At 69.3% G+C, this 55,421-nt stretch carries 56 protein-coding genes and 2 pseudogenes (1 of these 58 running past the window's edge); 15 read left to right on the top strand and 43 right to left on the bottom strand.

Features of this window, described 5'->3' with window-relative positions:
• From ACKOB8_RS12820 to ACKOB8_RS12795, 6 genes are all read right to left on the bottom strand, one after another.
• A protein-coding gene (locus ACKOB8_RS12820) for an LGFP repeat-containing protein (protein WP_526377793.1) crosses the window boundary here: on the bottom strand, nt 1-705 show its 5' end (the start). It extends 1,281 nt beyond the left edge of the window; 705 of the gene's 1,986 nt are visible here — the first part of the coding sequence; it begins with the start codon at nt 703-705; its stop codon lies beyond the left edge, outside the window.
• Nucleotides 706-886: 181 nt separating this feature from the next.
• Nucleotides 887-2,056, bottom strand: a complete 1,170-nt coding sequence (locus ACKOB8_RS12815; protein WP_526377791.1) for an acyl-CoA dehydrogenase family protein — start codon at nt 2,054-2,056, stop codon at nt 887-889.
• A gap of 73 nt (nt 2,057-2,129) precedes the next feature.
• A complete protein-coding gene (gene hflX, locus ACKOB8_RS12810; protein WP_526377789.1) occupies nt 2,130-3,560 on the bottom strand; it encodes a GTPase HflX in 1,431 nt (476 codons plus the stop codon).
• Nucleotides 3,561-3,627: 67 nt separating this feature from the next.
• Nucleotides 3,628-4,497 (bottom strand): diaminopimelate epimerase, encoded by an 870-nt coding sequence (dapF, locus tag ACKOB8_RS12805; protein ID WP_526377834.1) that lies wholly within the window; start codon nt 4,495-4,497, stop codon nt 3,628-3,630.
• A 33-nt stretch (nt 4,498-4,530) separates the two neighbouring features.
• Complete coding sequence (gene miaA / locus ACKOB8_RS12800) at nt 4,531-5,451, bottom strand: tRNA (adenosine(37)-N6)-dimethylallyltransferase MiaA (RefSeq protein ID WP_526377787.1); 921 nt, start codon at nt 5,449-5,451, stop codon at nt 4,531-4,533.
• The gene (locus ACKOB8_RS12795; protein WP_526377785.1) at nt 5,448-6,131 is read right to left on the bottom strand and encodes a class III extradiol ring-cleavage dioxygenase family protein; all 684 of its coding nucleotides are present in this window, start codon (nt 6,129-6,131) and stop codon (nt 5,448-5,450) included. The genes miaA and ACKOB8_RS12795 overlap by 4 nt, the downstream gene beginning before the upstream one ends.
• A gap of 107 nt (nt 6,132-6,238) precedes the next feature.
• Here ACKOB8_RS12795 and ACKOB8_RS12790 point away from each other — a divergent pair, with 107 nt between their 5' ends.
• On the top strand, nt 6,239-7,555 hold the full coding sequence (locus ACKOB8_RS12790; protein ID WP_526377783.1) for a DUF349 domain-containing protein: 1,317 nt from the start codon (nt 6,239-6,241) through the stop codon (nt 7,553-7,555).
• Here ACKOB8_RS12790 and ACKOB8_RS12785 read toward each other — a convergent pair.
• The gene (locus ACKOB8_RS12785) at nt 7,552-8,160 is read right to left on the bottom strand and encodes an Rv2732c family membrane protein (protein WP_526377781.1); all 609 of its coding nucleotides are present in this window, start codon (nt 8,158-8,160) and stop codon (nt 7,552-7,554) included. The genes ACKOB8_RS12790 and ACKOB8_RS12785 overlap by 4 nt on opposite strands.
• Complete coding sequence (gene miaB, locus ACKOB8_RS12780; RefSeq protein WP_526377779.1) at nt 8,157-9,629, bottom strand: tRNA (N6-isopentenyl adenosine(37)-C2)-methylthiotransferase MiaB; 1,473 nt, start codon at nt 9,627-9,629, stop codon at nt 8,157-8,159. Before miaB ends, ACKOB8_RS12785 begins: the two co-directional genes overlap by 4 nt.
• A gap of 114 nt (nt 9,630-9,743) precedes the next feature.
• Here miaB and ACKOB8_RS12775 point away from each other — a divergent pair, with 114 nt between their 5' ends.
• The 4 genes and pseudogenes from ACKOB8_RS12775 to ACKOB8_RS12760 all read left to right on the top strand — a co-directional run bounded on the left by ACKOB8_RS12775 (nt 9,744) and on the right by ACKOB8_RS12760 (nt 12,881).
• Entirely contained in the window at nt 9,744-10,472 is a 729-nt protein-coding gene (locus ACKOB8_RS12775; RefSeq protein ID WP_526377832.1) for an amino acid ABC transporter ATP-binding protein, read from the top strand.
• 16 nt (nt 10,473-10,488) lie between these two features.
• Nucleotides 10,489-11,286, top strand: a pseudogene (locus ACKOB8_RS12770) (glutamate ABC transporter substrate-binding protein); the annotation flags it as partial.
• Between the two features lie 33 nt (nt 11,287-11,319).
• Nucleotides 11,320-11,994 carry an amino acid ABC transporter permease gene (locus tag ACKOB8_RS12765; protein WP_526377830.1) on the top strand — a complete coding sequence of 225 codons (675 nt, stop codon included), beginning with the start codon at nt 11,320-11,322 and terminating at the stop codon, nt 11,992-11,994.
• Nucleotides 11,994-12,881 carry an amino acid ABC transporter permease gene (locus ACKOB8_RS12760; RefSeq protein WP_526377777.1) on the top strand — a complete coding sequence of 296 codons (888 nt, stop codon included), beginning with the start codon at nt 11,994-11,996 and terminating at the stop codon, nt 12,879-12,881. The genes ACKOB8_RS12765 and ACKOB8_RS12760 overlap by 1 nt, the downstream gene beginning before the upstream one ends.
• Here the strand turns inward: ACKOB8_RS12760 and ACKOB8_RS12755 are convergent.
• From ACKOB8_RS12755 to ACKOB8_RS12735, 5 genes are all read right to left on the bottom strand, one after another.
• Nucleotides 12,878-13,708, bottom strand: coding sequence for a TIGR03560 family F420-dependent LLM class oxidoreductase (locus ACKOB8_RS12755; RefSeq protein ID WP_526377775.1), 831 nt, complete (start codon nt 13,706-13,708; stop codon nt 12,878-12,880). The two genes, ACKOB8_RS12760 and ACKOB8_RS12755, sit on opposite strands and share 4 nt — an antisense overlap.
• Nucleotides 13,709-13,717: 9 nt before the next feature.
• Nucleotides 13,718-14,233, bottom strand: a complete 516-nt coding sequence (gene recX, locus ACKOB8_RS12750) for a recombination regulator RecX (protein ID WP_526377773.1) — start codon at nt 14,231-14,233, stop codon at nt 13,718-13,720.
• Nucleotides 14,202-16,349, bottom strand: coding sequence for an intein-containing recombinase RecA (gene recA, locus ACKOB8_RS12745; RefSeq protein ID WP_526377771.1), 2,148 nt, complete (start codon nt 16,347-16,349; stop codon nt 14,202-14,204). The genes recX and recA overlap by 32 nt, the downstream gene beginning before the upstream one ends.
• A gap of 168 nt (nt 16,350-16,517) precedes the next feature.
• Nucleotides 16,518-16,712 carry a DUF3046 domain-containing protein gene (locus ACKOB8_RS12740; RefSeq protein ID WP_526377769.1) on the bottom strand — a complete coding sequence of 65 codons (195 nt, stop codon included), beginning with the start codon at nt 16,710-16,712 and terminating at the stop codon, nt 16,518-16,520.
• A 10-nt stretch (nt 16,713-16,722) separates the two neighbouring features.
• The gene (locus tag ACKOB8_RS12735; RefSeq protein ID WP_526377767.1) at nt 16,723-17,892 is read right to left on the bottom strand and encodes a glycosyltransferase; all 1,170 of its coding nucleotides are present in this window, start codon (nt 17,890-17,892) and stop codon (nt 16,723-16,725) included.
• Between the two features lie 49 nt (nt 17,893-17,941).
• On the opposite strand from ACKOB8_RS12735, the gene ACKOB8_RS12730 reads away from it, so the two are divergent.
• The gene (locus tag ACKOB8_RS12730) at nt 17,942-18,382 is read left to right on the top strand and encodes a limonene-1,2-epoxide hydrolase family protein (RefSeq protein WP_526377765.1); all 441 of its coding nucleotides are present in this window, start codon (nt 17,942-17,944) and stop codon (nt 18,380-18,382) included.
• A gap of 3 nt (nt 18,383-18,385) precedes the next feature.
• On the opposite strand, the gene pspM is transcribed toward ACKOB8_RS12730, so the two are convergent.
• From pspM to pgsA, 4 genes are all read right to left on the bottom strand, one after another.
• Nucleotides 18,386-19,159 (bottom strand): phage shock envelope stress response protein PspM, encoded by a 774-nt coding sequence (pspM, locus tag ACKOB8_RS12725; RefSeq protein ID WP_526377828.1) that lies wholly within the window; start codon nt 19,157-19,159, stop codon nt 18,386-18,388.
• Between the two features lie 48 nt (nt 19,160-19,207).
• Nucleotides 19,208-20,017 carry a phage shock protein PspA gene (gene pspA / locus ACKOB8_RS12720; RefSeq protein WP_526377763.1) on the bottom strand — a complete coding sequence of 270 codons (810 nt, stop codon included), beginning with the start codon at nt 20,015-20,017 and terminating at the stop codon, nt 19,208-19,210.
• Nucleotides 20,018-20,118: 101 nt separating this feature from the next.
• Nucleotides 20,119-20,403, bottom strand: coding sequence for a helix-turn-helix domain-containing protein (locus ACKOB8_RS12715; RefSeq protein WP_526377761.1), 285 nt, complete (start codon nt 20,401-20,403; stop codon nt 20,119-20,121).
• A gap of 72 nt (nt 20,404-20,475) precedes the next feature.
• Nucleotides 20,476-21,072 (bottom strand): CDP-diacylglycerol--glycerol-3-phosphate 3-phosphatidyltransferase, encoded by a 597-nt coding sequence (gene pgsA, locus ACKOB8_RS12710; protein ID WP_526377759.1) that lies wholly within the window; start codon nt 21,070-21,072, stop codon nt 20,476-20,478.
• Nucleotides 21,073-21,127: 55 nt separating this feature from the next.
• Between pgsA and ACKOB8_RS12705 the strand changes: the two genes are divergently transcribed.
• Entirely contained in the window at nt 21,128-21,634 is a 507-nt protein-coding gene (locus ACKOB8_RS12705; RefSeq protein WP_526377757.1) for an amino-acid N-acetyltransferase, read from the top strand.
• A gap of 7 nt (nt 21,635-21,641) precedes the next feature.
• On the opposite strand, the gene ACKOB8_RS12700 is transcribed toward ACKOB8_RS12705, so the two are convergent.
• Both ACKOB8_RS12700 and ACKOB8_RS12695 read right to left on the bottom strand, forming a co-directional pair.
• Nucleotides 21,642-24,191, bottom strand: a complete 2,550-nt coding sequence (locus tag ACKOB8_RS12700) for a DNA translocase FtsK 4TM domain-containing protein (RefSeq protein WP_526377755.1) — start codon at nt 24,189-24,191, stop codon at nt 21,642-21,644.
• A gap of 79 nt (nt 24,192-24,270) precedes the next feature.
• Nucleotides 24,271-24,753, bottom strand: coding sequence for an acyl-CoA thioesterase (locus ACKOB8_RS12695; RefSeq protein WP_526377753.1), 483 nt, complete (start codon nt 24,751-24,753; stop codon nt 24,271-24,273).
• A gap of 61 nt (nt 24,754-24,814) precedes the next feature.
• Here ACKOB8_RS12695 and ACKOB8_RS12690 point away from each other — a divergent pair, with 61 nt between their 5' ends.
• The gene (locus ACKOB8_RS12690; protein WP_526377751.1) at nt 24,815-25,126 is read left to right on the top strand and encodes a putative quinol monooxygenase; all 312 of its coding nucleotides are present in this window, start codon (nt 24,815-24,817) and stop codon (nt 25,124-25,126) included.
• On the opposite strand, the gene ACKOB8_RS12685 is transcribed toward ACKOB8_RS12690, so the two are convergent.
• The 6 genes from ACKOB8_RS12685 to ACKOB8_RS12660 all read right to left on the bottom strand — a co-directional run bounded on the left by ACKOB8_RS12685 (nt 25,123) and on the right by ACKOB8_RS12660 (nt 31,090).
• Nucleotides 25,123-26,805, bottom strand: coding sequence for a ribonuclease J (locus tag ACKOB8_RS12685; RefSeq protein ID WP_526377749.1), 1,683 nt, complete (start codon nt 26,803-26,805; stop codon nt 25,123-25,125). The two genes, ACKOB8_RS12690 and ACKOB8_RS12685, sit on opposite strands and share 4 nt — an antisense overlap.
• A complete protein-coding gene (dapA, locus tag ACKOB8_RS12680) occupies nt 26,802-27,704 on the bottom strand; it encodes a 4-hydroxy-tetrahydrodipicolinate synthase (protein WP_526377747.1) in 903 nt (300 codons plus the stop codon). The genes ACKOB8_RS12685 and dapA overlap by 4 nt, the downstream gene beginning before the upstream one ends.
• A 25-nt stretch (nt 27,705-27,729) precedes the next feature.
• On the bottom strand, nt 27,730-28,488 hold the full coding sequence (gene thyX / locus ACKOB8_RS12675; RefSeq protein ID WP_526377745.1) for an FAD-dependent thymidylate synthase: 759 nt from the start codon (nt 28,486-28,488) through the stop codon (nt 27,730-27,732).
• An 84-nt stretch (nt 28,489-28,572) separates the two neighbouring features.
• On the bottom strand, nt 28,573-29,790 hold the full coding sequence (locus ACKOB8_RS12670; protein ID WP_526377743.1) for a winged helix-turn-helix domain-containing protein: 1,218 nt from the start codon (nt 29,788-29,790) through the stop codon (nt 28,573-28,575).
• The gene (locus tag ACKOB8_RS12665; RefSeq protein WP_526377741.1) at nt 29,787-30,269 is read right to left on the bottom strand and encodes a dihydrofolate reductase; all 483 of its coding nucleotides are present in this window, start codon (nt 30,267-30,269) and stop codon (nt 29,787-29,789) included. The genes ACKOB8_RS12670 and ACKOB8_RS12665 overlap by 4 nt, the downstream gene beginning before the upstream one ends.
• An 8-nt stretch (nt 30,270-30,277) precedes the next feature.
• The gene (locus tag ACKOB8_RS12660; RefSeq protein ID WP_526377739.1) at nt 30,278-31,090 is read right to left on the bottom strand and encodes a thymidylate synthase; all 813 of its coding nucleotides are present in this window, start codon (nt 31,088-31,090) and stop codon (nt 30,278-30,280) included.
• 42 nt (nt 31,091-31,132) lie between these two features.
• Here ACKOB8_RS12660 and ACKOB8_RS12655 point away from each other — a divergent pair, with 42 nt between their 5' ends.
• The gene (locus tag ACKOB8_RS12655) at nt 31,133-31,873 is read left to right on the top strand and encodes a dienelactone hydrolase family protein (RefSeq protein ID WP_526377737.1); all 741 of its coding nucleotides are present in this window, start codon (nt 31,133-31,135) and stop codon (nt 31,871-31,873) included.
• Here ACKOB8_RS12655 and ACKOB8_RS12650 read toward each other — a convergent pair.
• From ACKOB8_RS12650 to aldR, 5 genes are read right to left on the bottom strand one after another with little or no spacing between them, the layout of a single operon-like run.
• The gene (locus ACKOB8_RS12650; RefSeq protein WP_526377735.1) at nt 31,858-32,322 is read right to left on the bottom strand and encodes a hypothetical protein; all 465 of its coding nucleotides are present in this window, start codon (nt 32,320-32,322) and stop codon (nt 31,858-31,860) included. The genes ACKOB8_RS12655 and ACKOB8_RS12650 overlap by 16 nt on opposite strands.
• A 34-nt stretch (nt 32,323-32,356) precedes the next feature.
• On the bottom strand, nt 32,357-32,815 hold the full coding sequence (locus ACKOB8_RS12645) for a flavodoxin family protein (RefSeq protein ID WP_526377733.1): 459 nt from the start codon (nt 32,813-32,815) through the stop codon (nt 32,357-32,359).
• Complete coding sequence (locus tag ACKOB8_RS12640; RefSeq protein ID WP_526377731.1) at nt 32,812-33,270, bottom strand: hypothetical protein; 459 nt, start codon at nt 33,268-33,270, stop codon at nt 32,812-32,814. Before ACKOB8_RS12640 ends, ACKOB8_RS12645 begins: the two co-directional genes overlap by 4 nt.
• Nucleotides 33,267-34,001 carry a 4-hydroxy-tetrahydrodipicolinate reductase gene (gene dapB, locus ACKOB8_RS12635; RefSeq protein ID WP_526377826.1) on the bottom strand — a complete coding sequence of 245 codons (735 nt, stop codon included), beginning with the start codon at nt 33,999-34,001 and terminating at the stop codon, nt 33,267-33,269. The genes ACKOB8_RS12640 and dapB overlap by 4 nt, the downstream gene beginning before the upstream one ends.
• A gap of 36 nt (nt 34,002-34,037) precedes the next feature.
• On the bottom strand, nt 34,038-34,553 hold the full coding sequence (gene aldR, locus ACKOB8_RS12630; RefSeq protein ID WP_526377729.1) for an HTH-type transcriptional regulator AldR: 516 nt from the start codon (nt 34,551-34,553) through the stop codon (nt 34,038-34,040).
• Between the two features lie 93 nt (nt 34,554-34,646).
• Between aldR and ald the strand changes: the two genes are divergently transcribed.
• Together ald and ACKOB8_RS12620 are read left to right on the top strand one after the other, a co-directional pair.
• Nucleotides 34,647-35,762 carry an alanine dehydrogenase gene (gene ald / locus ACKOB8_RS12625; RefSeq protein ID WP_526377727.1) on the top strand — a complete coding sequence of 372 codons (1,116 nt, stop codon included), beginning with the start codon at nt 34,647-34,649 and terminating at the stop codon, nt 35,760-35,762.
• Nucleotides 35,763-35,799: 37 nt separating this feature from the next.
• Complete coding sequence (locus tag ACKOB8_RS12620) at nt 35,800-38,559, top strand: Ig-like domain-containing protein (RefSeq protein WP_526377725.1); 2,760 nt, start codon at nt 35,800-35,802, stop codon at nt 38,557-38,559.
• On the opposite strand, the gene ACKOB8_RS12615 is transcribed toward ACKOB8_RS12620, so the two are convergent.
• From ACKOB8_RS12615 to ACKOB8_RS12600, 4 genes are all read right to left on the bottom strand, one after another.
• On the bottom strand, nt 38,549-39,898 hold the full coding sequence (locus ACKOB8_RS12615) for a M16 family metallopeptidase (protein WP_526377723.1): 1,350 nt from the start codon (nt 39,896-39,898) through the stop codon (nt 38,549-38,551). The two genes, ACKOB8_RS12620 and ACKOB8_RS12615, sit on opposite strands and share 11 nt — an antisense overlap.
• Nucleotides 39,876-42,113: a polyribonucleotide nucleotidyltransferase gene (locus ACKOB8_RS12610; RefSeq protein WP_526377721.1), complete on the bottom strand. Its 2,238-nt coding sequence runs from the start codon at nt 42,111-42,113 to the stop codon at nt 39,876-39,878. Before ACKOB8_RS12610 ends, ACKOB8_RS12615 begins: the two co-directional genes overlap by 23 nt.
• A 256-nt stretch (nt 42,114-42,369) precedes the next feature.
• Nucleotides 42,370-42,639, bottom strand: a complete 270-nt coding sequence (gene rpsO, locus ACKOB8_RS12605) for a 30S ribosomal protein S15 (RefSeq protein WP_526377719.1) — start codon at nt 42,637-42,639, stop codon at nt 42,370-42,372.
• Between the two features lie 117 nt (nt 42,640-42,756).
• Nucleotides 42,757-43,743 carry a bifunctional riboflavin kinase/FAD synthetase gene (locus ACKOB8_RS12600; protein WP_526377717.1) on the bottom strand — a complete coding sequence of 329 codons (987 nt, stop codon included), beginning with the start codon at nt 43,741-43,743 and terminating at the stop codon, nt 42,757-42,759.
• An 88-nt stretch (nt 43,744-43,831) separates the two neighbouring features.
• Here ACKOB8_RS12600 and ACKOB8_RS12595 point away from each other — a divergent pair, with 88 nt between their 5' ends.
• The gene (locus ACKOB8_RS12595) at nt 43,832-44,200 is read left to right on the top strand and encodes a DUF732 domain-containing protein (protein ID WP_526377715.1); all 369 of its coding nucleotides are present in this window, start codon (nt 43,832-43,834) and stop codon (nt 44,198-44,200) included.
• 3 nt (nt 44,201-44,203) lie between these two features.
• Nucleotides 44,204-44,701 (top strand): CAP domain-containing protein, encoded by a 498-nt coding sequence (locus ACKOB8_RS12590; RefSeq protein ID WP_526377713.1) that lies wholly within the window; start codon nt 44,204-44,206, stop codon nt 44,699-44,701.
• Between the two features lie 4 nt (nt 44,702-44,705).
• On the opposite strand, the gene truB is transcribed toward ACKOB8_RS12590, so the two are convergent.
• From truB to ACKOB8_RS12570, 4 genes are read right to left on the bottom strand one after another with little or no spacing between them, the layout of a single operon-like run.
• Complete coding sequence (gene truB / locus ACKOB8_RS12585) at nt 44,706-45,590, bottom strand: tRNA pseudouridine(55) synthase TruB (RefSeq protein WP_526377711.1); 885 nt, start codon at nt 45,588-45,590, stop codon at nt 44,706-44,708.
• A complete protein-coding gene (gene pptT / locus ACKOB8_RS12580; RefSeq protein ID WP_526377709.1) occupies nt 45,587-46,279 on the bottom strand; it encodes a 4'-phosphopantetheinyl transferase PptT in 693 nt (230 codons plus the stop codon). The genes truB and pptT overlap by 4 nt, the downstream gene beginning before the upstream one ends.
• Complete coding sequence (pptH, locus tag ACKOB8_RS12575; RefSeq protein WP_526377707.1) at nt 46,276-47,211, bottom strand: ACP phosphodiesterase PptH; 936 nt, start codon at nt 47,209-47,211, stop codon at nt 46,276-46,278. The genes pptT and pptH overlap by 4 nt, the downstream gene beginning before the upstream one ends.
• A 31-nt stretch (nt 47,212-47,242) precedes the next feature.
• A complete protein-coding gene (locus ACKOB8_RS12570) occupies nt 47,243-48,922 on the bottom strand; it encodes a CocE/NonD family hydrolase (protein WP_526377824.1) in 1,680 nt (559 codons plus the stop codon).
• A gap of 116 nt (nt 48,923-49,038) precedes the next feature.
• Between ACKOB8_RS12570 and ACKOB8_RS12565 the strand changes: the two genes are divergently transcribed.
• Nucleotides 49,039-49,803: an enoyl-CoA hydratase gene (locus ACKOB8_RS12565; protein ID WP_526377705.1), complete on the top strand. Its 765-nt coding sequence runs from the start codon at nt 49,039-49,041 to the stop codon at nt 49,801-49,803.
• A 9-nt stretch (nt 49,804-49,812) separates the two neighbouring features.
• Here the strand turns inward: ACKOB8_RS12565 and rbfA are convergent, their stop codons facing one another.
• The 5 genes from rbfA to rimP all read right to left on the bottom strand — a co-directional run bounded on the left by rbfA (nt 49,813) and on the right by rimP (nt 54,947).
• Nucleotides 49,813-50,265 carry a 30S ribosome-binding factor RbfA gene (gene rbfA, locus ACKOB8_RS12560; protein ID WP_526377703.1) on the bottom strand — a complete coding sequence of 151 codons (453 nt, stop codon included), beginning with the start codon at nt 50,263-50,265 and terminating at the stop codon, nt 49,813-49,815.
• A gap of 18 nt (nt 50,266-50,283) precedes the next feature.
• Complete coding sequence (infB, locus tag ACKOB8_RS12555) at nt 50,284-52,929, bottom strand: translation initiation factor IF-2 (RefSeq protein WP_526377701.1); 2,646 nt, start codon at nt 52,927-52,929, stop codon at nt 50,284-50,286.
• Between the two features lie 70 nt (nt 52,930-52,999).
• Nucleotides 53,000-53,281, bottom strand: a complete 282-nt coding sequence (locus ACKOB8_RS12550) for a DUF448 domain-containing protein (RefSeq protein WP_526377699.1) — start codon at nt 53,279-53,281, stop codon at nt 53,000-53,002.
• A 110-nt stretch (nt 53,282-53,391) separates the two neighbouring features.
• The gene (gene nusA, locus ACKOB8_RS12545; RefSeq protein WP_526377697.1) at nt 53,392-54,417 is read right to left on the bottom strand and encodes a transcription termination factor NusA; all 1,026 of its coding nucleotides are present in this window, start codon (nt 54,415-54,417) and stop codon (nt 53,392-53,394) included.
• The gene (gene rimP, locus ACKOB8_RS12540) at nt 54,414-54,947 is read right to left on the bottom strand and encodes a ribosome maturation factor RimP (RefSeq protein ID WP_526377695.1); all 534 of its coding nucleotides are present in this window, start codon (nt 54,945-54,947) and stop codon (nt 54,414-54,416) included. Before rimP ends, nusA begins: the two co-directional genes overlap by 4 nt.
• A 111-nt stretch (nt 54,948-55,058) precedes the next feature.
• Between rimP and ACKOB8_RS12535 the strand changes: the two are divergent.
• Nucleotides 55,059-55,421, top strand: a pseudogene (locus ACKOB8_RS12535) (hypothetical protein); the annotation flags it as partial.

Genomic DNA, 55,421 nt, shown 5'->3' with positions numbered 1-55,421 from the left:
ACCCCCACTGGCCCGCCACGCCTGGTTGATCTGCGTGGTGACGTCCCAGGGAACCTCCAAGCCGGTCAGGCTGTCGGCGAGTTCGGGAGGGTCAGTGGTGAACGTCTGGGTGCTGATGTCCCAGGAGATCTCGCCCCCGGTGAACTTCTGGGCGATCACCGTGCCGTCGTAGCGCTCGTCCTCGGTGGGAACCCCCAGGGTGCCCGCTGAGCCGCCGAGGGCGTCCCAGGCCGCGTTGATGGGTCCCCGGACCACCCAGGCGCCGGTGTCGGGAGTCCAGAAGATCGCCGGTTTGTCGCTGGCGTTGAACGTGGAGACCCTGCTGTCCGGTCCGATCAGGCCGGCCACCTCGTCGATGGTGGGGAAACCCAGGTCACTGTCCGCCGGGCCGCCCAGCGACTCGTACCTGTCCAGGATCGCCCCCGACATCAGATGGGCACCGGTGTCCGGGGTGAAAAAAATCTTGCCGTTGGCGAACTTCTGGGCGTAGCCGTTGCCGACCTGATAGACGTCGCCGTCCTGGGCGCCCACCACCGAGGTGTCGGCCCCGGCCGCCTCCCACGCCTGGGTGATGGCGTCGGCGGCGTCGCTCTCCGGGCTTGCATGGGCGCCGGGGGCGACCGGAATCGTCAGGGCAAGAACCGTCGCCAAACCCAGCGCGATACCCGTGGCAACCCTGACCAACCGATCAGGTAGCAGGCTCATACCCCGTCTCCCATTCAAATCGAGACAATTGCACATTTCATAATGGCCGGTGAATCGGGTTTTTCCGGGATAGCCAACCACGACACGCGGTAGCAATTACAGGCCGGAAACCAAATCGAGATTCAACCCCAATGCGGCCGAGATGCGCCCGCGACGGTCGGGCGGGCGCCGAGATATCTGTTCAGACGCCGATACTGCGGCCGATGATTTCCTTCATGATCTCGGTGGTTCCCCCGTAGATCGTCTGCACGCGCGCATCCAGGAAAGCCCGCGCAACGTTGTATTCCCGCATATACCCGTATCCGCCGTGCAACTGCACACACCGATCGACCAGTCGGACCTGCGCTTCGGTGGTCCACCATTTGGCCATCGCCGCCTGCTCGGCGGTCAATTTGCCGTCCAGGTGCAGCTTGATGAATTCATCGACCATGATGCGGGCCGCGGTGGTTTCGGTGGCCAGTTCGGCAAGCAGGAATCGACTGTTCTGGAACGAGCCGATCGACTTTCCGAAAGCCTTCCGCTCCTTGACATATCCGATCGTCTCCGCCAGCACCGCCTCCATCGCCGCTACCGCCATGATGGCGATCGAGATGCGTTCCTGCGGGAGGTTCTGCATCAGGTAGATGAATCCCAGACCCTCCTCGCCGAGCAGATTCTCCACGGGCACCCGCACGTCGGTGAAGGAAAGCTCGGCGGTGTCCTGCGCGTCCAGGCCGACCTTGTCGAGGTGGCGGCCACGGTCAAAACCCTCCATCCCGCGTTCGACGGCGAGCAGCGAGAAGCCCTGCGCCCCCTTGTCCGGGTTGGTCTGGGCCACGACGATGACGAGGTCGGCGTTGATGCCGTTGGTGATGAAGGTCTTCGCACCGTTGAGCACGTAGTGGTCGCCGTCGCGAACCGCGCGGGTACGGATGCCTTGCAGATCGCTTCCGGTACCCGGTTCGGTCATCGCGATCGCCGTGATCATCTCCCCGGTGCAGAAGTGCGGCAGCCAGCGCTGCTTCTGCTCTTCGGTGGTCAGATCCAGCAGGTACGGGGCGATGACGTCGTTGTGCAGGGAAAAACCCAGGCCGCTGTAGCGTCCGGCGACGGTTTCCTCGACGACGACCGTGTTGTAGCGGAAGTCGGGGTTTCCGCCTCCGCCGTACTCCTCAGGCACCGCCATGCCGAGGAAGCCCTGCTTGCCGGCCTCCAGCCAGACGCCCCGATCGACGATCTTGTCCTTCTCCCACTGGTCGTGGTAGGGCGCGACGTGCTTGTCCAGGAACGCCCGGTAGGACTCCCGGAAGAGATCGTGCTCAGGTTCGAACAGATTGCGGGGGTAACTGACAGCTGTTCCCGTCTTGCCCATGGTGACCTCCGGAGACTGACGCCGACTCTCCTTCGAGGATAGACCAACCGGATGGTTGGCCGCCCGACGCCGATCAGGATGTCGCGTAGGGGCCCAGGCTCGCGGCCAGGGCGGCCGGGACGCGGCCCTTGATGCGGGTGCCCAGTTCGGTGTGCTCGGTCGCGTCGACGCGGCCCTCGCCGTGCAGTCGCGCGACCAGGTCACCCCGGTCGTAGGGGATCGTCACGTCGACGGAGACCTCGCGCGGTTCGACGGCCTGGGCGAGCCGGGCGCGCAACCGGTCGATCCCCTCCCCGGTGCGGGCCGAGACGAACGCCGCCCCCGGAAGAGCCTGGCGCAACTGCGCCAGCGTCACGTCGGTGGCGCAGTCGATTTTGTTGACGACCAGCAACTCCGGGGCGGGTGGCGAGTGGTGTTCGGCCTGTACCTCGCGGATGACGTGCCGGACGGCGTCGATCTGCCGCAGCGGGTTGACGTCGGATGCGTCGACGACGTGCAGCAGAAGGTCGGCATCGACGACCTCCTCGAGCGTCGAGCGGAACGCCTCGACGAGCTGGGTGGGCAGATGACGTACGAAACCGACGGTGTCGGTGAGAACGAAGGTCCGGCCCCGCTCCCCCGGCGGCCCGAAAGTGCCTCGGCGCGTGGTTGGTTCGAGGGTGGCGAAAAGGGCGTCTTGTACCAGCACGCCGGCACCGGTCAGCACATTGAGCAGGCTGGACTTGCCCGCGTTGGTGTATCCGACGATCGCGACGGACGGAACCTCGCTGTGCCGCCGACGGCTGCGCTGGGTGTCACGAACCCGCTTCATGTCGCCGATCTCGCGGCGCAGGCGCGACATCCGCTCACGGATGCGGCGGCGGTCCGTCTCGATCTTGGTCTCACCGGGGCCGCGCAGTCCCACTCCACCGCCGCTGCCCCCGGCCCGCCCGCCGGCCTGCCGGGACATCGACTCGCCCCAGCCGCGCAGCCTGGGCAGCATGTACTCCATCTGAGCCAGCGACACCTGCGCCTTGCCTTCGCGGCTGGTGGCGTGCTGGGCGAAGATGTCCAGAATCAGCGCCGTGCGGTCGATGACCTTGACTTTGACCACCCTCTCCAGCGCGGTCAGTTGGGCCGGACTGAGCTCTCCGTCGCAGATGACGGTGTCCGCACCGGTCGCGACGACGATCTGCCGCAGCTCGGCGGCCTTGCCGGAACCGATGTAGGTGGACGGATCAGGCTTGTCACGGCGCTGGATGACTCCTTCGAGAACCTCCGAGCCGGCCGTTTCGGCCAGCGCGGCCAACTCGGCCAGGCTCGCCTCGGCGTCGGACGGGGTCCCTTCGGTCCACACCCCGACGAGCACGACGCGCTCGAGCCGCAGCTGCCGGTACTCGACTTCGGAGACGTCGGTCAGCTCGGTGGACAGACCCGCCACACGGCGCAGTGCCGTCCGGTCCTCGAGGGCAAGTTCGCCGAGGCTGGGCTCGGCGGCAGGGGTGCTCAGATCAGATTCCGTCATAGGCGATGTCCGATGGTGTCACGCCCGTACAACGTCGCGCACCCCAATTAACGTCCCCGGTTCGGCGTCACGCCTGGGCGGCCCACCACGCATCGGCGATTTCCCCTCCAGCGACCAGGACCGACGGGCCGCGCAGAAAACTGGTCGTGTCGGTGATCTCCACCGCGAGCGTACCGCCGGCCACCACCACCCGCAGGTCCCCGGTCTGCGCTCCGAGTTGGCCCAGACCTGCCGCCGCGGCCGCCACCGTCCCCGTTCCGCACGATTGGGTCTCGCCGACCCCGCGCTCGTGCACCCGCATCGACACCGTCCGGTCCACCGGCGGGGTCAGCACCTCGAGGTTGACCCCGTCGGGAAACTGGTCGGCGTCGATACCGACCGGCGCGCCGATGTCCAATTCGGCCAGTCCCGCGGTCGTCAGGCCGGGAATCACACAGGCCAGGTGTGGGTTGCCGACGTCGATGCTCAACCCGTCCAAGTGCCGTCCTCCGACGGTCGCGCTCCCGGTGCCGAGCAGGGTCACCTTGCCCATGTCGACGGTGATGTCGGCGGTCACCTCGTCGACGCGGTGAACGACCACCGGCCGGGGCCCGGCCAGGGAGCCCACCACGAACTCGTCGCGATGCTCCAGACCGCTGGCCCGTAGAAAGTGGGTGAAAACCCGTACACCGTTGCCGCACATCTGGGCCACCGAGCCGTCGGCGTTGCGGTAGTCCATGAACCAGTCCGCCGCCGAAACTCCGTCGGGCAACCTCTTGAGCACCCCCGCCGCCAGCGCCGCGGCAGCTGAGGTGACCCGAATCACGCCGTCGGCACCGAGTCCACGGCGGCGGTCGCACAGTGCGGCGACCGCCGCGGGGTCCAGAACGTATTCTGCCGCCGGATCAGGCAGCAGCACGAAATCATTGTGAGTCCCGTGGCCCTTGGCGAATCTCATTCGCGCCACTCCGGGATTCCACGCGCCACCCGATCAGGATACGTCGTGCCAGCTCTCCAGCACGGCCTCGGCGAGTCCGGCCGACGAACCGTCGAGCCACCGGATCCGGTGATCCCGGCGAAACCACGACCGCTGCCGGCGGACGTAACGGCGGGTACCGGTGAAGGTGCGATCACGGGCCTCACGCAGGGCCTCGTGCCCACCGCCCGCGTCCAGGGCGTCGATGACCTGGGCGTAGCCCAGCGCACGGGACGCAGTGACACCGTCGCGCAGGCCCCCGCTCAGCAGCGAGGCTACTTCTTCGATCAGCCCGGCTTCGAACATTGCATCGGTGCGCGCCGCGATCCGAAGGTCAAGAGCCGTTGTGGCCCAGTCGATTCCGACGATTACGGCATCCCAGCGGGCTTGCCCGATGCTCGGGGATGACGCAGCGAACGGCTGGCCGGTCAGTTCGACGACCTCCAGGGCCCGAACGATCCGCCGGCCGTCGGTAGGCCGGATCGCGGCGGCGGCGGCCGGATCGCGGCGGGCCAGTTCCGCATGCAGGTCGGTGAGTCCGACCTCGGTGAGCCGCTGCTCCCAGCGTGCCCGCGTCGCCGGGTCGGTCGCCGGGAACTCCCAGTCGTCCAGCAGAGACTGGATGTACATCATCGAACCGCCGACGATGATCGGGACGCCACCCCGTGCGGAGATCGACTCCACGTCGGCGACCGCCGCCTGCTGGTATCGCGCGACGGTCGCGGTTTCGGTCACCTCGAGCACGTCGAGCTGATGGTGCGGGATACCGCGTCGCTGTTCCGGCTGAAGTTTCGCGGTGCCAACGTCCATGCCCCGGTACTGCTGCATGGCGTCGGCGTTGACCACCTCGCCGCCGATCCGGCCGGCGACCTCCACCGCGAGTTCGGACTTGCCGGTGCCGGTCGGGCCGATGATCGCGATCGGCCTGCTCGTCATGGCAGCCAGACGCCAGCGAAGTAGCCGACGCCGTAGGGCGCGCCGCGGAGAAGCTCGCGCGCGCAACGCGGCCCGGATCCGGCCAGGCCCGCCAGTACCTGATAGGCGACCCTGCCCACGACACCGTCGGGCAGGCCGGTCAGCGCGGCCGTGTCGCCGGCCGCCAAGGCGTCGTCCAGAGCGGCCTGCACCGGCGCAGCGTCGGGATCCTCGCCGCCCGGCGCCGAGGGACCCAATGTTCGTAGACCGTCTGCCACGACGAGGACCCCGATCGGTCCGGGGTCGGCGTCGATGAGGTCGCGCAGCAGCCGGCCACGGTCCACGGCCTGCTCGGCGTCGAGATCTGCGCGGTGCACCCGCACCGACACGGCACCGCCGGCATTGGCCTGCCCGCGCAGCCATCCGGCGAATAGCGCGCACAGCGGCAGCGCGGCGACGGGGCCTGCCGCCCCAGGCGACAGCGCGACCGCGACATCGGCTCCGTAGCCGGCGAATGTGCCGCGGGCATCGGCGAGCACATCGTCGTGCGACCCGACTCCGATCGCGATCCAGCGATCGGGCAGGGCCGACGCTGCCGCGATCGCGGCGTCGCGGATCTCGGCCACCTCGGCGGCAGCCGCACCGGCAAGTTCGGGCACCAGCACGGGGGCGGACGGGGTCAGGGCGATCGACGCCAGCACACGCTCAACGCTACCGGCGGACGGACGGGCCGCGGCAACCCTGGCACACACGCGTCGGCGAACTGGTTCAATACCCGGATGTGGAGGTCAGCGGTGAACGTCAGTCGATGACAGCCGACGTCTCGCATCCCTGCGGACCCGCCAAACCCGGCCCGCGGCCCGGACCGCAGCGGCCGACCCCCGGCGTGCCGCCCGCGATCGTGGCGCCGCCGGCCAGCGACCCACGCCGGTTCGGCCGGGTCGGCGACGACGGCACGGTGTTTCTGATCACGCCGGCCGGCGAACGGGTGGTGGGTTCCTGGCAGGCCGGCGACCCTGAGGCTGCCTTCGACCACTTCGGGCGCCGATTCGACGACCTGGCGACCGAGGTCGCTCTGATGGAGGCCCGGCTGGCGTCGGGTACCGGCGACGCCCGCAAGATCAAAGCGGCGGCCGACGCGCTGGCCGAATCTCTGCCCACCGCCAGCGTTCTCGGCGACGTCGAGGCGCTTGCCGCGCGGCTGGCCGCGATCGGCAATCAGGCCGCCGAGACAGCCCAGAGCGAGCGTCAGCAGCGCGACGAACAGCGCGCCGCACAGACCGCCCGCAAGGAGGCTCTGGCCGCCGAAGCCGAGGAACTGGCCGCCAACTCCACGCAGTGGAAGGTCGCCGGTGACCGGATGCGCGCCATCCTCGAGGAATGGCGAACGATCAGCGGGCTGGGTCGCAAGACCGACGATGCGCTGTGGAAGCGGTACGCGGCGGCCCGCGACGCTTTCAATCGGCGCCGCGGAGCACACTTCTCCGAGCTCGACCGGGAACGGGCGGGCGCCCGCGGCGCCAAGGAACAACTGTGCGCACGAGCCGAGGAACTGGCCACATCCACCGAGTGGGCTGCCACCGCGGCGGCATTCCAGGACCTGCTCACCGAATGGAAAACCATCGGCCGAGCATCCAAGGACACCGACGAGGCACTGTGGAAAAGGTTCAAAGCAGCCCAGGACACCTTCTTCGAGACCCGCAACGCCGCCAGTTCCGCACGTGATGCCGAGCACCGGGCCAACGCCCAGGCCAAGGAAAACCTGTTGACCCAGGCGGAGAAAATCGATCCCGCCAACCGCGAGAGCGCCCGCGCGGAGTTGCGCGCGATCGCCGAGAAGTGGGAGGCCATCGGCAGGGTGCCGCGGGAACGCGGCGCGCACCTGGAGCGGCGACTCCGGGCCGTGGAGAAGAAGATTCGGGACGCCGCCGAGCCCGCGCGACCCGACTCCGAGGCGCAGGCCCGCGCAGAACAGTTCCAGGCCCGCGTCGAGCAGTTCGAGCGTCAGGCGCAGAAAGCCGCTGCGGCCGGCCGCACCAAGGAGGCCGAGGAGGCCCGCGCCAACGCCGAGCAGTGGCGGGAATGGGCCGCGGCAGCGGCCCAGGCGGTCACCCGCAGGCGCTAATGCGGGCGGGGACCTCGCGGCGGATCGTCGTCGCCCGGCGGATCGAGGCTGTCCAGCAGCGACCGGCGCTGCTCATCGGCGGCTTCCTCGCGGCGTTGCGCCTCGGCGGCCAGTTGCACCGCGGTGCGCGTCCAGACCACCCGCGCCCAATGGAAGCTGAGCACGATCACCGTGATCCAGCCGAGGACCAGTCCGGCGCCGGGGCCGGGCTGGCCCGCTACCGCGGTCTGCCGCGACCAGATCGCCAACATCCCCGTGATGCTGGCCAGACCGCAGCCGGCCAGGGCAAGCAGCGCCAGCGTCCAGCGCCGGGTCAACAGCGCCAACATCGAGACACCCACCCCGAACAACAGACTCAGCCAGGTGAAGACCTTCGAGGGCAGCGCGATGCGGACGTCGGCTGCGCGTCCGTCGCCGGCGATGATGTCGATCCCGCGGACCGGACCGGTGTGCGGCAGGACGAATGTCACCAGCAGTGCGAAGACGAGGACGGCCACCACCACGGCTCGTGCGCCCGGCTGAATTTCCCCCGCGACGCGACGTTCCGCCGCCTCCAGTTCGGCACGATAGGCGTCGAAGTCCTCAGAACCGCCCGGGACGCTCATGTTCGCACCGACGGTAGGCCGAGGCCGACCGTTCGCGGACGCCGACCCGCGGCGTGCGCGTCGCCGGCGCGGGTCCGCCGGTGTGACAGCAGCGCGGCGTCGGCGATCAGGTGGTGCGGCGCGGCTCCGGTGATGCTCGCGGTGACGACATCACCGGCCCGGACGGCCTGCACGCCGGGGCGGAAGTGCACCAGCCTCCCGTCCCGCGCGCGTCCGGTCATCCGCGCAGTAGCGACATCCTTGCGGCCCTCTCCGGTGGCGAGAACCTCGACCGTACTGCCGATCATGGCCTGATTCTCCTCCAGGGAAATCTGCTCCTGCACGTCGACGAGCCGCTGATAGCGCTCCTGCACGACCTCCTTCGGCACCTGGCCGTCGAGTTCGGCCGCCGGTGTTCCCGGCCTCTTGGAATACTGGAAGGTGAACGCGGCAGCGAAGCGGGCCGATCGGACGACGTCCAGTGTCGCGGCGAAGTCCTCGTCGGTCTCGCCGGGAAATCCGACGATGATGTCGGTGGTGACGGCGGCGTGCGGCAGGGCTTGTCGCACCCGCTCCAGGATGCCGAGGTATCGCTGTGCCCGGTAGGAGCGCCGCATCGCCCGCAGGATGCGGTCGGAACCCGATTGCAGCGGCATATGCAGCGCGGGGCACACGTTCGGGGTTTTCGCCATCGCCTCGATGACGTCGTCGCTGAACTCGGCCGGGTGCGGGGAGGTGAAGCGCACCCGTTCGAGTCCTTCGATCCGCCCGCAGGCGCGCAGCAGCGACGCGAAGGCTCCCCGGTCTGCGGACTCATCGCCGGCAAAGCCGACCCCGTAGGCGTTGACGTTCTGCCCGAGCAGAGTCACCTCCAGCACGCCCTGGTCGACCAGCGAGCGGACCTCGGCGAGGATGTCGGCGGGCCGTCGGTCCTCCTCCCGGCCACGCAGCGACGGGACGATGCAGAACGTGCAGGTGTTGTTGCACCCCACCGAGATGGATACCCACGCCGCAAACGCCGATTCACGCGCGGCCGGCAGATTCGACGGGAACTCGGTCAGCGCCTCGGCGATCTCGATCTGGGCCGACCGGTTGTGGCGCGCACGGTCGAGCAGCACCGGCAGCGAGCCGATGTTGTGCGTGCCGAACACCACATCGACCCAGGGCGCTTTCTGCAGGAGCCGCTCGCGATCCTTCTGCGCCAGACACCCGCCGACGGCAATCTGCATATCCGGATCGGTCTGCCTGCGGGGAGCCAGATGGCTGAGGTTGCCGTAGAGCTTGTTGTCGGCGTTCTCCCGCACCGCACAGGTGTTGAAGACCACCACATCCGCATCGACGCCGTCGGGAGCGCGGAGATACCCCGCCGATTCCAGCAGCCCCGCCAGCCGCTCGGAGTCGTGGACGTTCATCTGACACCCGTAGGTGCGGACCTGATAGGTGCGCGGTCGGTCGGGCGCATCCCCGCGGTCCTGTCGCATCATCGGCATCACGGATCTCATCGTAGGAGAGACCACGCCCCCGGGGGAAACCCCCGATCGCCAAGCGAGCAGACGAGGATCGCAGTAGGGTCACCGGGCATGGCAGGCGACTCCCCGGTGCCGATGATCGCGGTCAAAGGTGTCAACAAGCACTTCGGCGAGCTGCACGTACTCAAGGACATCAACCTCGAGATCGACCGGGGTCAGGTCGTCGTGGTTCTCGGGCCGTCGGGATCGGGGAAGTCGACCCTGTGCCGCACGATCAACCGGCTGGAGACCATCGACTCGGGCTCCATCGCCATCGACGGCGAGACACTGCCCGCCGAGGGCCGCAAGTTAGCCGAGCTTCGCTCGGACGTCGGGATGGTGTTCCAGTCCTTCAACCTCTTCGCGCACAAGACCGTGCTGGAGAACGTCATGCTCGCCCCGGTCATGGTGCGCAAGAAGGACAAGGGCCAGGCCGAGGCACAGGCGATGAAACTGCTGGAACGGGTGGGGGTGGCCAATCAGGCCGCGAAGTACCCGTCGCAGCTCTCCGGCGGGCAGCAGCAGCGGGTGGCAATCGCTCGATCGCTGGCAATGGATCCCAAGGTGATGCTCTTCGACGAGCCGACCAGCGCGCTGGATCCGGAGATGGTCAACGAGGTCCTCGCCGTGATGACCTCACTGGCCGGCGAAGGCATGACGATGGTCGTGGTCACCCACGAGATGGGATTCGCCCGGCGGGCGGCTAATCGCGTCGTCTTCATGGCCGACGGCGCGATCGTGGAGGACGCGCCCCCCGACGACTTCTTCGTCAGACCCAAGTCGAGCCGCGCCAAAGACTTCCTCAGCAAGATCCTCAATCACTGAGGCGCGGACGATTACCATGCCGAGACCGTCCGCCCGACTGCTGGCCGCCGTCCTGCTCGCGGTCGCGATCGTGCTCGGCCTGGCCGGCTGCGGGGCCGACGGCTCCAAGATCAGCATCGGCACCAAATTCGACCAGCCCGGGATGGCGGTGAAGAAGCCCGATGGCACGCTGGCCGGTTTCGACGTCGACGTCGCAACCTACGTAGCGGACCGGCTGGGCTTCCAGCCGGGGGACATCGAGTGGAAAGAGGCCCCGTCCGGGCAGCGGGAGACGCTGATCGCCAACGGCCAGGTGGACTTCATCGTGGCCACCTACTCGATCACCGATGCCCGCAAGCAGAAGGTCGACTTCGCCGGGCCCTACCTGGTGACCGGCCAAAGCCTGCTGGTCCGGGCGGACAACACCGACATCACCGGCCCGGAGTCGCTGCAGAACAACAAGAGGCTGTGTTCGGTGTCGGGATCCACGCCCGCCCAACGCATCAAGGACAAGTACCCGGGTGTGCAGCTGCAGCAGTACGACACCTACTCGGCGTGCGTCGAGGCGCTCCGCAATGGCGCGATCGATGCCGTCAGCACCGACGAGGTGATCCTGGCCGGGTACGCCGCCCAGACGCCGGGTGCCTTCAAGATCATCGGCAAGCCGTTCTCCGAGGAGAAGTACGGCATCGGCTTACTCAAGGGCAATAACGAGCTGCGCAAGCAGATCAACGATGCGATCGTCGAGATGGAGAAGGACGGCAGCTGGCAGGCGGCCTTCGACCGCAACCTCGGACCGGCGGGGATCACCGCCCCGCCGCCCCCGGCGCTAGACACCTCGGCCGCTAGCGCACCTGAGCGGCTCGAGATCTTCGCCAAGTACCGGTCGGCGATCCTGCAGGCGTTCTGGGTCACCGTCAAGCTGACTGTCCTCTCGGCACTCGGCGCCCTGGTGTTGGGTACGTTGATCGCCGCGATGCGGTTGTCGCCGGTTCCGATGCTCAACTGGATCGCCACCGCGTATGTCAACATCGTGCGCAACACTCCCCTGACGCTGATCATTCTGTTCTGTTCATTCGGGCTCGCACAGACACTCGGCATCACCCTGGCGGATCAGGCCTCGCGCACGTCGATCGCCGACAGCAACTTCCGGCTGGCGGTTCTCGGGCTGACGGTCTACACCGCATCCTTCGTCGCCGAGACAGTGCGCTCGGGGGTCAACACCGTTCCGCTGGGCCAGGCCGAGGCGGCGCGCTCGCTGGGGCTGACGTTTTCCCAGAACTTGCGAGTCGTGCTGCTGCCCCAGGCTTTCCGGGCGGTGATCGTCCCGCTGGGTTCGGTCTTGATCGCCTTGACCAAGAACACCACGATTGCCTCGGCGATCGGTGTCGCCGAGGCGGCTCTGCTGATGAAGGAGATGATCGAGAACACCGCCGCCCTGATCGCGGTGGGCACCATTTTCGCCACCGGCTTTGTGATTCTCACCCTTCCGTTGGGACTTCTCGCCGGCTGGCTCGGCAAGCGCTGGGCGGTGGTGCGCTGATGGCCGCCTCGGTACTGTTCGACGCCCCCGGGCCGCGGGCGAGAATCCGCAACCGGCTGGTCACCGCGGTGACGGTGGCGGCACTGGCCGGGCTGGTCTGGTTGGTCATCGACAAACTTGCCAGCCGGGGACAGCTGACCGCGGCCAAGTGGAAGCCGTTCCTGACTGCCGACCTGTGGCGGACCTACGTCTTGCCGGGAATCCAGGGCACCCTGACCGCCGCTGCGCTGTCGATCGTTCTTGCCCTGATTCTTGGTCTGCTGCTCGGGGTGGGACGGCTCTCCCCGGTCGGCGGGATCCGCTGGCCGTGCGCGGTGATCGTCGAATTCCTTCGCGCGGTTCCGGTGCTGATCATGATGATCTTCGCCTACTTCCTGTTCGCGCTCTACGACGTCTTTCCGTCGAAGTACCTGGCGCTGGCCGGTGTGGTCACCGGGTTGACGCTGTACAACAGCGCGGTCATCGCCGAGATCGTCCGGGCCGGCGTCGGTGCGCTGCCGCGCGGCCAGACCGAGGCCGCCTCCGCGCTGGGCCTGCGGTGGGGCCAGACGATGCGGGCGATCCTGCTGCCGCAGGCGATCGCCTCGATGCTGCCGGTGCTGGTTTCACAGCTGGTCGTGGTGCTCAAGGACACCGCGATCGGGTATCAGATCACCTTTGTCGAGATGGTCCGCCAGGGCACGGTGATCGGCTCGACCTACGGCAATTACATCCCTGCGCTGATCGTGATCGCGCTGCTGATGATCAGCGTGAACTTCGTCCTGTCCGCCGCCGCGACCCGGTTGGAGCGCCGGTTGCGCCAGTCCCGCCGGGGCACCGCGCCCCTGGAGGCCGAGGCCCTCGAACAGACCGGGGCGCCCAGCGCGCGGATCGAACCCGGCGACTAATCCGGCCGCAGCTGCGCGCAGCGCTGCAGCAGTTCGGGCGAGGGCGGCTGATAGAACGAGAGCACGACGTGCTGACAGCCGAGTTCGCGGTAGTCCGGCAGCAGCGCGAGCTGTCCCTCCACCTGCTCGGGATCGCGGGGGTGCAGGAACAGCTGGACCGAACGCCGCACCCGGGCCGGGTCGCGGCCCACCTCCGCGCACGCCTCGTCGAGGCGGGCATTGGCCTGGGCCCACTCGCGCGGCCCGTCGTGGCTGGGCATGTTCCATTCGTCGGCGTGGCGGGCGATCACCCGCAGCATCTTGGGCTGCGAACCGCCGACGACGATCGGCGGGTGTGGCCGCTGGACCGGCTTGGGTTCGCACAGCGCGTCAACGAGGGTGAAAAACCGGCCCTCGAAAGTCACCGAGTCCTCCGTCCAGAGCCGGCGGATCACCGTGAGGGCCTCGTCGACCATCGCGACCCGCGCACCGGGACTCGGGAAGTCGATCCCGTATCCGAGGTGCTCGGCCTCGTGCCAGCCCGCGCCGAGGCCGAACTCCAGCCTCCCCCCGCTGATGTGATCGACGGTCACGGCCATCTTGGCCAGCACCGCCGGGTTGCGGTAGGTCACCCCGGAGACCATGCAGCCCACCCGGGCACGCCGGACGACGACGGCCATCGCGGCCAACGTCGTCCACCCCTCCAGGGTCGGGGTGGGGTCGTCCACCAGCCCGTAGAAGTGGTCGTAGTCCCACACCGCGGCGAAGCCGAGTTCATCGGCACTGCGCCAGAAACTCTCCAGCTCCCGGTAGCCGAACGTGGGTGCCAGCTTGGCCGAGATCTGCATGCGCGGATGTTAGACCCGCCGGCGCTCCCGCTCGGCACGCAGTCCCTCGCTGACCACGGCGAGCGCCAGACTCTGGCTGTAGCCGCGGCGGGCGAGCATGCCCACGAGTCTGCGCATCACCTTGGCGTCGTCGGCGTCCGCGAGCGGCTCGCGGCGCAGCTTCCGCTCGACGAGTTGTTCGGCGCGCCCGCGTTCAGCGCCCGGGCTCAGATCCTCGAGAGCTGAGGCGATCTCCTCGTCGCCGACACCCTTGGTGCGAAGCTCTGCGGCCAGCGCCCGCTTTCCCTTGGCGGCACGGGCCCGAGAGCGCACCCACTGGGCCGCGAACTCACCGTCGTCGACCAGCCCGACCCGGGCAAGCCGGCTCAGCACCCTTTGGGCGACGTCGTCGGGGTAGCCGCGCTTGGCCAGCGCCCCGGTGAGTTCGGCGCGGGTGCGCGCCCTCGCGGTGAGCAGGCGCAGGCATAACGCATGCGCCTGCTCCTCGCGAGCCTCAGAAGTCGACGGGAGCGGGCAGGACGTCATCGACGGCGACCTCATTGGTCAGTACCGCGCCGACCCCGAGCTTCTCCTTGATCCTCTTCTCGATCTCGTTGGCGGTGTCGGGATTCTCCATCAGGAAGGTGCGGGCGTTCTCCTTGCCCTGCCCCAGTTGCTCACCCTCGTAGGTGAACCACGACCCGGACTTGCGGATGAAGCCCTGGTCGACACCCATGTCGATGAGCGAGCCCTCACGGGAGATGCCCTTGCCGTAGAGGATGTCGAACTCGGCCTGCTTGAACGGCGGCGAGACCTTGTTCTTGACCACCTTGACGCGGGTGCGGTTGCCCACCGCGTCGGTACCGTCCTTGAGCGTCTCGATCCGGCGCACATCCAGGCGGACCGAGGCGTAGAACTTCAACGCCTTGCCGCCGGTTGTGGTTTCGGGTGAGTTGTGCACCATGACACCATCGACAAAGTAGTTGTGGTTGCCCTCAACCTCAATGTCGAACCGGTTCATCGACCGGGTGTGCGGCTTGACGCGAATATCGAGAATTCTTGCCGGCACCAGTCGCTGAGCGGGATCGGCGAACTGCGGCGTCACCGCACCCTTACCCTGGAATCTCGGCAGCAGCTTGTATTCCATCGACGGAGCCATGCACGGTGCCACGAGCTCCTGGAACTTCGCCGAGGCGGCAGTGGAGAACACCAACACGGCCTTGCCTGCGGCGCCCGACTGACGCAGACGGACATCCAGACCATGGGTGTCGCGCAGGTAGTCGCGGAGGCGTACCTGTGAGCCCCCGGTCATCGCCTCCACGCAGATCTCGATGCGCCCACTTCCCCCTGAGGTACGCCGTTGCGACCCCTTGGACCGCACTGCGAAGGAGCCGTCATCCATGTACCAGATCGCCAATGCCAGCGGGGTGAGCGCCTTGAGATAGTCCTCGGAGAGGAACTTCTTGCCGTCACCGAGGTACACCGCTCGCTGCAACTCAGCCAGCTCTGGCAGCGGAGTAAAGTCGACAAACCTTGCGCCCTTGTCGTTTTCGTGTACCGAATGCGCGATGTTGCCCAACAGGGCGGTCTTCCACTGCAGATAGTCGACCTGCTTGGCGCCGTGCCCCAGGCGGAAACGAACGCCATTGCGATCGCGGCGGTTCGGGGACAGATTCCCGTCACCCATCAACGAACCGAGGACAACCTGGAACTGCTGATCACTGAGCAAATGCGGCTCGGCCGCCATCACCCGGTCACCGGCAGTCAGGTCACCGGCCTCGCTCCACCCTCCCGGGGTGCGAATGAGGTGATTCGGTGTCGCGGCGAACTGCGACTTGCCGTTGCCGCCCGACTTCTCAACGGTGAATTGCAAGAACTGCTCAGCCGGTCCGTTGTTGAACCAGTTGACAACCTTGCGCGGCACGATCCGATCGGCGGTCGAGTCGTAGGAGAGCACCTCGACATCCATTCTCTGGTTGACGATTCTGCCAATTTTCTCGGTGGTGCCGTCGGCCAGCTGCACCCGGGTGCTGTAGTTGAAGCACCCGAACATCACACCGATCTTCTCGCGCAACTGGTTGATGAAGATCGCCGTGGTGCCCGAGTTGCTCAGTGCGCCGGTCATCTTGCGCAGCGCCTGGCTCATCAGGCGGGCCTGCAGGCCGACGTGGCTGTCACCCATCTCGCCCTCGATCTCGGCGCGCGGCACCAGCGCGGCCACCGAGTCGATGACCAGGATGTCGATCGCCCCGGAGCGCACCAGCATGTCGGCGATCTCCAGCGCCTGCTCGCCGGTGTCGGGCTGGCTGACCAGCAGCGAGTCGGTGTCCACACCCAGGCTCTTGGCGTACTCCGGGTCCAGGGCGTGCTCGGCGTCGATGAACGCCGCGATGCCGCCGGCGGCCTGGGCGTTGGCCACCGCGTGCAGGGCGACGGTGGTCTTGCCGGAGGACTCCGGACCGTAGATCTCGATGATGCGGCCGCGCGGCAGGCCGCCGATGCCCAGCGCCACGTCCAGGGCGATGGAGCCGGTCGGGATGACCGAGATGGGCGCTCGGACCTCGTCGCCCAGGCGCATCACCGCGCCCTTGCCGTGATTCTTCTCGATCTGCGTGAGCGCGAGTTCGAGGGCCTTCTCGCGGTCGGTGGCTTGCTGGGCCATGGGGCTTCTCCGTTCTCCGGTGTCCGGATTGTTGGGTGACCGGGTTGGTCAGTTGGCCGCGACGCTAGCGGGGGCTACCGACAAACCCGATTGACCGGACCAGGCCACAATAACGAACATGTGTTCGATGGCAAGGAGGCACGCCGCGCGCGTGTCGTCAGCCCCCGGCTACCACTGATCGCGGGGCACGTCGAAGTCGGCGCACAGCGCCCACCACACGTCGCGCGGCTCGACGCCGTCGGCGATGGCCTGTGCGGCGGTGCGCCCGCCGAACCGCGTCAGCACGTGGTCGACCAGCAGCGATGCGCCGCGAACGGGGCCGAACTGCGCGTCGACGAGCTCATGAAACTGCGTCAGCCGCACCCGGCCGAGCTTAGCGAGCGGCCTGCCGGCACACCTGGACCGGATCGGCGACCCCGACGGCACTCTCCCCCGCCAGCCGGGCGGCCCGCCGATAGGACGGGCCGGACAGCACCTCGCCGACCGCACCGATCAGCGCCTCGGCGGTCAGTGGCCGGATCAGCCGCGCGCAGCCCTGCCGGGCCGCCCGGTTGGCGAGCTCCCACTGATCTCCCCCGCCGGGAACCACCACCGCCGGCACCCCGGCCAGCAGCGCCTTGGTCAACATCCCGTGCCCACCGCCGCAGATCACCACGTCGGCCCCGGCCAGCAGGTGATCCTGGCGCCCCAGCCCGACGGCCGCCCACGGGGGCACCGGTGTTTCACGGCGCTGCCCGTCGAGCCGCGACACCGCAACGCGGGCACCGTCCGGCAGACTGCGCCCCGGGATCAGAGTGCCCAGGGCCAACTCGGCCACCCCGGCCGCGCCGGTACCGGCCGTCGACGGCGCGACCACGATCAGCGGGCCGGACCCCGGCGGCACCGGCAGCACCGCCGAGGTGGGCTCGAAGTGCAACGGACCGACGATGACGGCCTCGGCCGGCCAGTCCGGCCGGGCGACCTCGAGGGCGGGCAGGGTGGCGATGAGCCGGCGGCGCGGTCCCGGGTCGCGAGCGCTCAGCCCGATCCGGCGACGCGCCGCCGAGCGCTGGCGCCGCCCGACCCGCAGCGAACGGGCGGTCATCGCCCGCAGCGCCGAATCGCGCAGCCGCCCGGTTATCCCGACGCCCGGTGCCAGCCCGCTGCCCACCGGCGGCAGCCCCTTCGAAGGCAGGTAGAGCGGGTGCGGACTGAGTTCCACCCACGGCACACCCAGGTGCTCAGCCGCCATCCCACCGCACACCGTGATTTCGTCGGAGACCACCAAATCAGGCGAAAGCCGCTGCAGCACGGTCATATTCAGTTCAGCCATCCGCGCTGCCCGGTGGTGGATCTTGGCACCGGCGTCGGCATCGTCGTCGGACTCCTCGGGATCCAGTCCCAGCAATTCGACGGCCTGCACCCCGGCCGCCCGGGCGGTCTGTAGCCAGGCGGTCCCGGTCAGCAGCACCGGCTCGTCTCCGGCATCGAGGAACCGCAAACACAGCGCGATCGCCGGGAAGGCGTGTCCGGGTTCCGGCCCGGCGACCACAGCGATCCGCATCGGATTCACCCTGCCACAGCCGCTCGGAGCCGGGTCTAGGCTGACGGACATGACCGAGCAGACCACGAACGTAAGCTCAGAGATCGACAACGCCCATACCGTCGAAATCCTTCTGACAGCACTGCAGAACCAGGACGCCGACGGCGCCGGCGAGGTTCTCGACGAGAACCTGGTGTACGAGAACGTCGGCTTCCCGACCATTCACGGACGCGCGCGGGCGACCAAACTCTTCCGCGGGATGCAGGGTCGGGTCGGATTCGAGGCGAAGACCCACCGTATCGCGGTCAACGGGGCCTCGGTGCTCACCGAACGCACCGACGTACTGATCGTCGGCCCGGTTCGCCTGCAGTTCTGGGTGTGCGGGGTGTTCGAGGTGCGCGACGGCCGGATCACGCTGTGGCGCGACTACTTCGACGTGTGGGACATGACCAAGGCGCTGGCGCGCGGTCTGCTCGGCGCCGTCGTCCCGGCGCTGAGACCCACGCTGTAGCCGCTACCTGAGTTGGCCCAGCTCGTCGAAGGCCTGGGCCCACCCGAGCAACCGGTCGGTGGCATCACTGAGTTCGGCTCGACTGCGCTGCTGTGAGATCGGATTGGCCGGGTGAGGTTCAGCGTTGGCCGTCGACACCAACTGCGCTGCGGCACTGACCATGTCGCTGTACTGCCGGACACCGCTGTTCAACTGGGCCGTGAAGGCGTTGATGGTCGCCGTCAGGTATTCCCGCGAATCCGGAGCCGACACGACCGCCTGCTCCATCGAGACGACCTGGGCTGCGGTGGCCGCCATGGCCGCCGCGGACCGGCCCGCCGCCGCGGTCAACTCGCCGATCTCCTCGTCGGGCAGCATCCGGCCCCGCTGCAGCACGCCCAGCAGTGAGTGCAGGCCGCGTTCGGATGCGGCCAGTGCCGACATCGGCGGCCGGGCGACCGATCCCGGCGGCGGGAGCCGGTGGCCGCTCACCTCCCGCTGCGGTGGCAGGGGTTCGCCGCGAAGCCACCGGTAGCGCAACAGCAACAGTGTCGCGGGTACCGCCGCACCGGCCGCGATCAGGCCGGTGATCAGCAAGGCCCACACCGGCGTGCTCCACACCGCCAGCAACCCGGTGACGAACACCCAGAACGCCGTGGCGAACGTGAAGAACACGCCGAGTCGCAGTGACCAGCGGCGCTTGCGCAACAGTCGGGCCCGCGGATCGGAGACGGCGCTGAGCTTCTGCGCCGCGACGTCGGCGTACTCGGAGAGCGCATCGATCCCGCGCTGCAGCATCGAACGGGACCGGCCCGGTCGAGCGCTCACCTTCGTCCCCCTGCCGGACTACTGGCCGAGCGGCTGCTCGGGCTCGGGCCTACTGGCCGGGGTGGCCGGTGTCGTCGGAGCGGCCGCGCCGCCCGCCGGCAGCGCCTCGCCCCGCATGGACGCCCGGATCTGCTCGAGCCGGGAGTGGCCGGCCATCTGCACGCTGGCCTGTTGCACTTCCATCATCCGGCCCTGGACCGAGTTCTGCGCCAGTTCGGTGGCGCCCATCGCGTTGGCGTAGCGCCGCTCGATCTTCTCGCGGACCTCATCGAGGTTGGGCGTGGTGCCCGGCGCGGCGATCTCGCTCATCGACCGCAGCGAGGCGCTGACCTGCTCCTGCATCTTGGCCTGCTCGAGTTGGCTGAGCAGCTTGGTGCGTTCGGCGATCTTCTGCTGGAGCACCATCGCGTTCTGCTCGACCGCCTTCTTGGCCTGCTGGGCGGCGCCGAGGGCCTGATCGTGCAGGGCCTTGAGGTCCTCGACGCTCTGCTCTGCGGTGACCAGTTGGGCGGCGAAGGCCTCGGCGGCGTTGGTGTACTCGGTCGCCTTGGTGGCATCGCCGGCCGCGGTGGCCTGGTCGGCCAGGGTCAGCGCCTGTCGGACGTTGGCCTGCAGCTTCTCGATGTCGGCCAGCTGGCGGTTGAGCCGCATCTCCAGCTGGCGCTGGTTGCCGATGACCTGGGCGGCCTGCTGGGTCAGGGCCTGGTGCTGGCGCTGGGCGTCCTCGATGGCCTGCTGGATCTGCACTTTGGGGTCGGCGTACTCATCGACCTTCGAGCTGAACAGCGCCATCAGGTACTTCCACGCCTTGACGAACGGATTGGCCATCTGCTTGCCCCGCCTTCGAGTCGAGTGCCGTCTTGAAGTCCGCTTTGGATTCGTGCCCCAATTTATCGGTTCCGGGGCCCCACCACAGCCGGTCGACCGGCTCAGGCGACGGCTACGGCAGCCGGATGGACGATCACCCGGCCGTCACGCTCGCGAAGCGCCATCTGGGTGCTTGCCTCGGACAGCACCCGTGACATGGGGACATCCAGCGCGAAACAGATGGAGCTGAGCAGCTCACTGGACGCCTCCTTGCGGCCGCGCTCCACCTCGGAGAGGTAGCCCAGGCTGACCCGTGCGGAGTCGGAGACCTCCCGCAGGGTGCGCCCCTGGGACGTGCGCGCACGACGCAGCGTGTCGCCGATCACTTCCCGCAGCAAAATCGTCATGAGATCGGTTCCTCCTTTGAGAGGCCAACGCCGCGACCCGGGATTTGGTTCCCGCCGGTGCTCTCCCGGTGCCTACCAGGTCCCCCGCGCCCCCCTGACGGCGGAGATCAGGTAGTCGAGGCCGGTGAGGACGGTCAGCGCGATGGCCACGCCCATGGCCGTCCAGGCCACCACCGGCCAGGGGCCGGGCCAGTCGTACAGCGGCAGGATGAACAGCCCGATGGCGATCGACTGCGCGAGGGTCTTGAGCTTGCCGCCCCGGCTGGCCGGGATCACCCCCCGGCTGAGCACGGCGAATCGCAGCAGGGTCACCCCCAGTTCGCGGACCAGGATGACCACCGTCACCCACCACGGCAGATCGCCCAGCATCGACAGGCCGATCAGCGCCGCGCCGATGAGCATCTTGTCGGCGATCGGATCGGCCAGTTTGCCGAACTCGGTGACCAGCCCGTAGCTGCGGGCAAGCTTGCCGTCCAGCCGGTCGGTGATCACCGCGACGGCGAACACGACGAACGCGGTCACCCGGCTGCCGGTCTGGTGACCGTCGCCGGCGAACAGGAACAGCAGGAAGACCGGGACCAGGACCAGCCGCAGCCCGGTGAGCGCGTTGGCGATATTGGCCACCCCCACGCGAGGCACCTGGGGCGAGGGAGGGGGTTGGCCCGGCACGGCGATCAGGATATCGGCAGGCCCGCGGCCGCGGCGGCGGCGATAGGGTTGCGCCGTGAACGGTGTGCCCGGCCTGGTCATCCGGCGCGCCCGCACGTCGGACGTGCCGGAGATCAAGCGGCTGGTGGACACCTATGCCGGCCGGATCCTGCTGGAGAAGAACCTCGTGACGCTCTACGAGGCGATCCAGGAGTTCTGGGTGGCCGAGCTCGACGACGGCGTCGTCGGCTGCGGCGCCCTGCACGTGCTGTGGTCCGACCTCGGCGAGGTGCGCACCGTCGCGGTCGACCCGCGGGTCAAGGGCCGCGGCATCGGGCACGCGCTGGTCGACCGGTTGCTGGAGGTCGCCCGCGAACTGAACCTGCAGCGGCTGTTCGTGCTGACCTTCGAGACCGAGTTCTTCGGCCGGCACGGATTCGCCGAGATCGACGGCACCCCGGTCACCGCCGAGGTCTACGAGGAGATGTGCCGCTCCTACGACATCGGCGTGGCGGAGTTCCTCGATCTGAGCTACGTCAAGCCGAACATCCTCGGCAACACCCGCATGCTGCTGGTGCTCTGAGCCGGCGTCAGCCGGCGCCGCGGATCGCCGCCAGCGTCGCGGCCAGTTCGTCCGGCTTGACCAGGACATCGCGGGCCTTGGAGCCCTCCGAGGGCCCCACGATGCCGCGGGTCTCCATCAGGTCCATCAGCCGGCCCGCCTTGGCGAACCCGACGCGCAGCTTGCGCTGAAGCATCGAGGTGGAGCCGAACTGGCTGGACACCACGAGTTCGACGGCTTGCAGGAACAGGTCCATGTCGTCGCCGATGTCCGGGTCGAGCTCGGCGCGCTCGCCGCTGGTCTTCGCGGTGGTGACGCCCTCGGTGTACTCCGGGGAGGCCTGGTCCTTGCAGGCCGCGACCACGGCGTGGATCTCGTCGTCGGTGATGAAGGCACCCTGCAGCCGGATCGTCTTGTTGGAACCCATCGGCAGGAACAGCGCATCGCCCATCCCGATCAGCTTCTCCGCGCCCGGCTGGTCGAGGATGACCCGGCTGTCGGTCAGCGACGACGTCGCGAACGCCAGCCGGGACGGCACGTTGGTCTTGATCAGGCCGGTGACCACGTCCACCGAGGGGCGCTGGGTGGCCAGCACCAGGTGGATGCCCGCCGCGCGGGCCTTCTGGGTGATCCGCACGATGGCGTCCTCGACATCGCGCGGTGCGGTCATCATCAGGTCGGCCAGCTCGTCGACGATCGCGACGATGTAGGGATAGGGCCGGTACTCGCGCTCGCTGCCCAGCGGCGTGGTGATGGCACCGGAGCGCAGCTTGGCGTTGAAGTCGTCGATGTGGCGCACCCGGGAGGCCTGCATGTCCTGGTAGCGCTGCTCCATCTCCTCCACCAGCCACGTCAGCGCCGCCGCGGCCTTCTTCGGCTGGGTGATGATCGGGGTGATCAGGTGCGGAATGCCCTCGTACGGGGTCAGTTCCACCATCTTGGGGTCGATGAGGATCATCCGCACCTCGTCGGGGGTCGCCCGGGCCAGCAGCGAGATCAGCATCGAGTTCACGAAGCTGGACTTGCCCGACCCGGTGGAGCCGGCCACGAGCAGATGCGGCATCTTGGCCAGATTCGCCGAGATGAAGTCGCCCTCGATGTCCTTGCCCAGTCCGATCACCAGGGGATGGTGGTCGCGGCGGGTGGACGGCGCGGTCAGCACGTCGGCCAGGCGCACCATCTCCCGGTCGGTGTTGGGCACCTCGATTCCGACGGCGGACTTGCCCGGGATCGGCGCGAGCATGCGCACGCTCTCGGTCGCGACGGCGTAGGCGATGTTGCGCTGCAGGGCGGTGATCTTCTCCACCTTCACCCCGGGGCCCAGTTCCACCTCGTACCGGGTGACGGTCGGCCCGCGGGTGCACCCGGTCACCGCGGCGTCGACCTTGAACTGCCCGAGCACCGTTGAGATCGCCTCCACCATCTGGTCGTTGGCAGAGCTTCGCCGCTTCGGCGGGTCACCCACGATGAGCAGATCCAGCGGGGGCAGCGAGTAGGAGCCGTCGACACTGCGCTCGACCGGCTTCGCCGTGCGACCGGGTGCCGCGCGGCGTTTGCGCCGCGGCGCGCCCGGAATCGGACCCGGAATCGGATCGGTGGCGACGACGGCAGGGTCGAGTGGGTAGTTGTCGAACGGCGTGCCACCGGGTCGCGGCGCGCCCGGCCAGGCCGCCGGTTCGTCGGCGCTGTAACGCGGATCGTCGTAGTACCCGTCGGCGAAGTCGTCGGCGGGTGCGGCCGGGTCCGGGTCGGCACCCTGCGCATACCCGGTACCGCCGGCCCCGTCGGCCCCGTCGGCACCGTCGGCACCGTCGGCACCGTCGGCGTAATCGGCGTATCTCCGGTAGCGCGTGCCGAAGACGCGGTAGAGCGTCGCGGGCAGATCACGGATCGTGGTGCCGGTGACCAGCAGGACCCCGAAGGCGACCGCGAGGATCAGCAGCGGTGTGGCGATCCAGGCCGTCAGCCCGTCCGACAGCGGTCCGCCGATGACGAAACCGGCGAATCCGCCGGCCCGTGCGCGACCGGCGGGGTCGGCGGGCGACCCCGACCACAGGTGCCAGAGCCCCAGTACCGGCAGGCCGACCATCGCGGTGCCCAGCACGAGGCGGGGGCGGGACTGCGCGTTGGGTTCGGTGCGCATCAGTATCACCGCGACCGCGGCGATCACCAGGGGCAGCACCAGGACGCCGCCGCCGATCAGCCCCCGCAGTGACGAGTCGATCCAGGCGCCGACCGGTCTCGCGGCGTCGAGCCAGCAGGCTCCGGCGATGACGACGGCCAGCGCCAGCAGCCCCAGGGCGACGCCGTCCCGGCGGTGGCCCGGCTCCAGATCGCGGGCCCGGCCCACCGATCGGGCCGTGGATCCGGCGCTGCGGGCCAACAGCAGCCAGGTCGACCGGGCGGTTTTGGCGCCGGCGGCCGCCGCGGCGGCGAAGGTGGAGTTGGCCGGGGTCTTGGCCGGACTGCGCCGCTTCGCGGTCCGGCTGCTCTTTGCGGGGCCCTTCGCGGGGCTCTTTGCTGGGCTTTTTGCCCTGGTCGTACGCGCGCTTGAGCGAGCGGCCACCTTGTTCGCCATGGCGGCAAGGTTAATCGCATCCGCCCCATTGGCACCATAGGCAACACCGGTCGCCCGGCGCGCCGTTGCCAGAACGCAATCAATCCGAGAACGCGGCCCGCAGGGCGGCACGGCGCGCCGCGGCCGCCTCGTAGCGCTCGCGCTCGGCGGGCGTGGTCGGGGTCAACGGCGGTACCGGCACCGGAGCTCCGGTGTCGTCGACGGCCACCATCGTGAAGTAGGAACTGTTGGTGTGCCGGTGTGTGCCGTCCCGGATGTTCTCGGTGTCGACCCGGATGCCCACCTCCAGTGACGTCCGTCCGGTGTAGTTGACCGACGCCGAAAACGACACCAGTTCCCCCACTTTGATGGCGTCCCGGAAGAGCACCCGGTCCACCGACAGGGTGACGACGTAGGTGCCGGCGTAGCGGCTGGCGCACGAGTAGGCCACCTGGTCGAGCATTTTCAGCAGCGTGCCTCCGTGTACGTTGCCGGAGAAGTTGGCCATGTCCGGCGTCATCAGCACGGTCATGAACAATGACGTGCGGGCCGGATCCCGGTTGTTGTCATCCTCGGACTGCATGGTGCCCATCATGGCCTACCGTTGAGCCGGTACACAGGACCACTGGCGCAAGGAGCTGCCGATGCCCGTCGTGGTGATCGCTTCGTTCACCGTCAAGCCGGAGTCGCTGGAGACGGTCGAAGCCGCCTGCGTCAAGGCGGTTGCCGCGGTCCACGACGAACCCGGCTGCCAGCTGTACTCCCTGCACCGCACCGACAACGCGCTGGTGTTCATCGAGCAGTGGGCTGACGCCGACGCGCTGACCGCGCACAGCCGGGCCCCGGCCGTGGCGGAGCTGTTCGCCGCCATCGGCGGGCACCTCGACGGCACTCCGGAGATCCGGATGCTCGAACCCATCCCGGCCGGTGACCCGGCCAAGGGCCGGCTGCTCTAGACCTCGAGCACGGTCGGCACGATCATCGGCTGCCGCCGGTAGGTCTCTCCGACCCACTTGCCGACCGCGCGCCGCACCGCCTGGGCGATCCGCACCGGATCGGTGATCTGCTCGGCGGCCAGGGACTCCAATTCCTGCTCGACCTTGCGCAGCGCGGGTTCGAGGGCCTTGGGATCGTCGGAGAAGCCGCGCGAGTGCAGATGCGGCGGCGCGGCCACCCGCCCGGTGCCCCGGCGGACCACGACGGTGACGGCGACGAAACCCGAACTGAGGACCAGCCGTTCGCCGAGTGTGGAGTCTCCGACGTCGCCGACGATGAGTCCGTCGACGAACATCTTGCCCACCGGTACCGCACCCGAGATGACCGCCTTTCCGGCCATCAGGTCCACACTCACGCCGTTCTCGGCGAGCAGCACGCTCTCCTGCGGCACGCCGGAGCGCATCGCCAGCTTCGAGTTGGCCCGCAGATGCCGCCAGGTGCCGTGCACGGGCATCACGTTCTTCGGCCGGACCCCGTTGTAGAGGAAAAGCAGCTCCCCGGCATAGGCGTGACCGGAAACATGCACGCGCACCTGCTGGTTGGTCACCACCCGGGCCCCGACCTTCGAGAGCGCGTCGATGACCCCGTAGACGGCCTCCTCGTTTCCGGGAATCAGTGAGGACGACAGGATGATCAGGTCGTCCGGGGTGATGCTGATGCTGCGATGTTCACCTCGGGCCATCCGTGACAACGCCGACAGCGGCTCGCCCTGGGTTCCGGTGGTGATCAGCACCAGCCGATCGGGGGCCATCTTCTCGGCGGCCGCGATGTCGATGACGTCTCTCGGGTCGACCCGCAGGAATCCGAGCTCTCGGGCGATCGCGATGTTGCGCACCATCGAGCGGCCCACGAAGGACACCCGGCGGCCCAAAGCGACTGCCGCATCGACGATCTGCTGGACGCGGTCGATGTTGGAGGAGAAGCACGCGACGATGACCCGCTGGCCGTCAGCGCCGCGGATGAGCCTGTGCAGATTGGGTCCGATCTCGCTCTCCGACGGACCCACTCCGGGGATTTCCGCGTTCGTCGAGTCGCACAGGAACAGGTCCACCCCGGCGTCACCCAGCCGCGACATGCCGGGCAGGTCGGTCGGGCGGCCGTCGAGCGGAAGCTGGTCGAGCTTGATGTCTCCGGTGTGCAGAACCGTGCCGGCGCCGGTGTGAATGGCGACGGCCAGCGCGTCGGGGATGGAGTGGTTGACGGCGAAGTACTGGCACTCGAACGCCCCGTGCGTGCTGCGCTGACCCTCGGCGACTTCGACGAACCGGGGATTGATCCGGTGTTCGCGGCACTTGGCCGCCACCAGGGCCAGGGTGAATCGCGATCCGACCACCGGGATGTCCGCGCGCAGTTTGAGCAGGAACGGAATCGCCCCGATGTGGTCCTCGTGGGCGTGGGTCAGCACCAGCGCCTCGACGTCGTCGAGTCGGTCGGAGATGTGTCGCAGGTCCGGCAGGATCAGATCGACACCCGGCTCGTCGTGGCCGGGGAAGAGAACTCCGCAGTCGACGATGAGCAGCCGGCCGAGGTGCTCGAAAACGGTCATGTTCCGGCCGATTTCGCCGACTCCGCCCAAAGCGGTCACCCGCAACGCGCCGAGCGCGAGCGGAGCAGGCGCGTCGAGCTGGTGGTGCGTCATCGCAGCACGGCCGACGCCCGCAGGTCGGCCGCGAGTTCGTCGAGTTGCTCACCGGTGACCGGCATCTGCGGCAGCCGGGGATCACCGACCTCGAACCCCTGCAGCCGCAGCCCGGCCTTGGCGAAGGTGACCCCGCCCAGTCGCTCCTGGGCGGCGTTGAGCGGGCTGAGCCCCAGACTGATCTTGCGGGCGGTCGCAAGGTCGCCCGAGGTGAAGGCGACCAGCATGTCGCGCAGCTGACCGGCGGCCAGATGGCCCCAGACGCTGATGAATCCGGTTGCCCCCACCGCCAGCCACGGGAGGTTGAGCGCATCGTCGCCGGAGTAGTACGCCAGTCCGGTCTCGGCCATCACCTGTGCGGCGCCGTGCAGATCGCCCTTGGCATCCTTGACCGCCACGATGTTGGGGTGGCGCGCCAGGGTGCGGAGGCTGTCCCAGGCGATCGGCACCACCGAGCGCGGCGGGATGTCGTAGAGCACCACCGGCAGCGCGGTTGCGTCGGCGACCGCGTTGAAGTGCGCCACCAGTCCGCTCTGCGGCGGGCGGGAGTAATAGGGAGTCACCACCAGTAAGCCGTGGGCGCCCTCGGCCGCGCAGGCGGAGGCCATCCGCACGCTGTGCGCGGTGTCGTAGGTGCCCGCGCCGGCGATGACACGGGCCCGGTCGCCGACGGCCTGCAGAACCGCCCCGAGCAGCGCGAGCTTCTCGGTGTCGGTCGTGGTCGGCGACTCCCCGGTGGTCCCCGACAGCACCAGCCCGTCACAGCCGGCGTCGACCAAATGCCCGGCCAACCGGGCAGCCGCGGCGAGGTCGAGCGTGCCGTCCGCCGTGAAGGGGGTGACCATCGCGGTCAGCACCGATCCCAGTCGGGCGCCCGCGTCGAAGCCGCTGCCGCTCACGGGCTCTTAGGTTACCCGCCCAGCGCTAGGTCTCCGTAGCGAGCGGGCTGGTCGCCACCTCGCTGCCGTCCTGCAGGACGGTGATCTGGAAGTCGGCGAACACCGCCGGGGCGACCGCGCTGAGTTCCCGCAGACAGGCGACGGCCAGCCGGCGGATCTCGGTGTCGGCGTGCTCGCTGGCGCGCACGGCGATGAAGTGCCGCCAGGCCCGGTAGTTTCCCGTCACCACGATGCGGGTCTCGGTGTCGTTGGGCAGCACGGCACGGGCTGCCTGGCGGGCCTGCTTGCGTCGCAGCACGGCCGGGCCGGCGGACTGGCCGGTGAACTTGGCTTCGAGCTTGGCCAGCAGTTCCAGGTAGGTCGTCCGGCTGGCGTCGGCGGCCGCGAGCAGGATGTCCCGCAACTCGGGATCGTCGTCGATCCCCGGCGGCACCACGATCCGCGCGTCGTTCTCGGGCACGTAGCGCTGGGACAGCTGGGAATAGGAGAAGTGCCGGTGGCGGATCAGTTCGTGCGTACACGACCGCGACACCCCGGTGATGTAGAGCGAGACGGTCGCGTGCTCGAGTACCGAGAGGTGTCCGACCTCGATGATGTGAGACAGGTAGGCGGCGTTGGTCGCGGTGCGCGGATTGGGTTTGGACCAACTCTGGTAGCACGCCCGGCCGGCGAACTCGAGGAGTGCCTGGCCGCCGTCGGCGTCGGTCTCCCAGGGCACGTCCGGCGGTGCGAGGAACTCGGTCCGGGCGATGAGGTGAACCTGCAGCGGGGCGCTCTGAGCCACCCGGCTACCTTAATGCCGGCCCCGGTTCGGCCACCGGTCGCTCAGCGGCGATGGCCCAGGCGCTCCGGGACCGGGATCTGTTGATCACCGCGCCGCAACGCTGGCGCGAAGCTCCCGGTAAAGATCGCCGCGTTCCTCGACCACCACGTCGTCCAGCCCCAGCCAGCCGGCCATGGCGGCCAGCTCGCTTCCCAGCGCGGCAGCCACCTCGGCCCTGTCCCGGCCGGGCTCGGCGAACGCGCCGGGAACGCGCAAGACACCGGATGTCCGGTCGGCCTTGAGGTCGACGCGCGCGACGAGCTCGCCGTCGTGCAGGAACGGCCACACGTAGTAGCCGAACCTGCGCTTGGCCGCCGGGGTGTAGATCTCGATGCGGTAGTCGAACCCGAACAGCCGACGAACCCGGGGCCGACAGAAGATCAGCGGGTCGAACGGGCAGAGCAACGCGGTGCCCCGGTCGGCGCGGGGCACCGGCTGTCCCGCCCGCAGGTAGGCCGGTGCCGACCAGCCGGCCACCTGCACCGGGTTCAGCTCGCCCGCACCGACCAGGGCCGCCAGCGCGGCGGAGGTCTGCGCCGGGCGCAGCCGGTAGTAGTCGCGGATGTCGGCTTCGGTGGCGACTCCCAGCGCGGTGGCGGCCCGCAGGGCCAGTTCACGCACGGCTTCAGCCTCATCGACACGGCGGGCCAGAACCTCGGCGGGCAGGACGCGCTCGGCGAGGTCGTAGTGACGCGCGAACCCGGCCCGGTGCGCGGTGGCCAGCACCCCGGCGGCGAACAGCGCCTCGGCAACCCACTTGGTCTCGCTGCGGTTCCACCACACGCCCCGCCCGCGGCGCGACCCTGCATCCAGATGCGCCTCGATCTGCCCGGCCGTTGACGGCCCGAGTTCGGCAACCGCCGCCAGCACGGCATCGACGAGCCGCGGGTTGCCCCGCACGGTCTCCACTGCCCAGCGGCCGTGGACGTACTCGCGCATCCGCCAACGCAGCAGCGGCCAGTCCGCGACGGCCATCAGCGCGGCCTCGTGCGCCCAGTACTCGATCAGCAACCGGGGCGCACGGGCGCTGTGCGCCCAGGCCGCGGCGTCGAGGATGCCTCGGTCGTAGGGTCCCAGACGGCTGAACACCGGCGCGTAGTGGGCGCGGACCGCCACCGACACCGAGTCCAACTGCAGCACCCCGATCCGGCCGATCAACCGGCGCAGATCCGCCCTGCTCACCGGCCGGGAGGGTCGCGCCGCGGCGAAACCCTGGGCGGCGACGGCGATCCGGCGGGCCTGGACGGCGGTCAGCCGGGTCATGCCCGACGGTAGCTGTGAAAGCGGTAGCGCAGCCCGGACCGGCCCTCGCACCAGGGACCCGAGGTCCCGATCCACGACTCGTCCAGGACAGGGGCCAGCACGTCCTCGTCCTGCAGGTGCAGGTCGATCTGCACCTCGGTCACTTCGCAGCGCGTCGCGGTAGGCATCGCCAGGTGGTAGACCTCGGCCCCGCCGGCGACCCAGACCGGCCGGTCGGCAAGCGCGACGTCCAGGGAATCGACCACCTCCGCGCCGTCGGCGCGATAGCCGGGGGCGCGGGAGAGCACGACATTGCGCCGGCCCGGCAGCGGGCGGACCCGCGGCGGCAGCGACTCCCAGGTCCGCCGGCCCATCACGACCGTATGCCCCAGGGTGATGGCCTTGAACCGGGCCAGGTCCTCGGGCAGCTGCCACGGGATACCACCGTCGCGCCCGATCACCCCGGAGGTGGACTGGGCCCAGATCAGGCCGACCGTCATGGAACTCCCTAGACGGCGACAGGCGCCTTGATCGCCGGATGCGGATTGTAGTTTCGTACCTCGACATCTTCGAAGACATAGTCGAAGATCGAGTCACGCTGTGCCAGAACAAGTTCCGGGTACGGTCGGGGTTCGCGGCGGAGCTGCTCGGTGACCTGCTCACGGTGATTGTCGTAGATGTGGCAGTCGCCGCCGGTCCAGACGAATTCCCCGACAGCGAGGCCGGCTTGGGCGGCCATCATGTGGGTGAGCAGCGCGTAGCTGGCGATGTTGAAGGGCACCCCGAGGAACATGTCCGCGCTGCGCTGGTAGAGCTGGCAGCTCAGCCGCCCGTCGGCGACGTAGAACTGGAAGAACGCGTGGCAGGGCGCCAGCGCCATCCGGTCCAGTTCGCCGACGTTCCACGCCGAGACGATGATGCGCCGCGAGTCCGGGTCGGTGCGCAGCAACTCCAGAGCGGCGCTGATCTGATCGACGTGCTCGCCGGAGGGGGTGGGCCAGGATCGCCACTGCACCCCGTAGATGGGGCCGAGATCGCCGGTGGGAGAGGCCCATTCGTCCCAGATGCTCACGCCGTGGCGTTGCAGCCACTCGACGTTGGAGTCGCCGCGCAAAAACCACAGCAGTTCGTAGACCACCGACTTCAGGTGCACCTTCTTAGTGGTGATCAGCGGGAACCCGGCTGAGAGGTCGTAGCGCATCTGGTGCCCGAACAGGCTGCGCGTCCCGGTTCCGGTGCGGTCGGATTTCGGGGTGCCCCGCTCCAGCACGAGTCGCAGCAGGTCCTCGTAGGGCGTGGGGACGGAGCCGGCAGGGGGCACGCCGATCAGCTTACGACCGCGGGTTCGGGTAGAAACGACGCCATGCCCACCCTCGCCGACGCGATCACCTCCCCCGAGGGCCGCTGTCCGGTCCTCCTGGCACTGCCGGAGGGTCCCGGACCCTGGCCGGGCGTGGTCATGTATCCCGACGCCGGGGGTGCCCGACCGGCGATCACGCGCATGGCCAACAGGCTGGCCGCGCTGGGATACGCGGTTCTGGTGCCCGACGTCTACTACCGGGAGGGCGACTGGGCCCCGTTCGACATGGCGGGAGTGTTCGCCGACGATGCCGAGCGCGCCCGGCTGTTCCGGATGATGAAGGCGATCACGCCGGCGGTGATGGACACCGACGCCCGGGTCTTCTTCGACTACCTGACGGGCCGTCCCGAGGTCGCCGGCGAGCGGTTCGGGCTCACCGGGTACTGCATGGGCGGCCGGACCTCGCTGGTGGTCGCCGGCCGGGTCCCGCACCGGGTCGCGGCGGCGATGTCCTTCCACGGCGGCGGCCTGGTCACCGACGACGCGGACAGCCCGCACCTGCTGGCCGGCCAGATGCAGGCGGCGATCTACGTCGGAGCGGCCGAGAACGACCCCTCCTACACTCCTGATCAGTCCGGGATTCTCGACGCCGCTCTCACCGCCGCGGGTGTCGAGCATGTCATCGAGTGGTATCCGGCGGCGCACGGTTTCGCAGTGCCCGACAACGCGCCCTACGACCCGCAAGCGGCCGAACGGCATTGGCGCGCGACCGAGGATTTCCTGGCCGCTCACCTCTCGGGCTGAGGCCCCGTTCGGCTTCTGCGCGCCCGCAGTGCGCGGATCACCCCGCGCGAGGCGTACAGCCCGACGACGGCGGTCAACGCGATCAGGAAAACGAACATCACCAGCCAGTTGGAGCGACTGTGCGGGATGTTCCACCAGATGACGGTGAACAGCACCGCGCAGATGAACAGCACCGCGTCACGCCAGTTGCCCTGATACGAGGCGGCGATCTCACGCAGTTGGCGGCTCTTTTCGGTGCCGTCGATGAGGTCCCGGATCCGCCGGTCGATGCTGGCCTTGAGCGCAGCACGCAGCTCCACGTCCTCGGCGGGAAGCATGTCGAGCATCTCCAGGTCCGAGGTGATCATGCCGCGGAAGTCGGGCGGCTTGAGGTTGCCGGCCACCACGCCCAGCAGCGCTCCGCCCGCGATCGGCGCGGCTCCCAGCGCGAGATCGGCCAACCCTGTCATGACACCGCAGCCTTCACTGTCGACTCCCTCTTTCTCACGACTCCGCCATCAGGTGCGCGGCCAGGGTCGCGCCGAGGTTACGGCACGACTCGATGTCGGCAGCGTCCGGCTTTCCAGACACCACGACCGTCTCGGCGACCCGCTGCCAGCCGAGTCCGGTGGTGATCGCGGCGAGCCCGCGCTCGGCCCCCTCGGTGCCTTCGTTGCCGTGGATGTAGACCCCGAAGGGCCGCCCGCGGCTGCTGTCCAGCAGGGGGTAGTAGGCGCAGTCGAACGCGTGCTTCAACGCGCCGCTGAGGTAGCCGAGGTTCGCCGGGGTTCCCAGCAGATAACCGTCGGCCCCCAGCATCTCAGCCGGTGAGACGTTCAGAGCGGCCCGGCGCAGGACGTCGACACCCACGATCTCCGGATCGGTCGCTCCGGCGACCACCGCCTCGAACATTTCCTGGCAGTACGGCGACGGGGTGTGGTGCACGATCAGCAGCGTGGTCATCGGGGGCCCTCCGCGGCCTGCAGGCCTACGGCGGTGCGCATGGCTTCGCGCGCGCGCCGGCGATCGCCGGCGTGGTCATAGGCGCGGGCCAGCCGGTACCAGCGCCGCCAGTTGCCCGGATCGGCGTCCAGTTCGGCGCGGACCGATTCGAACAGCGCGTCGGCGGCGGCGCGATCGATGCGACCCGAGGGCATCCGCGGCAGGCCGGTGACGTCGAGTTCGGCACCCTCCTCGGCGGCCAGCCGGGCCAGCCGCTGATACCCCAGCCCCGCACGCAGGGTCGCGATCACAGCCCAGCACCCCACGACCGGCAGGATCAGCACGCCCACCCCGAGCCCCACCGCAGCGGGGCTGCCGGTCGACATCAGCGCGACTGCGGTACGCGCCAGCATCGCGAAGTAGAACAGCAGCGCCAGGCACAGAAAGGCGATCAGCAGCGGGACGCGGGAAATCACAGGTCCAGCAGCGGTTCGAGACCCAGCGTCAAGCCGGGCCGCCGCGCGATTTCGCGGACCGCGAGCAGCACCCCGGGCGCAAAGCAGGTCCGGTCCAGGCTGTCGTGCCGGATGGTCAGGGTCTCCCCCTGGGTTCCGAACAGCACCTCCTGGTGTGCCACCAGGCCGGTCAGCCGGACCGAGTGCACGGGTATGCCGTCCACGTCGGCCCCGCGCGCTCCCGGCAACCCGGTGCTGGTGGCATCCGGGTTGGGCGGCAGATGCTCTCGGGCCCGCGCGATCAGCTCGGCTGTCCGGGTCGCGGTGCCCGAGGGCGCGTCGGCCTTCTGCGGGTGATGCAGTTCGATCACTTCGGCCGAGGCGAAGTAGGGCGCGGCCTTCTGGGCGAAGTACATTGACAGCACCGCGCCGATCGCGAAGTTCGGCGCGATCAGCACCCCGGTCGCGGGTGCGGCGGCCAGCCAGGTGCGGATCTGATCCAGGCGTCCTTCGGTGAAGCCGGTGGTGCCGACGACCGCGTGAATGCCGTTGTCGATGAGGAACTTCAGGTTGTCCATGACGACGTCGGGGTGGGTGAAGTCGATGACGACGCCGGTCGCGGTATCGGTGAACAACGAGAGCGGGTCGCCGGCATCGACCTGGGCACTCAGGCTCATGTCGTCGGTTTCACGCACCGCGGTGCTCATCGCGGCGCCGACCTTTCCCTTGGCGCCCAGGACACCGACGCGGATGGGTGCGAGCATGGCCATGAGGGTAGTCGCGAGTCCTTACAGTGGCGATGCGCCGCGCAGGTGCTCGAAGATCAGCGAGGTCTGGGTTCCGGCAACGTCGGCGTCGGCGTTGAGATTGTCGACGACGAACGACCGCAGGTCATCGGTGTCGCGCGCGGCCACGTGCAGGATGAAGTCGTCCGCACCGGCGAGGAAGTACACGTCGATCACCTGCGGCTTGCGCCGGATGTGCTGCAGGAAGGTACGGATCTTGCCGCGGGCACCGGACTGCAGGCTGACCGACACCATCGCCTGCAGGGGCAGTCCGATCGAGGCCGGGTCGATGTCGGCGTGGAACCCGCGGATGACGCCCATCTCCTGCAACCGGCGCACCCGGCCGTGGCACGTGGACGCGGCGATGCCGACGGCGTCGGCCAGGGCACTGTTGGAGATCCGGGCATCGCCATGCAGGACCGCCAGCAGCCGCCGGTCGACATCGTCGAGGTCAGCGGGCCGAACATCCTTCGGCGAGACCGGCAGGCGACCGGGCCTTGCCGTATTTCTTTCGGCCATGGTTCAACCATATCGAATTTTCATCACTCCGATTGCCCTCTGGCTGACAGTTCTTCACACTTAGGTATCCACTGAAGTAAACGAGGAGCGATCGTGCGCGTCGGCGTCCCCACCGAAATCAAGAACAACGAGTACCGCGTCGCCATCACCCCCGCCGGGGTGGCCGAGCTGGTGCACCACGGCCATGAGGTGATGGTCCAGTCCGGGGCGGGCGAGGGCTCGGCCATTCACGACGGCGACTTCTCCTCTGCCGGGGCGAAGATCGTCGGGACCGCCGACGAGGTGTGGGAACAGGCCGATCTGCTGCTCAAGGTCAAGGAGCCCATCGAACCGGAGTACGGCCGGCTGCGCCGGGGCCAGGTGCTGTTCACCTACCTGCACCTGGCGGCCTCCCGTCCCTGCACCGATGCGCTGCTGGCTTCGGGAATCACCTCGATCGCGTACGAGACGGTCCAGACGGCCGATGGCGCGCTTCCGCTGCTGGCGCCGATGAGCGAGGTCGCCGGGCGCCTCTCGGCACACGTCGGCGCCTACCACCTGATGCGCACGCAGGGCGGGCGCGGCGTGCTGATGGGCGGCGTTCCCGGCGTGGCCCCGGCCGTGGTCGTCGTGATCGGCGGCGGGATGGCCGGCGACAACGCGGCCGCCGTCGCGTGGGGTATGGGCGCGCACGTCACGGTGTTCGACCTGAACATCAACACCTTGCGCAAGGTCGACGCGGAGTACGGCGGGGCCATCGAGACCCGCTACTCCTCGCGGTTGGACCTGGAGAACGCCGTGAAGCAGGCCGATCTGGTGATCGGCGCGGTGCTGGTGCCCGGTGCCAAGGCGCCCAAACTGGTCACCAATGCCACTGTCGCGCAGATGAAACCGGGTGCCGTGCTGGTCGACATCGCCATCGACCAGGGTGGTTGCTTCGAGGATTCCCGGCCGACCACTCACGACGACCCGATCTTCACGGTCCACGACACGGTGTTCTACTGCGTGGCCAACATGCCGGGCGCGGTTCCCCGGACGTCGACCTACGCGCTGACCAACGCGACGATGCCCTATGTGATCACGCTGGCCGACAAGGGCTGGCAGGGCGCCTGCTCCGAGGACCCGGCCCTGGCAAAGGGTCTGTCCACGCATGACGGCCAGCTGCTCAACGAGCACGTCGCCGAGGACCTCGGGCTCGCGTTCACCAACCCCGCCGGACTGCTCAACTAAGGCACATCACCGAGTTCATCCAGTAAGTTCTCCCTCGGTGGGACTTACCTGGGGTGCCAAGATCGGCGCGAGCGCTGCCGCTCTCGGGCTGTCGCTGTTCGTGATCGGGGCGGCGGACGTCGCGAGCGCCGACGTTGACGCGGGCGACGGCGGCTCTGCGCCGGTTTCCGCAGGTCCCGCGCGGCCGGGTGCGCCACGTGCGGCCGACCGGCCGGGCCGGGCGCAGCGGGCGGCCACCTCCCCGGCATCTCGTACCGTGCCAGTTTCGCGGCCCCGGCCCGACGCGGTTTTTGACCGGCTGTCCCGACGGCCTGCCGGCCCGTCGGCCGACGTGCTCGCCGGGGCCCTGAACCTGGCGCGGCGCGGCCTTCGCGCGGACGTCACCCGTCCGGCCCCGGTGCTCAGAGCCACGGTTGCGGTGGCGCCGCCATCGGTCACCCGCGCGGTGGCCAACCCCGTGGCCAACCCCGTCGCCAGCCTGGCCGAGGACCTTCGCGTCTGGGTCGATACCTTCGCCAACCTCTACCAGTGGTGGAGTGGCAGCCCGCTGCCGGCGCCGCTTCGCCGGGTCTTCTTCCCCAGCACGCCGGTAGCCGCCCCGATGCAGATCGAACTCGACCTCGCCGTCGGCTCGACCAGCGGACCGATCCCCTTCAGCGCCGTCGACGCCGACGGCAAAAGGCTGACCTACTCGGTACCCGGCAGCGGCATGCCCGGCGGTCCCGGCCGCGGAACCGTCGTGGTCGACAACACGACCGGCACGTTCACCTACAGCCCGACCGAGGATTACACCGGCACGGACACGTTCTCCTTCATCGCCAGCGACGACACCACACCGCACGTGCACCTGTGGGACGGGTTCCTCGACGCCGCATTCGGTGTGCTCAACACCAGCCTCGACGGCGGGCACCGGGTCACCGCGACGGCGACCGTGTTCAACAACGTCGACATCAGGCCCGATCCCGGTACCGCCGCCTACACCGACATCACCGGTGAGTTCAGTGTTCTGACCTACAACGTCTCCGGGCAGCCCGGACCGCTGTACCGGATACCGAACACCGTCGAAATCGGTTCGCGAATCAACGCTTTCGATATCGTCAACGTCCAGCAGGACGTCGCCTATCACCCATTTCTGGTCGCCGAGACGGCCTTCCCCGATCGAACGCCTCCGGCGGTGCCCACCTGGCTGTGGCCGGCCGGGCTGCCCTTCTCCGACGGATTGAACTCCTTCTCCGGGTACTACATCGAAGGCCTCAATCGTCAGGCCTGGAACACCCGGCCCGACCTGTTCTATCCCGGTGGGTTCAGCTACTCCCGCCAGCACATCCCCGGCGGTTCGTCGATCGACGTGTACAACCTGGACGCCAGCGGCGGTGATCTCACCAACGCCGAGATCGCCCAGCTTTCCGACTTCATCGCGCGCAACTCGGTCGGCCGCGCGGTCATCGTGGCCGGCGACTTCGCGCAGCTGTACTCCGACCCGGGACAGACACTCACACAGTTCGCGGCGGCCAACGGGCTCACCGACGCCTGGGTGGAACTCGAGTACGGGGGCTTCGTACCGGCCGACGCGCCGCAGTGCGCCTATGCCGACGACTGCGAACAGCCCGACAAGATCTTCTACCGCGACGCCGCGCCCCTGGACCCTGCGGACCCGGCCACGAGCCCGGTGCTGCTCGATGCGCTCGGCTACACCAACGAGGGCCGCCGGTTCCTCAACGCCTCCGGCGAGGACCTGTCGGGCCAGCGGCCGCAATCGGTCTCCTTCGGCTACTCCGTCGACGCCCTCGGCCCGATGACCGTCGACCCCGCCACCTGGATGGCGGACCTGCCGGCGCTGTCACATCTGCCGCTGACCCAGTTGCCGATCCCGGGTACCCACGACTCCGGCAGCTACGCCGTCACGGCCCGCTCGGAGTGGGCGCTGACCGGCAAGAGCCAATTCGGGATACTCACCGAGCTGCCCGGGTTCCTGCAGGATCTGATCGTCAAGCCGATCGCCGCGGCGTGGGGCAAGACCCAGAACAACGACCTCTACGGCCAGTTGAGCTCCGGGATCCGCTACCTCGACCTTCGGCTGACCAACGAACCCGACGGCCAGGTCTACTTCGAACACGGCCTGCGCTCGGCACTGGCCAGCGTCGGGATCGGGGACATCGGAGCCTTCGCCAACGAACACCCGAAGGAACTGCTCGTCGTCTACGTCCAGGGCATCAACAACTTCACCGCCCAGACCCACGCGGAGGTCGTCGCCGAGATGAAGGCCGCCTTCGGCTCGCGGATGGTCCCGAGCTCGATCGGAACCTCCGCGACGCTCGCCGATCTGTGGGCGATCGACAAGAACGTCATCGTCGTCTACAACAACGCCGCCGTCGTCGCCGCCGACCCCCTGCTGTGGCCGGACGCCACGATTTACCGTCCGTACGTCGGCGTCCAGTCGGCCCCCGCCCTGCTGGACCGCGACGAGGGGAATCTGGCGACCCGTCCGCCCGGGACGATCTGGGGGATGTTCGGCGAGAACACATTCAACGCGGTCAGCCTCGCCACCGGCCTTCTCACGCTCGGCCCGGGCTCCAACGAGCAGATGGCCGCCAGTGTCATCCTGCTGGCCGGGTATCCGTTCGCCATCTACTCGCCGCTTCAGCAGTGGATCCGCACCAATTTCAAGCCATCGGTGAACCTTGTCACCGCGGATTGGTATCAGAGCTACTGGCCTGCCGGCACCACCTTTGTCCGCGACACCATCGGCGCGGTCTACGAGACCCTGGGATCGCGGCTGCAGCCGATCAGCGTGTGAGGGCGGCAAGCCGGGACGGCAGCGCGCGCGTGGATCGGTACGGACCGAGCACCGCCGCGCCGAAGGATCCGCGCAAAACCTTGCGGGCCACCGCGTTGACCTCGTCCACGGTGACGGAGTCGATGCGCCGCAGGGTGTCGGCGATGCTGCGGTATCGGCCGTTGTTCAGTTCACTGCGGCCCAGCCGGTTCATCCGGGAGGCCGAATCCTCCAGACCGAGCACCATTCCCCCGCGCAGCGCACCCTTGGCGATGCGGCACTCGGCGTCGCTGATGCCGTCGCGGGCCACGGACTCCAGAATCTCGGCGGTGAGCCGGACGACCTCATCGAAACGCTCCGGCTGGCATCCGGCGTACACCGAGAACGCCCCGCTGTCGGAGAAGGTGTCGACCGCGGAGTAGACCGAGTAGGCCAGGCCCCGGGATTCCCGGATCTCCTGGAACAGTCGCGAGCTCAGGCCGCCGCCGATCGCGGTGTGCAGCACGCTCAGCGCCCAGCGGTGCGACCACGTCCGGCCGGGCGCACGCACCCCCAGCGTCAGATGGGTCTGTTCGCAGTCCCGCTTGACCAGCGCCAGGCCGGGGCGCCCGGGCACCCGGCCCGTGCCCTTGCGCGGCGGCTGCGGCTTTCTGCCCCGGGTCAGCCGGGCACCGAAGGACTCGCGGGCCAACGCGACCACCCGGTCGTGATCGACATTGCCCGCGACTGCCAGCACCATCCGTTCGGGCACATAGCGGCGGGTGTGGAAGGAGTGCAGTTGTTTTCGCGTCATCGCCGACACCGACTCCACGCTGCCGATCACCGACCGTCCGAGCGGGTGGTCACCGAACATCGTGGCGAGGAACACGTCACCGATGGTGTCTTCGGGGTCGTCGTCGCGCATCGCGATCTCCTCCAGCACGACGTCGCGTTCGAGTTCGACGTCTGCGGATTCGCACACTCCGTTGAGGACGACATCGGCGACCAGGTCGACCGCCAGCTCCAGATCCTCATCGAGGACATGGGCGTAGTAGCAGGTGTGCTCCCGGGCGGTGAAGGCGTTCAGCTCACCGCCGACAGCATCGACCGCGCGCGCGATGTCGACCGAACTACGCGTCGGAGTGCCCTTGAACAGCAGATGTTCCAGGAAGTGTGCGGCCCCCGCCACACCACGGCTCTCGTCACGCGAGCCGACGTTGACCCACACCCCGACGGAGGCCGACCGCGAGGACGGCACGTATTCGGTGACGACCCGCAGCCCGCCCGGCAGCACGGTGCGGGACACCGCACTCTGTCCGGCCGATGGGCGGCGGCGCCGGCCCCCGTGGAGTCCCGGTCTAGCTGCTGGCCGTCGCGACATCGGCGGACGGCGCGGGTGCTTCGGCGGGTGCCTCTTCGTCGACGAGTATCAGCGAGATCTTGCCGCGATTGTCGATGTCGGCGATCTCGACCCGCAACTTGTCGCCCAGCTTGACCACATCCTCGACCTTGGCGATCCGCTTGCCCCGGCCCAGCTTCGAGATATGGACCAGTCCGTCCCGGCCGGGCAGCAGGGACACGAACGCGCCGAAATCGGTGGTCTTGACGACGGTCCCGAGGAACCGCTCACCGATCTTGGGCAGCTGCGGATTGGCGATCGCGTTGATCCGGTCGATCGCGGCCTGTGCTGACGGACCGTCGACCGCACCGACGAAGACGGTGCCGTCGTCCTCGATGGAGATCTGCGCGCCGGTTTCCTCGGTGATGGCGTTGATGATCTTGCCCTTGGGCCCGATGATCTCGCCGATCTTGTCGATCGGCACCTTGATGGTGGTGACCCGGGGGGCGTAGGGGCTCATCTCGTCGGGACGATCGATTGCCTCGGCCATCACCTCGAGGATCGCCAGCCGCGCTTCCTTGGCTTGCGCCAAGGCGCCGGCGAGCACGCTCGAGGGAATCCCGTCGAGCTTGGTGTCCAGCTGGAGCGCGGTGACGAACTCCTTGGTGCCCGCCACTTTGAAGTCCATGTCCCCGAACGCGTCTTCCGCGCCGAGGATGTCGGTCAGTGCGACGAAGCGCTTCTGACCGTCGACCTCGTCGGAGACCAACCCCATCGCGATGCCCGCGACCGGGGCCTTCAGCGGTACCCCGGCGTTGAGCAGCGCCAGCGTCGAGGCGCACACCGAACCCATCGAGGTCGATCCGTTGGAGCTCAGCGCCTCCGACACCTGCCGGATCGCGTAGGGGAACTGCTCCACGCTGGGCAGGACCGGGACCAGCGCCCGCTCGGCGAGTGCGCCGTGGCCGATCTCGCGCCGCTTGGGCGAGCCGACCCGTCCGGTCTCCCCGGTGGAGTAGGGCGGGAAGTTGTAATGGTGCATGTAGCGCTTGCTCGTCTCCGGCCCCAGCGAGTCGATCTGCTGGGCCATCTTGACCATGTCCAGCGTCGTGACACCCAGGATCTGGGTCTCGCCGCGCTCGAAGAGTGCACTTCCGTGAGCCCGCGGGACGACCGCGACCTCCGCACTCAACGCCCGGATGTCGGTGATCCCGCGGCCGTCGATGCGGAAATGATCGGTCAGGATGCGCTGGCGCACGAGTTTCTTGGTCAGCGAACGGAATGCCGCGCCGACCTCCTTCTCGCGGCCGGCATAGGTCTCGGCCAGCCGGTCGAGCACGTCGGCCTTGATCTCGTCGGTGCGATCGTTGCGCTCCTGCTTCCCGGCGATGGTCAGCGCCTCGGACAGCGAGCCGGACGCCACCTCGACGACTGAGGCGAACACGTCATCGCCGTAGTCGGGGAACAGCGGATAGTCGGCCGTCTCCTTGGCGGCGCGGTCAGCCAGCTCACGCTGCGCCGCGCAGAGCGTCGCGATAAAGGGCTTGGCGGCCTCCAGGCCTTCGGCGACAATGGCCTCGGTGGGCGCCTGGGCACCACCGGCCACCAGCTCCACCACCTTCTCGGTGGCTTCGGCCTCGACCATCATGATCGCGACGTCGCCGTCCGGCAGGGTCCGCCCGGCCACCACCATGTCGAATACCGCGTCCTCAAGCTGCTCGACGGTGGGGAAGGCCACCCACCGGCCGCTGATCAGCGCGACCCGTACCGCCCCGACCGGTCCGGAGAACGGCAACCCGGCCAGCTGGGTCGACGCCGAGGCGGCGTTGATGGCGAGCACGTCGTAGAGGTCGTTGGGGTCGCGGCTCATCACCGTGACGACCACCTGGATCTCGTTGCGCAGGCCGTCGACGAACGACGGACGCAGCGGGCGGTCAATCAGCCGACAGGTCAGGATGGCGTCGGTGGAGGGGCGTCCCTCCCGGCGGAAGAACGAGCCGGGAATGCGCCCGGCCGCATACATCCGCTCCTCGACATCGACCGTGAGCGGGAAGAAGTCGAAGTGCTCCTTGGGGGTCTTGCCGGCGGTTGTCGCCGACAGGACCATGGTCTCCTCGTCGAGGTAGGCGACAACCGAACCCGCCGCCTGCCGGGCCATCCGGCCGGTCTCGAACCGCAGGGTGCGGGTGCCGAAGCTCCCGTTGTCGATGGTGGCGGTCGATTCGAACACGCCTTCGTCAATTTCAGCTACAGACATGAGCGTCCGTGCAGCCTTTCGTTTCACTGTTCAATTGCGCGTCTCCGCTGCAGCCACGGCCTGCCCGCAACGCGGCCGTCGATCGAAGCTGCCGGGCCTGGGTTTATCCAGCCCGGCAGCCACTACCGAAGACCGCCGAACGGCAGCCTCGCTGGGGAGACGCGGGAACGGCGCGCGCGAGTCGCGCGGGCCACACCCGCTGTGCGGGCCGACTGGCGGCCCCCACGGTTTCCGATGCTACCCGGTGCGCCGCCGGTCAGCGGCGCAGGCCCAGTCGGTCGATCAGCGAGCGGTAGCGCTCGACGTCGACCTGGGCAACGTACTTGAGCAACCGCCGGCGGCGGCCCACCAGCAGCAACAGACCGCGCCGCGAGTGGTGATCGTGCTTGTGCGCCTTGAGGTGCTCGGTGAGGTCGGCGATCCGCTTGGTCAGCAGCGCGACCTGGGCCTCCGGCGAACCGGTGTCGGTCTCGTGCAGGCCGTAGGAGCCCAGGATTTCCTTCTTCTGCTCGGCAGTCAACGCCACAGGGAGTAACTCCATCATTCGGTCCGCGGGGTGAACATCGGCGCCGGCCACCGCGAACTGCAGCAGGCGCAGTGATCACCCTAACAACGGGGACAGCGCTCGGGCGAATCGCGCAGGTCAGCGCTGAGACGCCAGGATCGCCCGGGCGCGGTCGGTGTCGCGCCGCATCGCCGCGACCAGCCCGTCGACCGAATCGAATTTCGCCTGGCCGCGGATGCGGGCGATGAAGTCCACCGCGACGTGCTGGCCGTACAGGTCGGCGTCGGCGTCCAGCACGAAGGCCTCGACCGTGCGGGTCCGGCCGGAAAAGGTGGGGTTGGTGCCAATCGACACCGCAGCCGGGTAGCGCTCGCCGGGCTGAAGCGGTCCGGCGGCCGGACCCGCGCCGGAGCGGCCCAGCACGGTGAACCAGGCGGCGTAAATGCCGTCGGCCGGTATGGCCGAGTACATCGGCGGGGCGATGTTGGCGGTAGGGAACCCCAGTCCCCTGCCCCGTCCGTCACCGCGCACCACCACGCCCTCGACGCGGTGCGGGCGACCCAGCCCGTCTGCTGCGGCCACCACGTCGCCGGCGTCGACGCAGGCACGGATGTAGGTCGAGGAGAACGTGACCGTCTCGCTCTGGTGCTCCTCGGTGACCAGGGAGACCGACTGCACGAGGAATCCGAGGCGCTCCCCCGCCTTGCGCAGGGTGGCGACCGTGCCGCCCGCCTTCTTTCCGAACGTGAAGTTCTCGCCGACGACCACCTCGGTGACGTGCAGCCGTTCGACGAGCAACTCGTGGATGTAGCGCTCCGGGGTCAGCCGCATGAAGTCGGCGGTGAACGGCATGACCAGGAAGACGTCGACGCCCATGTCCTCGACCAGTTCGGCCCGGCGCGCCAGGGTGGTCAGTTGCGCGGGGTGGCTGCCGGGGAACACGACTTCCATCGGGTGCGGATCGAAGGTCATCAGCACGGTCGGCACGCCGCGCGCGCGGGCCGCTTTCACCGCCCGCGCGATCAGCTCGGCGTGACCCCGGTGCACCCCGTCGAACACCCCGATTGTCAGCACGCAGCGGCCCCAGTCCGAGGGAATCTCGTCCTGCCCACGCCAGCGTTCCACGCCCACCAGCCTACGGCGCGTACCGGGCCCGGCGCCGAAAGCGCCGCCTTCGCAGGCGGGCCGGCGCGGAATTTGGGACACTTCTGTGATGGACCTCCGACGAGTCCCCGGCACCGCCCTGATCGCGGCCGCCTGCACCGTTTCCGCCCTGGCGGTGGCGCCGCCCGTTCAGGCCGACACGGTGGCCTACCTGGTGAACGTGACCGTACGGCCGGGATACAACTTTCCCAACGCCGACGCGGCACTGGCCTACGGAAACGGGATCTGCGAACGGGTACGCCAGGCTCCGACGTACTCCGATGTGGTCGGCCAGGTCAAGACCGACTTCAACACCGATGATGACTACCAGGCGGCGTATCTGATCAACCAGGCCGTCAACGAGCTGTGCCCCGCACTGATATGGCAGTTGCGCAACTCCGCGGTGCACTACACCGGCGGCCCGGACCTGGGGAGCTGAACGATGACGATCCACCGGCCGCTCGCGGCCCTGGCATCCCTCGCACTGGCCCTGGCCGGGCCGGCCGTCGTCGCCCCGGTCGCCCCGGTCGCCTCAGCCGACAACTCGCGGCTGAACAGCGGGGTCGTCGCCAATGTCTACACGCTCCAGCATCAGGCGGGGTGCACGAGCGACATCAAAGTCACCCCGGCGCTGCGGCTGGCCGCACAGTGGCACGCCCGCGATGTCCTGAACAACCGGACGCTCGACGGCGACCTGGGTTCGGACGGATCGACGCCGCAAAGCCGCGCTGCCGCTGCCGGTTTCAACGGAGTGGCGACACAGACCGTCGCGATCAATCCGGCCCTGGCGATCAACAATCTCGACGTGATCAACCAGTGGTACTACAACCCGGTCGCCTACGCGATCATGACCGACTGCGCGAACACCGCGATCGGGGTGTGGTCGGAGCACAGCCTGGATCGCTCGGTCGTCGTGGCGGTCTACGGCAGGCCCGCCTGACCAGTCAGAGCGTCGCGGGGCGGATCACGACCACGGACTTGGTTCCGCGGTCACGGTCCTGCAGCAGGGCGATCACCCGCCCGTCGGGGTCGGTGGCCGCGTAGATCCCGGGCAGGCCCGCCGCGGGCAGTTGCCGGCCGTGGGCCGCGTCGCCGGCCTGCGCGGCGGTGATGTCGCGGCGCGGGAAGCTCAGCAGACAGGCCTCGTCGAGGGTGTGGCTGAGGGTGGGGTTTTCGACGAGTTCATCGAGGGTGTGCGCCTGCTCCAGCCGGTAGCCGCCGACCCGGGTCCGGCGCAGCGCGGTCAGGTGTCCCCCGACACCCAGCGCGGCGCCCAGGTCGCGGGCCAGGGCGCGGACGTAGGTGCCCGACGAGCAGTCGACGGCCACATCGAGGTCGACGAACGGCGCGCTTCTGCGGATGGCCAGCACGTCGAACCGGTCGATGCGCACCGTCCGTTCGGCCAGCTGCACGTCTTCGCCCGCGCGGACGAGTTGATAGGCCCGCCTGCCACCGACTTTCACGGCGCTGACCGCCGAAGGCCGCTGCCGGATGTCACCGCGCAGCGCGGCGACCGCCGCGTGGAGGTCCTCATCGCCGACGTGCGTGGCCGGGATGTCCGCTACCGTGTCGCCCTCGGCGTCATCGGTGGTGGTGGATCGGCCCAACCGGATCGTCGCCGCGTAGGACTTCGACGCCGCGGTCAGCAGACCCAGGATCTTGGTGGCGCGTTCGACGCCGACCACCAGGACACCGGTGGCCATCGGGTCCAGGGTGCCCGCGTGCCCGACCCGGCGGGTGCCGAAGATACGGCGGCAGCGGGACACCACGTCGTGGCTTGTCATTCCGGCCGGCTTGTCGATCACGACGATGCCCGCGGGAACGCTCACAGCACGATCGCCGTCAGCACCAGACCCCCGGACACCGACCAGCGGCCGGCCAGCTCCCGAAGCGGAGGCCCGGACCGTGCCGCGGGGTCGACCAGGATCGTCGAGACGAAGCTGCCTGCCGCGCCGGCCGGGTGCGCCCCCGCATCGGAGCCGGTATCGAGCTCAAAGCTCACCTCGGCATCCTCGAATCCCAGCCAGCGCGACGTCAGCGGGAACCACGCCTTGTAGGTGGCCTCCTTGGCGCAGAACAGAATGCGGTCCCAGTGCAGGCTGGACGGCAGCGCGGTGATCTGCTGGCGTTCCTGCGGCAGGCTGACGGCCGCAAGCACCCCGACGGGCAGCTCGTCGTGGGGTTCGGCGTCGATACCCACCGAGCGCACCGCCGGAGTGCGGGCCACCACCGCGCCCCGATACCCCTCGGTGTGGGTCAGGCTGCCCACCAGTCCATCCGGCCAGCGCGGTTCGCCCTTCTCCCCCTTCAGTATCGGGGACGGCGGCACACCGAGGCGTTCCATGGCGATGCGCGCGCAGTGCCGGACGGTGACGAACTCGTTGCGCCGCTTGGCCACCGATCGCTCGATCAGCACCGCCTCTTCCTGCAGCGGCACCAGTCCCGGCGGATCTCGATACAGTTCGGCATAGACCAGTTCGTCGAGTTCGGGCAGCACCGCCGCGATCAACTCGCTCATCCGCGTCTGGCGCGCAGACGCGCCCGGAATGTCTCCGCCTGCTCGCGCATCTCGGGGGTGATCACGAAGTGGCCGCCGAACTCGTTGAGATATCCGGGGGCGTAGTCGGGATCGGGCAGCACTTGACGCAGCCACCGGTACGGCTTGCGCCGGTGCCACTCCCGGGGGTAGCCGACCGACACCTCCTCGAAGCGCACCCCGTCGTACCAGGTCGTTCGCGGAATGTGCAGATGGCCGTACACCGAGCAGACGGCGTTGTATCGGGTGTGCCACTCGGCGGTGGCCACGGTGCCGCACCACAGCGAGAACTCCGGGAAGAACAGGGCCTCGCACGGTTCGCGGCGCAGCGGGAAGTGGTTCACCAGCACCGTCGGGACCACCCAGTCCAGCTCGTCCAGCCGCGCCCTGGTGTAGGCCAGCCGGTCGCGACACCAGGCATCCCGGGTCGCGTAGGGCTCGCAGGAGAGCAGGAACTCGTCGGTGGCGAAGACGTTGCGCCCCTTGGCGATCGCCAACCCCTCGGCCTTGGTGGTCGCGCCGGGGGGCAGGAATGTGTAGTCGTACAGCAGGAACATCGGCACGATGACCGCGGGGCCGCCCGGGCCGGTCCATGTCGGGTAGGGATGTTCGGGGGTGAGCACACCCATCTCGTCGCACATCTCGACCAGGTAGTCGTAGCGGGCGCGGCCGAACACCTGCACGGGGTCCTTTCCGGTCGTCCACAATTCGTGGTTGCCGGGCACCCAGAGAACCGTCGCGAAACGCCGGCGCAACAGGTCCAGCGACCACCGGATGTCGTCGGTACGGTCCGCGACGTCGCCGGCGACGATCAGCCAGTCCTCCGGCGTCGTCGGGTACAGCGATTCGATGACCGGCTTGTTGGCGCTGTAGCCGGTGTGCAGATCGCTGATCGCCCAGAGCGTGGCTGCCACAGCAGATCAGCCTAACGGCGCTCTGCTGCCCTCACCGATCCCGCCGGTCCGGCTCCCATACCGGCTCGTCACGCGGCGGACGCCGGCCCACCAGCAGGTGGGAGTCGTAGGCGCCTCCGCCGTAGAGCACGCAGCGGCCTGCCCGGCTGGCCTGGTAGCCGGCGGGGAACTGTCCGGTCAGCGGGTTCCGCGGGTAGTGCCAGGAGCCCCGGATGTCCAGACGCAGCGCATCGCCGGCCCGCAACCGTGTCGCCTGCGGGCGCAGCGCGATGTCGACCGGGACGACCTCGCCGGCCTCGAGGGGCTGCGCCCGCCGATGGGTGTAGACCGGCTGCCACGGGGTACTGAGGGCATCGTCGTGCTCGCGGTGGGCGACGCGCTGCCAGCCCCGGGTGACCATGTCGAAACCGAACCCGTAGGACCCCTCGAACACGCACTCCTTCCCCTGCCGGAACTTGCGCACGCCCACGAAGAGATTCGCGTCGCGGGTTCCCTTCAAGCCGATCCAGAGCCGCAGCGCGAGATGCCCGATGAGGTCGAGGTCCTCGTCCACCGACCACCACAGCGACACGGCCCGCCGGTCCCGCAGCCCGAATTCCACCGTGCTCGCCTGCGGCGGCGGCTCATCGGACAGCCGGTGCCGGTCGACATCGAGGTGCAACGCCGACCAGGTGAGATCGGCCGGTGGCCAGTGGGATTCGCCGACGACCGCAACCGGGTCGGGGCCGTGGTCGTAGACGGCCAACCGGACCGCGGGTGTGTCCTGCCAGCCGTTGGCCTCGCCCTTGAGGAAGTGATCGAAGAATGCCGCCCGGGCGGCCACCGCCTCGGCGGAGTAGAAGGCCGACCACTTGCCGTCGCGGTGGGTGTACAACCAGCGCTGCGGCGAGGAGACCCGGCGGAATGCCTCGAATGACCCGCGGGTGTGCAGACTGTGGTCGGAGAAACTGCCGCAGACCAGCATCGGCACGTCGATGCGCTCCAGCGCCGGCGCATGGGTCTCATACCAGGTGTCGCGTTCGGTGCGCGCGACGAATTCGGGTCGCATCTTCTGCGTCATCCGGGTGTGGCGCGCGGTCAGCGCGCTCCACATGATCGTGAAGCCGTCCTCGCGAACCCCTCCGGGATAGGCCAGGTCGCGATAGACGTCGCTGAAGCCCTCCCAGGGGCAGATCGCCGCGAGGTGCTTCGGGTGGGTGGCCGCTGCTCCGTACTGGCTGATCGCGAGGTAGGAGACGCCCATCAATCCCACCCGCCCCGAGCTCCACAGCTGGGTGCCGGCCCACTCGATCAGGTCGTGGTAGTCCTGGTGCTCCTGGCCCGACAGCAGTTCCCCGATGCCCCCCGAGGTGCCCGCGCCGCGCAGGTCTGCGTTGATCACCGCATAACCCCGCGGCACCCAGGTGGCCGGGTCGGGCGCCTCCCACCCGGTCCACTCGGAAAACCAGATGGGGTGCGGCTGGGGGAAGGCGCGATACTGGGTGCTGGGGTGACGCCGGGCGGATTTGGCCGGGATATTGTCCTTGCCGTAGGGATGCGCGGAGAGGATGACCGGCACGGGCGCGTCGCCTTCTGGCCGAAAGACGTTGACCCGCAGCACTGTTCCGTCACGCACGGTGACCGGGACATCCCAGTCGGTGATCATCCCGTCGGGATGGGGCAGGACGGTCACGTCGGGGTTCCGCGCGTTGCGCAGGCGCCGCAGCGCCATCAGGATCCGGCTTGCCACCCTAGCCCCCGGCCTGACCCGCAGGGAATATCGCCACCCGATCAGCAAACCATGCGGGGGCACATCCGGCGATGACAGCACCGGGCTACGGTGAGGCCATGACTGCCGAGGCCACCGACATCCTGCTGACCGAGACCGACGACCGGGTGCGGACCCTCACGCTGAACCGCCCGGCTGCCCGCAACGCGCTGTCCTCGGCGCTGCGCAGCCGTTTCTTCGCCGCGCTGCGCGAGGCGGAGGCCGACGACGCTGTCGATGTGGTGATCGTGACCGGCGCCGACCCGGTGTTCTGCGCCGGGCTGGACCTCAAGGAACTCGGCGACACCACGGAACTGCCGGACATCTCGCCGAAGTGGCCGCCGATGCGCAAGCCGGTGATCGGGGCGATCAACGGGGCAGCCGTCACCGGGGGGCTGGAGCTGGCGCTCTACTGCGACATCCTGGTCGCCTCCGAGCGGGCGCGCTTCGCCGATACCCACGCCCGGGTGGGCCTGCTGCCGACCTGGGGGCTCAGCGTGCGGCTGCCGCAGAAGGTCGGCGTCGGCATGGCCCGGCGGATGAGCCTGACCGGCGACTATCTGTCGGCGTCCGACGCGCTGCGGGCCGGTCTGGTCACCGAGGTGGTCCCGCACGAGAACCTGCTGCCGGCCGCCCGGGCGATCGCCGCCGCCATCGTGGGCAACAACCAGAAGGCGGTGCGGGCACTGCTGGACTCCTACCACCGCATCGACACCGAGCAGACCGCTGCGGGGCTGTGGCTGGAGGCCGAAGCGGCCCGGGCCTGGATGCGCGCGGCCACCGGCGACGACATCGCCGCCAGTCGGGCATCGGTGATCGAACGGGGCCGCGCCCAGGTTCGCTGAGCCTTCGGCTCAGCCACCCCGGCCCGGGGTCTCCTCCGCGTCGCGATAGGGGTGCGCATCCCCGGCGGGGGTGGCTTCGGCCCGCTTGCGGGCGACGTCGGCGTCGGCGGCCTTGGCCCGGGCCAGCAGTTCGTCGACGCGGTGCGCGGTGTCGGGGACGGTGTCGAGCTCGAAGCTCAGCGTGGGCGTGAAGCGCACACCGGTGCCTTCGCCGACCTTCGTCCGCAGCAGGCCTTTCGCACTTTCCAGGGCCGCCGCGACACCGGCGTAGTCCGGCTCCTCGTCGAGAGCGCGTCCGAGCACCGTGTAGTACAGCGTGGCGTCGTGGAGGTCTCCGGTCACCTTGGCGTCGGTGATCGTCACCCCGACCAGTCGGGGATCCTTGATGTCGTACTCGATCGCCGAGGCGACGATGGTGGAGATCCGCTTGGCCAGCCGCTTCGCCCGCGCGGGATCAGCCATCAGCAGGGCTCATGCCGGCTAGACCCGTTCCTTCTCGACCAGTTCGTAGGTCTCAATGACATCGCCCTCCTTGATGTCGGAATAGGTCAGCGTCAGGCCGCACTCGAAGCCCTCGCGGACCTCGGTGACATCGTCCTTCTCCCGGCGCAGCGAGGAGACCGTCAGGTTCTCCGCGACGACGACATTGTCGCGCAGCAGACGGGCTTTGGCGTTGCGGCGGATGATCCCCGACTGCACCAGGCAGCCCGCGATGTTGCCGACCTTGGAGGAGCGGAACAGCGCACGGATCTCGGCACGGCCGAGTTCGCGCTCCTCGTAGATCGGCTTGAGCAAGCCCTTGAGGGCCTTCTCGATCTCGTCGATCGCCTGGTAGATCACCGAGTAGTAGCGGATCTCCACCCCCTCGCGGTTGGCCAGTTCGGTGGCCTTGCCCTCGGCGCGGACGTTGAAGCCGATGATGATGGCGTCCGACGCCGAAGCCAGGTTGACGTTGGTCTCGGTGATGCCACCGACACCGCGGTCGATGACCCGCAACTCGACCTCCTCGCCGACATCGATGCCGAGCAGGGCCTCCTCGAGCGCCTCGACCGTGCCGGCGTTGTCGCCCTTGAGGATGAGGTTGAGCTGGCTGGTCTCCTTCAGCGCCGACTCCAGGTCCTCCAGGCTGATCCGCTTGCGGGTCCGGGCGGCCAGGGCGTTGCGCTTGCGCGCGCTGCGGCGGTCGGCGATCTGGCGCGCGATGCGGTCCTCGTCGACGACCAGGAAGTTGTCCCCGGCGCCGGGAACCGAGGTGAATCCGATGACCTGGACCGGACGGGACGGGAAGGCCTCTTCGACGTCTTCGCCGTGCTCGTCGACCATGCGGCGCACCCGGCCGTAGGCGTCGCCGGCCACCACCGAGTCACCGACGCGCAGGGTCCCGCGCTGGACCAGCACGGTGGCCACCGGGCCGCGACCGCGGTCGAGATGGGCCTCGATCGCCACACCCTGGGCCTCCATCTCGGGATTGGCCCGCAGGTCCAATGCGGCGTCGGCGGTCAGCAGCACCGCCTCCTCCAGTGCGGTGATGTTCGTGCCGTTCTTCGCCGAGATGTCGACGAACATGGTGTCGCCGCCGAACTCCTCGGGAACCAGGCCGTATTCGGTGAGCTGACCGCGGATCTTCTGCGGGTCAGAGCCTTCCTTGTCGATCTTGTTGACCGCCACCACGATCGGGACGTCAGCCGCCTGCGCGTGGTTGATGGCCTCCACCGTCTGAGGCATCACGCCGTCGTCGGCGGCCACCACCAGGATCGCGATGTCGGTGGCCTTGGCCCCGCGGGCGCGCATCGCGGTGAACGCCTCGTGACCGGGGGTGTCGATGAAGGTGATCGGGCGTTCCACTCCGTCGTGCTCGACGGCGACCTGGTAGGCGCCGATGTGCTGGGTGATACCGCCGGCTTCGCCCTCGCGGACGTTGGCCTGGCGGATCGTGTCGAGCAGACGGGTCTTGCCGTGGTCGACGTGTCCCATGACGGTCACCACCGGCGGGCGGATCACCAGATCCTCCTCGCCGCCCTCGTCCTCGCCGTAGCTCAGGTCGAAGGACTCGAGCAGTTCGCGATCCTCGTCCTCGGGTGAGACGACCTGGACGACGTAGTTCATCTCGCCGCCGAGCAACTCGAGGGTCTCGTCACCGACCGACTGGGTGGCGGTGACCATCTCGCCGAGGTTGAACAGCGCCTGCACCAGCGCGGCGGGGTTGGCGTCGATCTTCTCGGCGAAGTCGCTCAGCGACGCGCCTCGGGCCAGCCTGATGGTCTCGCCGTTGCCGTGCGGCAACCGCACACCGCCCACCACGGGGGCCTGCATCGAGTCGTATTCCTGACGCTTCTGCCGCTTGGACTTGCGCCCGCGCCGCGGTGCGCCGCCGGGACGTCCGAACGCACCGGCCGCACCCCCGCGCTGCCCGGGTCGCCCGCCGCCACCGCCGCCGGGGCGGCCCCGGAAGCCGCCCGGTGCGCCCGCCGGGGCGCCGCCGCCCGGAGCGCCGGTGCGGTAGTTTCCGCCGCCGGGCCTGCCGCCCTGGCCGGGAGCCGGCCGGGCTCCGCCGCCGGGCCGCGGCCCGCCGGGTCGCGGCGGTCTGCCGACCCCGCCGCCGGGGCGGGGCGGCATGCTGCCCGGTGTGGCTCCGCCGGGGCGGGGCATGCCGGGACGCGGCCCACCGGGTCCCGGTCGGGGGATCTGCGGGCGCGGAATCGGGCGTTCGACCGGCTGTGCCGAGGAGAACGGGTTGTTGCCCACCCGGGGCTGGCGCGGAACGCCGGGTCGGGGACCCGGCCGCGGACCGGCCGCCGGCTGCTCGGGGGCCGGGACCGGAGGCGGAGCCGCGACCGGCCCGGCGACCGGTTCGGCAACCGGTTCGGCCACCGGCGGCGGGGCCGCGACGGCTACGGCGCCCTCGACCGCCGAGGCGGCGGACTTCTTCGGGGCGGCCTTCTGGGGGGGCTTCTCGGGCGCCTTCACCCCGCCGAACGACTCGCGCAACCGGCGCGCGACCGGGGCCTCCACGGTCGAGGACGCCGACTTGACGAATTCGCCCTGCTCGCTGAGGCGAGCCAGGACTTCCTTGCTGGTGACACCGAGTTCTTTCGCCAACTCGTGCACGCGGGCCTTGCCTGCCACTCCATCTCCATCTCTCGAGGGCGGTGGGTAGGCCGCGCCTCGGGTTTAGCTACGACGAGTCATCGGGACTTCACGGTGTGCTCATGTTCTTCGCTGCCTTCTGCTCCAGGGCCGGGCGGTGGAGCCTCGTGAGGTATTCCACCACCGCGGACGTGTCCGGCGTACCGGGGATGCGCAGCGCTCGGGCGAAGGCGCGCCGCCGGATCGCTGCCGCCAGGCAGTGATCATCAGGGTGTAACCAGGCACCCCGCCCCGGGCCGTGGCCGGCGGTGACGGCGAGAGCGGTCGGACCGCTTCCCGTCGTCCCCGTCGTCCCCGCCGACTCCGCGTCGGGAGCCGCTACTCGGAGCATGTCGACAGCCAACCCTCGTTTCCGGCAGCCGACGCAGGTCCGCACCGGTCCGGTGGGGCGACACGTCCGCGCGGCCGGAATCTCGCGCTGGATCACGGCTCAGTCTAGCGTCACCGCTGTTCGGCCGGGACTCCGGGCGGGTCCCCGGCGGGCTCGACGTCGCTGCGGATGTCGATCCGCCAGCCGGTGAGCCGGGCGGCGAGCCGGGCGTTCTGGCCTTCCTTGCCGATGGCCAGCGACAGCTGGAAGTCGGGCACGATCACCCGGGCGGCGCGGGCGGTGGCATCGATGACCTGGACCGACACCACTTTCGCCGGCGACAGCGCGTTGGCCACGAACCGGGCCGGGTCGTCGTCGTGGTCGATGATGTCGATCTTCTCCCCGGCAAGCTCGCTCATGACGTTGCGGACCCGCTGGCCCATCGGGCCGATGCAAGCCCCCTTGGCGTTGAGCCCGGGCACCTTCGAGCGCACCGCGATCTTGGACCGGTGCCCGGCCTCCCGCGCCACCGCGACGATCTCGACCGACCCGTCGGCGATTTCGGGGACCTCCAGGGAGAACAGCTTGCGCACGAGGTTGGGGTGGGTGCGCGAGAGTTCGATCCGGGGCTCGCGCATCCCCCGGGTGACGCCCACGACGTAGCAGCGCAGCCGCTCGCCGTGCTCGTAGCTCTCCCCCGGAACCTGTTCGGCGGGCCGGATCGTGCCGTCCGATCCCTTGGCTTCGGTGCCGAGCCGCACCACGACGTTGCCGCGGGCGTTCTCCCGGGCGTCGCGCTGGACGACGCCGGCGACGATGTCTCCCTCGCGGGCGGAGAACTCGCCGTAGACCCGCTCGTTCTCGGCGTCGCGGAAACGCTGCAGCATCACCTGGCGGGCGGTGGTCGCCGCGACGCGCCCGAAGCCCTCCGGGGTGTCCTCCCATTCGCTGACGACGGTGCCGTCCTCGTCGAGCTCGGTGGCGATCACCTGGACCGCGCCGGTCTTGCGGTCGATCTCGATCCGGGCCTCGGGCTGGTGACCCTCGGTGTGGCGGTAGGCGGTCAGCAGAGCGGACTTGATGGTGTCGAGCAACTCGTCGACCGAAATCCCCCGGTCCACTTCGATGGCGTGCAGCGCGGCCATGTCGATGTTCATCCCGCTGCTCCTGCCCGGCCGGCGGCATCGCCGAGCACGGCCAGTTCCTCGGGGCTCGGCGGGGAGAACTCGACCTGCACGACCCCGTGGCGGATGTCGGCCAACGGCACCTTGCGCACCGTCCATCCCCCACCACCGCGAACCGCCACCTCGACCGCGCCGTCGGCGATCCGCCCGAGTCGTCCACCGAGAACGGTCGCGTCGGCGAGGTGGATCTCCACCCGCCGGCCCCGGGCCCGGCGGAAGTGCCTCTCGGCCGTCAGCGGGCGGTCCACGCCGGGCGAGGTGACCTCCAGCACGTAGCCGCCGGTGTCGAGGGGATCGAGCAGGCTGGCGGCAGCCCGGGACAGTTCGGCGAGGTCGTCCAGACTCGGTGGGGTGTCCCCGTCGGCGACCACCGTCACCCGCGGCGGGCGGCAGTTCTTCTCGACGGTGACGTCCTCGATCTCGTAGCCCGCGCGCGCGAAATCATCCTCAAGTAGCTCCGTCACCTGCTCGGGCGACGGCAATCCCGGGGGCCGCTGCGTCACGGCGGGCTCCTCGTCTTGAGTTGTTCTCGTCGGCCGCGTTCGCACCCGGCTCGTCGGATCCAACCCCTAACGATACGCCAGCAGGCGGGGCGGCAATGGCAGGATGTTGGCGTGCCAGACCCTGATCGCAGCTGCGAGGTCAGCCGGCGGCGCGCACTGGCCGTGCTGGCCGCGGCACTGCTCGGGCCGGCCGCGGTGGCCTGTTCCTCGCAGCCGCCGCCGCCCGACCCGCTGGAGGCCGAGCTCGAGGCCGCCCGCGCTGACAGCGAGCTCGCGGCGGCCGCGGCCAAGGCCGCTCCCCGCGAGGTGGCACCCGCTCTGGCGATCGTCGCCGACGAGCGGGCCCGTCATGCCACCGCCCTTGTCGAGGAACTGGCCCGCGCGGCCGGCAAGCCCACCCCGACACCGACGGCGCCGGCCCCGACGACCACCGCCCCGGCGGCGAACACCGCGCCCCCGCCCCCGCCCCCGACC

Origin of the sequence: Mycobacterium sp., from assembly GCF_046091765.1 — a bacterium.
Taxonomy (GTDB): domain Bacteria; phylum Actinomycetota; class Actinomycetes; order Mycobacteriales; family Mycobacteriaceae; genus Mycobacterium.
This window is presented reverse-complemented; position numbering and strand designations above follow the sequence as displayed.

Bases quoted from the DNA above. Each gene is read 5' to 3' on its own strand.
- ACKOB8_RS12655 (WP_526377737.1), top strand. From the start codon at position 31,133: ATGCCCACCCTCGCCGACGCGATCACCTCCCCCGAGGGCCGCTGTCCG.
- ACKOB8_RS12760 (WP_526377777.1), top strand. From the start codon at position 11,994: ATGGCCGCCTCGGTACTGTTCGACGCCCCCGGGCCGCGGGCGAGAATC.
- ACKOB8_RS12685 (WP_526377749.1), bottom strand. From the start codon at position 26,805: ATGACGCACCACCAGCTCGACGCGCCTGCTCCGCTCGCGCTCGGCGCG.
- miaA (WP_526377787.1), bottom strand. From the start codon at position 5,451: ATGACGAGCAGGCCGATCGCGATCATCGGCCCGACCGGCACCGGCAAG.
- recA (WP_526377771.1), bottom strand. From the start codon at position 16,349: ATGGCCCAGCAAGCCACCGACCGCGAGAAGGCCCTCGAACTCGCGCTC.
- ACKOB8_RS12570 (WP_526377824.1), bottom strand. From the start codon at position 48,922: ATGGCGCTGCGGCGCCTGCGCAACGCGCGGAACCCCGACGTGACCGTC.
- ACKOB8_RS12670 (WP_526377743.1), bottom strand. From the start codon at position 29,790: ATGACCCGGCTGACCGCCGTCCAGGCCCGCCGGATCGCCGTCGCCGCC.
- ACKOB8_RS12590 (WP_526377713.1), top strand. From the start codon at position 44,204: ATGACGATCCACCGGCCGCTCGCGGCCCTGGCATCCCTCGCACTGGCC.
- ACKOB8_RS12735 (WP_526377767.1), bottom strand. From the start codon at position 17,892: ATGCGGATCGCTGTGGTCGCCGGGCCGGAACCCGGACACGCCTTCCCG.
- ACKOB8_RS12715 (WP_526377761.1), bottom strand. From the start codon at position 20,403: ATGACGATTTTGCTGCGGGAAGTGATCGGCGACACGCTGCGTCGTGCG.
- ACKOB8_RS12755 (WP_526377775.1), bottom strand. From the start codon at position 13,708: ATGCAGATCTCGGCCAAGCTGGCACCCACGTTCGGCTACCGGGAGCTG.
- ACKOB8_RS12790 (WP_526377783.1), top strand. From the start codon at position 6,239: ATGACAGCCGACGTCTCGCATCCCTGCGGACCCGCCAAACCCGGCCCG.
- ACKOB8_RS12690 (WP_526377751.1), top strand. From the start codon at position 24,815: ATGCCCGTCGTGGTGATCGCTTCGTTCACCGTCAAGCCGGAGTCGCTG.
- dapF (WP_526377834.1), bottom strand. From the start codon at position 4,497: ATGAGATTCGCCAAGGGCCACGGGACTCACAATGATTTCGTGCTGCTG.
- ACKOB8_RS12695 (WP_526377753.1), bottom strand. From the start codon at position 24,753: ATGCAGTCCGAGGATGACAACAACCGGGATCCGGCCCGCACGTCATTG.
- pspA (WP_526377763.1), bottom strand. From the start codon at position 20,017: ATGGCCAATCCGTTCGTCAAGGCGTGGAAGTACCTGATGGCGCTGTTC.
- ACKOB8_RS12610 (WP_526377721.1), bottom strand. From the start codon at position 42,113: ATGTCTGTAGCTGAAATTGACGAAGGCGTGTTCGAATCGACCGCCACC.
- ACKOB8_RS12700 (WP_526377755.1), bottom strand. From the start codon at position 24,191: ATGGCGAACAAGGTGGCCGCTCGCTCAAGCGCGCGTACGACCAGGGCA.
- ACKOB8_RS12595 (WP_526377715.1), top strand. From the start codon at position 43,832: ATGGACCTCCGACGAGTCCCCGGCACCGCCCTGATCGCGGCCGCCTGC.
- ACKOB8_RS12645 (WP_526377733.1), bottom strand. From the start codon at position 32,815: ATGACCACGCTGCTGATCGTGCACCACACCCCGTCGCCGTACTGCCAG.
- ACKOB8_RS12650 (WP_526377735.1), bottom strand. From the start codon at position 32,322: ATGACAGGGTTGGCCGATCTCGCGCTGGGAGCCGCGCCGATCGCGGGC.
- ACKOB8_RS12550 (WP_526377699.1), bottom strand. From the start codon at position 53,281: ATGCTCCGAGTAGCGGCTCCCGACGCGGAGTCGGCGGGGACGACGGGG.
- recX (WP_526377773.1), bottom strand. From the start codon at position 14,233: ATGACGTCCTGCCCGCTCCCGTCGACTTCTGAGGCTCGCGAGGAGCAG.
- hflX (WP_526377789.1), bottom strand. From the start codon at position 3,560: ATGACGGAATCTGATCTGAGCACCCCTGCCGCCGAGCCCAGCCTCGGC.
- ACKOB8_RS12665 (WP_526377741.1), bottom strand. From the start codon at position 30,269: ATGACGGTCGGCCTGATCTGGGCCCAGTCCACCTCCGGGGTGATCGGG.
- aldR (WP_526377729.1), bottom strand. From the start codon at position 34,553: ATGGCCGAAAGAAATACGGCAAGGCCCGGTCGCCTGCCGGTCTCGCCG.
- ACKOB8_RS12565 (WP_526377705.1), top strand. From the start codon at position 49,039: ATGACTGCCGAGGCCACCGACATCCTGCTGACCGAGACCGACGACCGG.
- pspM (WP_526377828.1), bottom strand. From the start codon at position 19,159: ATGCTGCAGCGCGGGATCGATGCGCTCTCCGAGTACGCCGACGTCGCG.
- ACKOB8_RS12815 (WP_526377791.1), bottom strand. From the start codon at position 2,056: ATGGGCAAGACGGGAACAGCTGTCAGTTACCCCCGCAATCTGTTCGAA.
- pptT (WP_526377709.1), bottom strand. From the start codon at position 46,279: ATGAGCGAGTTGATCGCGGCGGTGCTGCCCGAACTCGACGAACTGGTC.
- rbfA (WP_526377703.1), bottom strand. From the start codon at position 50,265: ATGGCTGATCCCGCGCGGGCGAAGCGGCTGGCCAAGCGGATCTCCACC.
- miaB (WP_526377779.1), bottom strand. From the start codon at position 9,629: ATGCCGATGATGCGACAGGACCGCGGGGATGCGCCCGACCGACCGCGC.
- ACKOB8_RS12615 (WP_526377723.1), bottom strand. From the start codon at position 39,898: ATGTCGCGACGGCCAGCAGCTAGACCGGGACTCCACGGGGGCCGGCGC.
- ACKOB8_RS12730 (WP_526377765.1), top strand. From the start codon at position 17,942: ATGACCGAGCAGACCACGAACGTAAGCTCAGAGATCGACAACGCCCAT.
- ACKOB8_RS12785 (WP_526377781.1), bottom strand. From the start codon at position 8,160: ATGAGCGTCCCGGGCGGTTCTGAGGACTTCGACGCCTATCGTGCCGAA.
- ACKOB8_RS12775 (WP_526377832.1), top strand. From the start codon at position 9,744: ATGATCGCGGTCAAAGGTGTCAACAAGCACTTCGGCGAGCTGCACGTA.
- nusA (WP_526377697.1), bottom strand. From the start codon at position 54,417: ATGAACATCGACATGGCCGCGCTGCACGCCATCGAAGTGGACCGGGGG.